The 57,671-nt window shown below is 75.1% G+C and carries 26 protein-coding genes (2 of these 26 only partly in view); 9 read left to right on the top strand and 17 right to left on the bottom strand.

The genetic code is table 11. The annotated features are described in order from the left end of the window. Both BLU95_RS33035 and BLU95_RS33030 read right to left on the bottom strand, forming a co-directional pair. Nucleotides 1-442, bottom strand: the 5' portion of a protein-coding gene (locus tag BLU95_RS33035) for a class I SAM-dependent methyltransferase (protein ID WP_093863209.1). Its footprint begins 377 nt before the window's first position; the window shows 442 of its 819 coding nt (coding positions 1-442); the start codon lies at nucleotides 440-442; its stop codon lies beyond the left edge, outside the window. Continuing rightward, nucleotides 439-1,749 carry a helix-turn-helix transcriptional regulator gene (locus tag BLU95_RS33030; RefSeq protein ID WP_093863208.1) on the bottom strand — a complete coding sequence of 437 codons (1,311 nt, stop codon included), beginning with the start codon at nucleotides 1,747-1,749 and terminating at the stop codon, nucleotides 439-441. Before BLU95_RS33030 ends, BLU95_RS33035 begins: the two co-directional genes overlap by 4 nt. Nucleotides 1,750-2,183: 434 nt before the next feature. On the opposite strand from BLU95_RS33030, the gene BLU95_RS43105 reads away from it, so the two are divergent. Genes BLU95_RS43105 through BLU95_RS33015 form a run of 4 tightly spaced genes read left to right on the top strand, consistent with a single transcriptional unit; the run spans nucleotide 2,184 to nucleotide 5,235 of the window. Then, entirely contained in the window at nucleotides 2,184-2,324 is a 141-nt protein-coding gene (locus tag BLU95_RS43105; protein WP_173862182.1) for a hypothetical protein, read from the top strand. A gap of 13 nt (nucleotides 2,325-2,337) precedes the next feature. Continuing rightward, on the top strand, nucleotides 2,338-3,525 hold the full coding sequence (locus BLU95_RS33025; RefSeq protein ID WP_093863207.1) for a cupin domain-containing protein: 1,188 nt from the start codon (nucleotides 2,338-2,340) through the stop codon (nucleotides 3,523-3,525). Continuing rightward, nucleotides 3,522-4,418, top strand: a complete 897-nt coding sequence (locus BLU95_RS33020; RefSeq protein WP_093863206.1) for an aldo/keto reductase — start codon at nucleotides 3,522-3,524, stop codon at nucleotides 4,416-4,418. Before BLU95_RS33025 ends, BLU95_RS33020 begins: the two co-directional genes overlap by 4 nt. Continuing rightward, a complete protein-coding gene (locus tag BLU95_RS33015) occupies nucleotides 4,402-5,235 on the top strand; it encodes a hypothetical protein (RefSeq protein ID WP_093863205.1) in 834 nt (277 codons plus the stop codon). Before BLU95_RS33020 ends, BLU95_RS33015 begins: the two co-directional genes overlap by 17 nt. A 180-nt stretch (nucleotides 5,236-5,415) precedes the next feature. Here the strand turns inward: BLU95_RS33015 and BLU95_RS33010 are convergent, their stop codons facing one another. Continuing rightward, nucleotides 5,416-6,414, bottom strand: a complete 999-nt coding sequence (locus BLU95_RS33010; RefSeq protein ID WP_093863204.1) for a polysaccharide deacetylase family protein — start codon at nucleotides 6,412-6,414, stop codon at nucleotides 5,416-5,418. A gap of 203 nt (nucleotides 6,415-6,617) precedes the next feature. Between BLU95_RS33010 and BLU95_RS33005 the strand changes: the two genes are divergently transcribed. Continuing rightward, on the top strand, nucleotides 6,618-8,189 hold the full coding sequence (locus BLU95_RS33005) for a CehA/McbA family metallohydrolase (protein WP_093863203.1): 1,572 nt from the start codon (nucleotides 6,618-6,620) through the stop codon (nucleotides 8,187-8,189). 339 nt (nucleotides 8,190-8,528) lie between these two features. Next, a complete protein-coding gene (locus BLU95_RS33000; protein ID WP_093863202.1) occupies nucleotides 8,529-8,981 on the top strand; it encodes a hypothetical protein in 453 nt (150 codons plus the stop codon). Between the two features lie 403 nt (nucleotides 8,982-9,384). Here BLU95_RS33000 and BLU95_RS32995 read toward each other — a convergent pair whose 3' ends face one another. The 13 genes from BLU95_RS32995 to eccD form a co-directional block, all read right to left on the bottom strand. Then, the gene (locus BLU95_RS32995; protein WP_286158593.1) at nucleotides 9,385-10,005 is read right to left on the bottom strand and encodes a sigma-70 family RNA polymerase sigma factor; all 621 of its coding nucleotides are present in this window, start codon (nucleotides 10,003-10,005) and stop codon (nucleotides 9,385-9,387) included. A 242-nt stretch (nucleotides 10,006-10,247) separates the two neighbouring features. Further along, entirely contained in the window at nucleotides 10,248-11,768 is a 1,521-nt protein-coding gene (locus BLU95_RS32990) for a S8 family serine peptidase (RefSeq protein ID WP_093863200.1), read from the bottom strand. Further along, the gene (locus BLU95_RS32985) at nucleotides 11,765-15,142 is read right to left on the bottom strand and encodes a right-handed parallel beta-helix repeat-containing protein (protein ID WP_093863199.1); all 3,378 of its coding nucleotides are present in this window, start codon (nucleotides 15,140-15,142) and stop codon (nucleotides 11,765-11,767) included. The genes BLU95_RS32990 and BLU95_RS32985 overlap by 4 nt, the downstream gene beginning before the upstream one ends. Nucleotides 15,143-15,218: 76 nt before the next feature. Further along, on the bottom strand, nucleotides 15,219-16,772 hold the full coding sequence (locus BLU95_RS43475) for a hypothetical protein (protein ID WP_159425080.1): 1,554 nt from the start codon (nucleotides 16,770-16,772) through the stop codon (nucleotides 15,219-15,221). Nucleotides 16,773-16,878: 106 nt separating this feature from the next. Continuing rightward, entirely contained in the window at nucleotides 16,879-38,364 is a 21,486-nt protein-coding gene (locus tag BLU95_RS32975) for an EndoU domain-containing protein (protein WP_093863198.1), read from the bottom strand. Nucleotides 38,365-38,458: 94 nt separating this feature from the next. Next, nucleotides 38,459-38,776, bottom strand: a complete 318-nt coding sequence (locus BLU95_RS32970; protein ID WP_093863197.1) for a hypothetical protein — start codon at nucleotides 38,774-38,776, stop codon at nucleotides 38,459-38,461. Beyond that, nucleotides 38,769-39,209: a YbaB/EbfC family nucleoid-associated protein gene (locus BLU95_RS32965; protein WP_093863196.1), complete on the bottom strand. Its 441-nt coding sequence runs from the start codon at nucleotides 39,207-39,209 to the stop codon at nucleotides 38,769-38,771. The genes BLU95_RS32970 and BLU95_RS32965 overlap by 8 nt, the downstream gene beginning before the upstream one ends. 170 nt (nucleotides 39,210-39,379) lie before the next feature. After that, nucleotides 39,380-41,530, bottom strand: coding sequence for a hypothetical protein (locus BLU95_RS32960; protein WP_093863195.1), 2,151 nt, complete (start codon nucleotides 41,528-41,530; stop codon nucleotides 39,380-39,382). A gap of 116 nt (nucleotides 41,531-41,646) precedes the next feature. Continuing rightward, complete coding sequence (locus BLU95_RS32955) at nucleotides 41,647-42,084, bottom strand: hypothetical protein (protein WP_093863194.1); 438 nt, start codon at nucleotides 42,082-42,084, stop codon at nucleotides 41,647-41,649. Nucleotides 42,085-42,101: 17 nt separating this feature from the next. Continuing rightward, the gene (locus tag BLU95_RS32950; protein WP_053649016.1) at nucleotides 42,102-42,383 is read right to left on the bottom strand and encodes a hypothetical protein; all 282 of its coding nucleotides are present in this window, start codon (nucleotides 42,381-42,383) and stop codon (nucleotides 42,102-42,104) included. Nucleotides 42,384-42,468: 85 nt separating this feature from the next. Beyond that, complete coding sequence (locus BLU95_RS32945; RefSeq protein ID WP_093863193.1) at nucleotides 42,469-42,825, bottom strand: WXG100 family type VII secretion target; 357 nt, start codon at nucleotides 42,823-42,825, stop codon at nucleotides 42,469-42,471. Nucleotides 42,826-42,944: 119 nt separating this feature from the next. Further along, complete coding sequence (eccB, locus tag BLU95_RS32940; protein WP_093863192.1) at nucleotides 42,945-44,393, bottom strand: type VII secretion protein EccB; 1,449 nt, start codon at nucleotides 44,391-44,393, stop codon at nucleotides 42,945-42,947. A 90-nt stretch (nucleotides 44,394-44,483) separates the two neighbouring features. Further along, nucleotides 44,484-45,857 carry a type VII secretion integral membrane protein EccD gene (gene eccD / locus BLU95_RS32935; protein WP_093865293.1) on the bottom strand — a complete coding sequence of 458 codons (1,374 nt, stop codon included), beginning with the start codon at nucleotides 45,855-45,857 and terminating at the stop codon, nucleotides 44,484-44,486. A 295-nt stretch (nucleotides 45,858-46,152) separates the two neighbouring features. On the opposite strand from eccD, the gene eccCa reads away from it, so the two are divergent. Both eccCa and BLU95_RS32925 read left to right on the top strand, forming a co-directional pair. Then, nucleotides 46,153-50,124 carry a type VII secretion protein EccCa gene (eccCa, locus tag BLU95_RS32930; RefSeq protein ID WP_093865292.1) on the top strand — a complete coding sequence of 1,324 codons (3,972 nt, stop codon included), beginning with the start codon at nucleotides 46,153-46,155 and terminating at the stop codon, nucleotides 50,122-50,124. An 83-nt stretch (nucleotides 50,125-50,207) separates the two neighbouring features. After that, the gene (locus BLU95_RS32925; protein ID WP_093863191.1) at nucleotides 50,208-53,522 is read left to right on the top strand and encodes a hypothetical protein; all 3,315 of its coding nucleotides are present in this window, start codon (nucleotides 50,208-50,210) and stop codon (nucleotides 53,520-53,522) included. A 48-nt stretch (nucleotides 53,523-53,570) separates the two neighbouring features. Here the strand turns inward: BLU95_RS32925 and BLU95_RS32920 are convergent, their stop codons facing one another. Further along, nucleotides 53,571-54,290 (bottom strand): hypothetical protein, encoded by a 720-nt coding sequence (locus tag BLU95_RS32920; RefSeq protein WP_159425079.1) that lies wholly within the window; start codon nucleotides 54,288-54,290, stop codon nucleotides 53,571-53,573. 667 nt (nucleotides 54,291-54,957) lie between these two features. Here BLU95_RS32920 and BLU95_RS32915 point away from each other — a divergent pair. Then, nucleotides 54,958-57,671, top strand: the 5' portion of a protein-coding gene (locus BLU95_RS32915; protein WP_093863189.1) for an AfsR/SARP family transcriptional regulator. It continues 442 nt past the right edge of the window; 2,714 of the gene's 3,156 nt are visible here — the first part of the coding sequence; the start codon lies at nucleotides 54,958-54,960; its stop codon lies beyond the right edge, outside the window.

Here is a 57,671-nt window from a genome sequence, read left to right as displayed (position 1 = left end):
TCAGCACGCTGCCGGGCCGGACGACGCGGGCCAGTTCCTTGACCGTGGCCTCGATGTCACTGACGTGGTACAGCATGTGCAGGGCCAGCACGGCGTCGGCGCTGCTGTCGGCAAAGGGCAGAGCCTGGGCATCGGCCACCAGGACCGGCTTCTCCACGTCGGCAAGGATGCCCGCCGAGATGTCCATTCCGACGACCTGAAGGTCCGGACGATCCCTGTGCAAACGGTTGACGAACTTGCCGTTGCCGCAACCGACGTCGAGGACGACCCCGTTCGTTCCGGCGAGCTCTTCGACGACCATCCCAGGCAGATCGTACTGCGGCTGCTGCCACCGGTAGATCGACTGGCGGGCCGCCAGGTGGCGTTCGTCGGCGTAGGCGCTGTTCGCGAGGATGGACTTGTCGGCGACTGCGGCGTCCTGCCGTGCGGTGTTGCTCGTCACTGTGGCAGCTCCGGAGGGTTCGTGAGTGCGGGTCGAGAGCAGGCTTCTCTGACATTCTCACGGAGGCTCAGGACGATCGGGGAGTCTGCGTAGGCGGGCTCGGCGAGACGAGTGCTCAGCGCCCGAAGGCGGGTGGAGATGCTCGCCGTGCGCCGACCCGGTGCGGCGTCCAGCACCACCAAGAGCTTCTCCTGCACGCCGTCGAGGTCACCGTGGGCGAGATGGGCGTTGGCGAGGTCGAGGTGGGCAGCCAGCAGGTCGCCGGAGGACTGTTCCTGCTGCGGTGCGGACTCGTACAGGAGGATCGCCCTGGAGGATGCCTCAATAGCTCGGTTCACGTGATGCCGGCTCTCCAAAGCGAGAAGAGCTGTGCCGGCGTAGGTCCACTGCTTGGCCTCGGGGAACGTGAATACACCGGGAAGATCCACCGCAGCTACCCCGCTCCGCGCCGCCTCGGCAGCCTCCACGGCTCGTAGCGCGCCCGCGCTGTCGCCGAGCGCGGCGGTGGCCCGTGCTTCGAGGCCGAGCAGGCGGGCTGCGATCGTCCCGCTGTCCGCGTACGGCAGTCCGGACCGCGCCAGCTCGGCGGCCTGGCGGTGGTCCTGCTGCCAGTAGGCGATCAGGGACTGGACGGATCGGATCCAGGCCCGCAGACCGTTGTGGCCGGCTGACTCCGCGCAGCGCCAGGCCGTTCGCGAATGCGTGGCCGCAGCTGTGTAGTGGCCGAGGTCGAGAGCGACATGGGTGGCCAGGCCGCAGAGGCGCCCGGCCTGCAGGTACAGATGGCATGTCTGGTAGGGATGTTGGCGGCCACGGAGTAGGTCGAACACTCCTCGCCGAAGGGTTCCGATCTCGTGGAAGAGCTCGGACACCGGCTTGCTCACGTAGTCCCGCGCCAGTCTCGCGATGTCCGCGTCGATCTGTTCGAGCAGTGTGTCGCCCACGTTGGACGCGCTCGCGAAGCGAAGGAAGTGCGCAGACTCGGCCGAGTCGACCGCCACGGCCATGACGAGAGCATTGTCGCTGTCCGTGCGCCGGGCGGGTGCACGAGGCACGGCCCCGCCGACACTGGGCGGTGGAACTTCTTCGGCGGCTCCAGGGGGTGCTGCCAGCAGGTCGGCCAACTGGTCGACCGAGAGTCCGAGGGCGCGAGCGAGCTTCGGCCGCATCCAGGGCTGCGGGGCTCCTCTGCCACTCTCCCATCGCCCCACGGTCGTACGATCCACGTCGAGGGTTTCAGCCAGGGATTCCTGGGTATGGCCGACGGCCTCCCTGCGCCGGATCAGCCGGGACCTCCTGGATGCCATTCCGCGTCCTCCAGAGGTACGTCAGTTCGCCTGCAGCCGTATCAGGCCAGGTCGTGCCCGGGTTCGCAGCACGGATGCCTCTTTGCCGCCTCAATTCTGCTCTGGTTCACCCGCGTGCGAGGCGGTTCTGTAGATACCTGCCGGGTGAATCCCGGCGCGAATCGGCCGCTGCCGCTTCGGGCGACGAACGACTCACTGCGCTGCTGAGGGCCACTGCCGCGACGACACGGGATGCCCTTCCGACCAGTGCCTGACAAAACTTCCTTCAGCCCCGACGCGGGGCTGGGGGACGCAGGTGGCCGCGCCGGCCAGGAGCCACGCGGCACAAGCACCTGAGGTTCCTTGCCGACGGCCTGCCCCGGCAACGGATCCATCGCTGAACCCATGACTGGGCCGGGCAGCCGGCCCGCCCCATGATCCCGAAGGAGTGCTTCATGCCCGAGAACCTGACGACCGGCACCGAGCTGGAGAGCGACGGCTTGCTGGTCGCCCGTGCGAAGGTCGCCGCGGCCCGCTCGCGTGGCGAGCAGTCGTCGGACGGCGGCTCCACCGGCCGAACCGACACCAACGACTGACGGCTGCATCTCGATGACCGCCGAGCACTTCTCGGCGGTCGAGCGTCTGGGCGGGGACGACTTCCTCGCCCGGACGCTCGGCCGCAGCTTCAAGGTCGCACGCGGCGAAGCCGCGTCACTCGCCGGACTCATGAGCTGGGACGATCTCAACGCCGTCCTGACCCGTCACCGGTTCGAACCACCTCGCTTCCGCCTCGCCGTCAATGGGGAGCAGGTGCCCGCCTACACCTACTCCCGGCCGATCACCACCCGGCGCAACACCGTCTGGCACCAGCTCCAGCCCGCCGAGCTGCACAGGCGTCTCGCGGAGGGCGCCACGCTGGTCCTGGACGCCGTCGACGACCTCCACCCCGGAACCGGCGCTCTGGCCGGCCAGTTGGAGCGCTGGCTGCGAACCGGCGTGCAGGTGAACCTGTACGCCTCCTGGACCGGCACGGAGGGCTTCGGGATCCACTGGGACGATCATGACGTGGTCGTCGTCCAGCTGGACGGCGCGAAGCGCTGGCGCATCTACGGCCCCACCCGCACGGTACCGATGCACCGCGATGTCGAGACGCCCGAACCGCCGCCCGACGAGCCCGTCGCAGACCTGGTCCTCACGGCCGGCGATGTGCTCTACCTGCCCCGCGGCTGGTGGCATGCTGTCGCCGCCTCCGAGGGCCAGCACTCGCTGCACGTCACGTGCGGGCTGCAGAGCACGACGGGCGCCGACCTGATCACCTGGCTGTCGGAGACGTTGCGTGCCCACGAGGCCATCCGGGCAGACATCCCGCGTTTCGGGGCTGCCGAGGAGCAGCGCGCCTTCCTCGACACGATCGGCAAACTCCTCGCGGCCGAGCTGGGGAGTGCGGATCTGATCACCCGCTTCTCCTCCGCCCGTGACGCCACCGAGCGCGCCCGCCTGGCACCGTCGCTGCCCCACATCACTGCGGCCCCAGCGGATGCCGACCTTCAGGTACGACTGATCACCACGCGGCCCGCGCTCACGGCCACACCCGACGACACCGTCCGGCTGACCGCCGGCGGCGAGGAGTGGACGTTCGCCGCCAAGGCCGAGCCGATGCTCGCGCTCCTCGCCACCGGGGAACCGCACCGGCTGGCCGATCTCGCCGAGGCCGCCGGCATCAGCCTCGGGCAGGCGGCCGGTGTCGTGACGGAGCTGGTCGACGGCCAGGCCGCCGCGATCGGAGGCTCACAATGACCGCCCGGCTGGGCCTCGGCACCTATCGTTGCCTCGATGTGGCCGAGGCCGCACTCATGGCCGCTTCCCAAGGTGCCGAGTGGGTGGACACAGCGCCCAACTACGCCGGCGGCCGGGCCGAGATGGCGCTCACCGTGGTTCTGGCCGCCTACCCGGAGCTGTGCGTCTCCACGAAGGTCGGCTTCATCCCCGCCTGTGCCGGGCACATCGGGGTACGAGCCGGTGCCCTGTCCGCAGCGGACGCCGAGGGCGGGCACTGCCTCGCCCCGGACTACATCTCGTGGCAGCTGGCCCGCAGCAAGATCGTGCTCGGCCGTGAGCCCGACCTGGCGTTCGTCCACAACCCCGAGCACGCCTGCCCGGACGGCGAGATCACCGGCAGGCTTTACCGGTCCTTCGTGGCCTTGGAGGAGGCGTGCAGCCAACAGATCATCAGCGCCTACGGTGTGGCGACCTGGCGCGGCTTCAGCAGCGGCCTCTTCGACGTTCCCACGCTGATCGAACTCGCAGCCAAGGCCGGCGGCCCGAATCACCACCTGCGGGCCGTCCAACTCCCGGTCTCCCTCGTCCACCTTGCGCCCGTCGCCCAGGCTCTCGACGGTCACGGCCCGTTGGCCGATGCCCTGGCTGCGGGACTGGAGGTATTCGCCTCCGCCCCGCTCCACGGCGGCGAGATCCCCGGCATGGCGACCCCGGAGCTGTGCGAGCTGATCGCTCCTGGCAAGACCCCTGTCGAGGCGGCCCTCGCAGTCGTTGCTTCAGCCCCAGGGGTGAAGCGCGTACTCCTGTCGACGGGGAACCCGGAACACTGGATGCGGGCCGCCGGAGCCGTCGGGCGACCATCGCTGTCTCCGAACGTACTCCGAAGGGTCGTTGATGTACTCGGAACCTGATCCGGACACCGCCAGGCGGATGCGCGGGATGCACGCCGCAGCGGCTGCGTCGCTCGCCGCGAAGCCGATCGGGTCGAGCGAGGCGTGGGGCTGGCGCGGGCGTACCCTCAGCTGCCCGGTCGCTACGGCGTCCGGCGAGAGCTGGCTCCGTCTGGTGTCCGCGCCGGCCGACAAGGCTGGCGGAAAGCTCTGGGAGGGACCGCAGGAGGCAGAACGGCTCATGCCTCCCGAGGTGCCCAGGCCGCACCTGCGGGAGCGGCGTGCCTGGACCGAGGATGGGCACGGCTACCTGGCGGAGCTGTACGACAAGGTCACCGTCTCCACCGTCATGACCCACGAGCCGATCCTCCGGGAAGCGCCCGACCTGGACGACGCCTGGTGGGGCGCGCTCAGCACCGCCCTCGAAACCATTGCCGCCGTTCCCAGCGACCGGGTAGCGGTACGGCAGGAATACCTGGATCGCGCGATGCCCCTGTACCTGGGCATCCCGATCGACACGACGGTGCCTGCCTGGACGACGGCCCACGGTGACCTGCACTGGGCCAACCTCACGAGTCCGTCCCTCACGGTGCTCGACTGGGAGGGCTGGGGCGTAGCGCCTGCCGGGTACGACGCGGCGCTGTTGTACGCGTACAGCCTCCTCGTGCCGGATACCGCCGCAGAGGTGCGCCGCCGGCTCGCCCACATCTTCGACAACCCGGCCGGTCGCTTCGCCGAACTGGTTGTGATCACCGAGCTCCTGCAGACCATCACACGAGGCGACAACCTCGATCTGGAAGGGGCCCTGCGGAAACGGCTCTCCGCGATCACCGGATGACCGGCTCGCGGCCCCACGGCTGCGGGCCGCACATGGGTACCCCGTTGGCCTGTCCGACACGACAATGTGCTCCGCCCCGGACCGAGGATCGGGGCGGATTGCTCGGCGGGTTCCGGGCCTTGGCGGTTCGAGGGGTCGAGGAAGCCGGGCGAAGCCCCCTCCTCCGGGTGGCGGCCGGGGTCAGCGGAAGGCGTCGGAGAGGCGGGTGAAGGTCCGGCCGGCGGCGAGGAGGGTGGGGAGGGCGGCGGCCAGGCCGGGGGCGGTGCCGGCGGTGGGGTGGTTCATGTGGGCGATGACGATGCCGCCCGGCGCGGTGTCGAGGAGTTCCCGGCGGACCTGGGCGGCGGGGAGGGTGGCGCCGCCGTCGGCGTTGGTGCTGAAGCCGGCGATCCGCTGGCCGAGGTCTGCGGCGATCCGGGTGGCGACGTCGTCGTAGTGGGCGGTGCCGGAACGGAAGAAGGCGGGCGGGCGGCCGAGGAGGGCGGTGAGCTTGGCGAGGTTCCCCGCGATCTCGTCGTGGACCTCGCCGGGGTCGCGGGTGCCGGCGATGCCGTAGGCCGGGCGGCCGGTGACGGAGAGGGGGCGGTGGGCGGTGCCGTGGTTGGCGATCTCGAACAGCGGGTCGGCGGCGAGGTCCTCGAAGACGGCGGGGTTGGCGTCGATCCAGCGGGCGTTCAGGAAGAGGGTGGCGGGGACGCCGTGGCTGCGGAGGGTGGCGACGAGGGCGGCGTCGTAGCCCGAGCCGCCGGGACCGCCGCAGGCGTCGAAGGTGAGCGCGACGGCGGGGGCGGCGGCCCTGGGGAGGGTGGTCAGCACGCCGGGGACGTCGAGGCCCCAGGCGGCGGGGGCGGCGTCGGCGTAGCGGGCGACGACGGAGGCCCGGGTGGGGACGGCGGCGGGAACGGGGGCCGGCGCGGGGACCTCGGGCACGGGCGCGTCGGGGGCGGGGGCCTCGGGGGTCGGGGCCGGGGTGGGAGCGGCCGTCGGGCTCGCGGTCGGCGTGGAGGCCGCCGGCTCCGAGGCCGGGACGGGCGCCGCACCGGTCACGAGCGGCGCGGTCGGGACGGGCGCACCGGGCGCCACCGTCGGCCCGGGCGGCGCGGGGCTCGTCGTCGGCGCGCAGGCGGCCAGGGCGGCGCCGGCCGCGGCCGCCAGGAGGGTCCGCCGACTGAGTGACATCAATGCGCTCCGAATCTGCCTGACTGTCAGATGATCTGACTACCTCCTATTCAGGGCCCGCCCCGCCCCCCGGCGCAACCCGGGTCCGCCTTCACGGGGCCTCCGCCCGGTGGTGGGGCCCGGCTCACCGGGGGTTCACCGGAGCGAGCGGGCCGCGGGTAGGTACCGGCCGCGAGCATCCCCGACCAGAGCGGAGGCACCCGATGGCGGACGACGTGCACGAGGAGAAGGCCCGGCCGGGCCGGCGCGGGCTACTGGCCGCGGGCGCGGCGGGCGTGCTCGGCGCGGTGGCGGCGGGGGCCGGCAGCGCCCGGGCCGAGGGAGCCGCGGCCCCGGCCGCGCCCCAGGACCGGACGATCACCCTGACCGGGAAGCTGCCGACCGGCGCACCCGACTTCGTGTACCTGCCGTTCGACGTCCCGTCCGGCGTCCGCGAGGTCGCGGTCTCCTACCGGTACGACAAGCCCACCGTGCCGCCCGGCACCCCGGGCAACTCCTGCGACATCGGGCTGTTCGACGAGCGCGGCACCGACCTCGGCGGCCGGGGCTTCCGCGGCTGGTCCGGCGGCTTCCGGACCGAGTTCGCGGTGAGCCGGGAGCAGGCCACGCCCGGATACCTGCCGGGGCCGGTCCGCCCGGGCCGCTGGAACGTCGTCCTCGGCCCGTACCAGGTCGCGCCGCAGGGGCTGGAGTACCGGGTCGACGTCACACTGCGGTTCGGGGCGCCCGGCGCCGCGTTCACCCCCGCCTACCCGCCGGAGCGCGCCCGGGGGCGCGGCCGCGCCTGGTACCGGGGCGACTGCCACCTGCACACCGTGCACTCCGACGGGCGCCGCGAACCCGCCGAGGTGGCCGCCGGGGCGCGCGCGGCCGGGCTGGACTTCATCGTGTCCACCGACCACAACACCTCCTCCGCCCACGGCGCCTGGGGCCCGCTGGCCGGACCGGACCTGCTGATCCTGCCCGGCGAGGAGGTCACCACCCGCAACGGCCACTGGCTGGCGCTGGGCCTGCGCCCGGGCGAGTTCGTCGACTGGCGCTACCGCTCCCGCGACGAGGCCCTCCCCCGGTTCGCCCGCCAGGTGAAGCGGCAGGGCGGCCTGGTGGTGCCGGCGCACCCGTTCTGCCCGTACGTGGCCTGCCAGTGGAAGTTCGGGTACGAGCACGCGGACGCGGTCGAGGTGTGGAACGGCCCCTGGACGTACGACGACGAGTCGGCCGTGGACGGCTGGGACGCCCAGCTGGCGGTGGCGCTGCGCGACGGGCGTTCCTGGCTGCCCGCGATCGGCAACAGCGACGCCCACAGTGCCCCGCAGGTGATCGGCTCGCCGCACACCGTGGTGCTCGCCGAGGACCTCGACCGCGACGACATCCTCGACGGACTACGGTCCGGCCGCAGCTGGCTCGCCGAATCGGCCGCCGTCCAGCTCGACTTCACGGCGACCGGGAACGGCCGGCAGGCCGGGATCGGCGAGCAGCTGACCGTGCCCGCGGACGCGCCGGTGGACGTCCGGCTGGCCGTCTCCGGGGTGCCGAACGGCACGGTGCGGTTCCTGACCGACGAGGGCCAGCTGCACCAGGAGTCGCTGCCCGCCGACGGCACGGGCACGGTGGTCTGGCGGACGACCGCCTCGCTCGCCGCGTTCGTCCGGGCCGAGGTGCGGCACCCGAGGGCCGACGGGACCCCGGGCCGGGGCAACGCGATGGGCCCGGACCTCCCCTGGGGCCCGATGGCCGCGCTCACCAACCCGATCGTGCTGCGGGCCCGGGCGTAGGCCGCGCGGACCGGGACGCGGCGCGGACGCGGGCGTAGCGGGGAGGCGAACGGACGGCGTGGGGCCTGCGGGGGGACGGCGGGAGGTCCGGGGAGAGGAGGACTCCGGGGCGCACCGTGGACTAGGTTGATCCCCGACAGCAGTCACTCGTAGGGACGAGGCGGTCGGCTGTCCGCCTTGCCGGATTCGGCCGGTTCCTGTTCCGACTCCGGCCGGCCCCCGCGTGTTCCGCCCGTCCCGCCCGGCCCCGTCCGTCCCCGGCCCGCGAAGGGATCAGCAGCTGTGAACCGTACGACCGTAGGTGGGCCGGAGCTCGGAGGCGGACGGGGGGCGGGCAGCGTGGTCGTCCTCTCCGACCCGGCCGCCGGCGCCGGGAGCGGCGCGGTGGCCCCCCTGGTCGCGGACGCGCTCTTCCCCAGCGTCCACCTGCGCGCGGAGGACTTCCGGCGGGCGGTCCGGCAGGGCTACGTCGCCCCGGACCGCCCGGAGGCGCGGCGGCAGAACGTGACCGCGCTGGCGGCGACCGCCCAGGCGGCCTTCGCCTTCGCCTCGGGCGGCTACCAGGTGGTGGTGGAGGGCTCGGTCGCCCCGACCGCGCTGGACGCCTTCCGGCGGGAGAGCCGGGCCACCGGCGCGCCGCTGCACTACGTGGTGCTCAACGGGGGCACGGCGGGCGGTACGGCGGCCGACGGTGCGCCGAAGGCCGGGAGCCCGGCGGTGGACGCGGCCGAGGCCACGGCGGACACCGTGCTGGCGGGGCTGCGCCGGGGGGCCTACCTGCTCGGCTGGTGATCCCGCCGCCGCCCCGGGGGGAGACCGGGGCGGCGGCAGGAACGGAGCGGCGGCGAACGACGGCCGCGAACGGAAGAGGGTCGGTCGGTTCTGGGGGGACCGACCGACCCGTCGCGGCACCACGGCCCCGAGCGGCGACGCCCCGGCGCCCGCCCTCCCACAAGAGCGAACGCCGGGGCGGCCGCGGGCCCGGCGCCCGAACGGGGGTACGGACGCCGGTGGCGGTGCCGCCACAATGGTCAACGGGCCGCGGTGCGGAAGCGGTTCACGGCCTTCCGGTCCGGGTCCGCCCGGACCGGCCCCGGTTTCCCCAAAGGGCAGCGATCCGCGACGGTCCCCCGTCCGTCCGGCCGGACGGACGGGCCTCCGGCCGCGGCCGTCAACCGGTCAGCCCGTCAACCCGTCAGCCCGCCCAGGCCATCCCGCGGGCCTCCAGGATCGGCCGCAGGGCGCGGACCGCGTAGAAGCTGCGGGACTTCACCGTGCCGACCGGCACCCCCAGCACCTGCGCCACCTCGACCATCGACCGGCCCTTCATGTGCAACTGGACCAGGACGTCCCGGTGGTGCGGCTGGAGCTCGGCCATCGCCACCGCGACGTCCTGGGCGACGAGCACCTCGTCGTAGGGGTCGTGGGCGCCCGCGTGGTCCTCCGGGCTCTCGTCGGCGACCTCCTGGGCGCGGGCGGCCTGCATCCGGTAGTGGTCGATGGCGATCCGGCGCGCCACCGTGAACAGCCACGGACGGCTGTGCTCGGGGCCGCGCTGCACGGCCGCCGGGTTCTGCCAGGCCCGCAGCAGGGTCTCCTGGACGATGTCCTCCGCCTTGCCCCGGTCCCCGCTGGTCACCCGGAGCATCGCGCGCAGCAGGTAGCCGCCGTGCAGGCGGTACAGCTCGGCGAGAACGTCCTGGTCCAGGGTGGGCCGGGCGGCGGGCGCGGCGGGCACGGCAGGCGGGGCGGGCACGGCGGGTACCCGGGCGTCCCCGGAGGTCGTCCCGGCCAGGGCGGTTGCGTCGATGGCCACGGCTGTTGAGCCCCTCACACCATTCATCGGTACCTCGGTCGGTCGGTACCGGGGTCGATCGCTGTCTCGGTGCTCCGGGGCAGGCCACCGCGATCGGACGGCTCCCCGGGCGGTGCCACGCTGGCAGCCCCCGCCAACGCGGGGCCAACGCGGCCGCGACCGCCCGCGTTGGCGGGACGTTGGCGGGCCCCTGCGCGGCCTCACTCCGCCGGTGTCACGCCGCCGGTGTCACTCCGCCGACGTCACTCCGCGGGCGGTGCCCCCGCGCCGGCCCGCGCCCCCGACCCCGCCCCGGCCCTCGCGGCCGCCCGGTTGCGGCCGACCTTGGCGGCGGCCGCCGCCAGGGCCAGCAGCGCCGCACCGCCCAGGCTCACCCCGGTGACCGCCGACGCCAACCGCACCGGCCTCCCGTCCGGCGGCGGCGGGACCAGCACCGGGTCGGCGGCCGCCGGGTCGGCGGATCCCGGGACCGCCGCCGGACCGGCGGCGGCCGGGGTGCCCACGGCCGTCACCGGGTCCACCGCCCCCCAGCCGACGCCCGGATCGGGCAGCGCCGTACCGGGCCGGTAGGCGGTCGATCGCAGCCGGTCGGCGAGCTGCTCGGCCGTCAGCGAGGGCGACCGGCCGAGCACCAGGGCCGCCGTCCCCGCCACCAGCGCGGCGGCGTAGCTCGGCCCGGAGACCGTGAAGGTGCCGCCGCCGGGGCCGGCTGCCAGCAGTCCCTCGCCCGGCGCGGTCACGTCCACCCGCGAGGCCCGCCCGGGGGCGGGGGCGGCGGCGCCACCGGCCTGGCCCGCCGCACCGGAGGAACCCGCGGAGCCGCCGGTGGAACCGGAGGCCCCGGCACCGGCCGGTGCGCCGTCGGCGCCGATCCCGGCCACCGCGAGCACCCCGGGGTACCCGGCGGGGTAGACCGGGCCGTTCACGGTCTGGCTGTCCGGTCCGACCGGGGCGACCAGCAGCATCCCCTTCCCCGCCGCGTAGCCGACCGCGTCGGCCAGGGCGGGCGCGGGCTCCGCGATCGGCGCCGCGACCAGGCCGATCCGGGCACCGCCGTCGGCGGCCGCGCGGATGCCCCGGGCGAGCAGGTCGGCGTTGGTGCTGCCGGCGTCGTCGGTGGCGGCCACGGCCAGCACCTTCGCGGCCGGGGCGACACCGGCCGGGCCGCCGTCGGCGGGGCGGCGGCCGGCCACCAGGGTCGCGAGCGCGGTGCCGTGGCCGACGCAGTCCCGGCCGGCGTCGCCGTCCCCGTGCAGTCGGGGCCCGAGCGTGAGCCGCCCGGCCAGCGGGCCGGCGCCCGATCCGGTCGCGGCGTCCACCCCGGAGCCGATCACGGCCACCGTCACCCCGGCGCCCCGGCTCAACGGCCAGACGGCCTCCGGCCGCAGGAAGACCTGCGACCAACCGGGCCGGTCCGCGGCGCGGGCGGACGGCTTGCGGCACCCGTTCTGCCGGACGTCGGACAGCGTCTGCGCCAGTGGGGGGAACTCCGCCGCCTGCGTTCCCGCACCCCCGCCGGCGGCGGCACCGCCCCCGGCAGCAGCACCGGCGCCACCGGCAGCAGCACCCGAAGTGACACCCGGCACCACGTTCCCGACGGACGGCACCGTGCTGGCCGCCGCAGGGCCGGCCACCAGCGGCCCGGCCCCGGACGCACCCGCCCCCGCGGCGGCGGCCGGAGCGAGGGCGGCGAGCGCCGCGAGGCCGCCGGCCACCGCGGTGGCGGGGCGGGCGAGCCGCCCCCCGCCTCGGCCGGTGCTCACACCGCGCTGCCGGAGCGGTCCGCGGCGATGTCCTCGGGCAGCAGCAGGCTGAGCTCCGAGAGGTCGGCGACGTCCAGCCGGCTGAGCCGCCCGGCCTGGCGGGTGATCATGCCCTCCAGGGTCTGCCGGGCGAAGCGGCCGTTGCCGAAGGTGCGGTCGCGCGGGACTCCCGCGAACAGCTGCCCCAGCGCCTCCAGCGTGTGCGGCGCGATCTCGTACCCGGCCTTGACCGCGTGGTTGCGCACGATGGTGACCATCTCCGCGTCGGAGTAGTGGCCGAAGTCGATCTGCCGGGAGAAGCGGGAGGCGAGACCGGGGTTGGAGGAGAGGAAGTGCCGCATCTCGTCCTCGTAGCCGGCCACGATCACCACCACCTCGTCCCGGTGGTCCTCCATCAGCTTCATCAGGGTGTCCACGGCCTCCTGGCCGAAGTCCCCGCCGCCGCCGTGCCGGGGCGTCAGGGTGTACGCCTCGTCGACGAACAGGACGCCGCCGCGGGCCCGGTCGAACGCCTCCTTGGTGAGCTGGGCGGTGTGGCCGACGTAGCGGCCGACCAGGTCGGCCCGGGCGGTCTCGATCAGCTGGCCGCCGGGCAGCACGCCCAGCTCGGACAGCAGCCGCCCGTAGAGCCGGGCGACCGTGGTCTTGCCGGTACCGGGCGGACCGGCGAAGACCAGGTGGTGGCTGATGGTGGCGGTGGGCAGCCCGGCCTCCTCGCGGCGGCGGACCTGCCGGATCAGGTTCACCAGGTCCTCGACCTGCTCCTTGGCGGCGGGCAGGCCGACCAGGGCCTGGAGCTCGGCCAGCGGCTCGGTGCCGTCGGCCTCCTTCACCGGCGGTTCGAGCTCGACGCCGACGTCCCCCGGGACGAGCACGGCGAGGTCCTGGTCGCTGATCTCGGCCTGCTCCGCCAACCGGGTCGCCTGCCGGTCGACCATCTCCTCGAAGACCTTCCGGGCCGCGCGGCCGTTGCCGAAGTCCTCGCCGCGCGGCATCCGCTCGAACAGCAGCGTCAGCGCGTCGCCGGTGCCCTCGGCGAGCTCGTAGCCGTGGCTCGTGGCAGCCCGCTCGACGATCGTGACCAGTTCGTCGACCTCGTAGTTGGCGAACTCGACGGTCCGGCTGAACCGGGAGGCGAGACCGGGGTTGGAGGCCAGGAACTCGGTGATCTCGGCGGAGTAGCCGGCCACGATCACCACCACGTCCTCGCGGTGGTCCTCCATCAGCTTGACCAGGGTGTCGATCGCCTCCCGCCCGAAGTCCGGGCCGGAGCCGCCGGAACCGGCCGACAGGGTGTACGCCTCGTCGATGAACAGCACGCCGCCGAGCGCCTGCTGGAACACCTCGGTGGTCTTGATCGCGGTGCCGCCGATGATCGAGGCGACCAGGTCGGCCCGGGCCACCTCGGTCAGGTGCCCGCTGCGCAGCACGCCCAGGTCGGCGAGGATCGCGCCGTAGAGCCGGGCGACCGTGGTCTTGCCGGTGCCGGGCGGACCGGCGAAGACCAGGTGGCGACTCATCGGCAGGGCCGGCATGCCGGCCAGTTCGCGGCGGCGGGCCAGCTTGTTGAGGTTGACCAGGGTGGCGACCTGCTCCTTGACGCCGGCCAGGCCGACCAGCGACTCCAGCACCTCCAGCGGTCCGGGCGGTGCGGCCGGGGCGGCGGCGCGGCCGGGTTCGGCGTCCGGCCCGGGGTCGCCGTTACCAATGGCAGCGGCCGGGCCCGAGCCGGTGGCGCCCTCGGCGCGCGGGCTGCCGGTGGCGGCCGCGGCGGTGCCGTGGGCGTCCGGCAGACCGTTCTCCTCGCTGGTCAGCTGCTCCACCGCGAGCCGCTCGCTCGGGGCCGTCTGCCGCAGGCCGGAACCCCGGTTGCGGGACAGCGTGCAGCCGGTCAGCCGGACCGCCTCCACCGAGTCCAGGCGCACCCCGTCGCCGATGTTCTCCACCGCGTCGACCTGGGCCAGGGCGGCCCGCCCGCCCGCGCCGATCCGCACGCCGTGGCGGCGGTTGCCGTGGCTGCGGACCCGGGTGCAGCTCAGGTCGCCGCCGTCCTCGACGGACAGGCCGTCCTCGCCCGAGCCGCTCACCTCGCAGTCGCGCAGCGCGGCCCGGCCGACCTTGCCGACCAGCACGCCGGAGCCCTTGGCACCGCGCACCACCCCGGCGCCGACGAAGGTGTCCGCGCCGTCGGTGATCCGCAGTCCGGCCCGCCCGGCGTCGGTCACCTCGACGCCCTCCAGCCGGCCCCGGCCGTCCCGCAGCACCTCGATGCCGTCGGCGCCCGCGCCGGTGACGGTCAGGTGGCGCACCCGGGGGTTGGCGCCGCCGCCGATCGACAGGCCGGGCCCGGTGACGTCGCGGATCTCCAGCCGGTCGATGTCGGCGGCGCTCTCCTCGGCCAGCTCGACGCCGGCCCCGCCGCAGCCGCGCACCACGGTGCCCCTGAGCACCGGACCGGCGTGCTCGCCGACCCAGATGCCGGTGCCCTCGGCGTCGGCGACCTCGCAGTTCTCGAAGTGGCCGCGCGAACGGCCGGTGATGTGGATGCCGTGACCGGCGGTGCGGGCGGTGGAGCAGCGGCGCAGCTCCGGGTCGGTGCCTGCGGCGAGCGCGATGCCGTGGCCGGTGGTGGCGCTGACCACGCAGTCCTCCAGCACCACCCGGGCCTCGGAGCTGATGTACACGCCGATGGCGGTGTCCCGGACGGCGGTGCGCACCAGCCGGGTCGTGGAGCGCTCCTCCAGCGCGACGGCGGGCTTGTCGGTGACGGAGATCTCGCAGTCCTCGAAGGTGCCGCGGGCCTCGCCGTTGGCGCAGACGCCGTTGCCGCGGGCGTCGCGCAGCACGCAGTTGCGCAGCAGCGGGTTGGCCCGTTCGCCGACCACCACGGCGGAGGTGCCGAGGTGCTCGATGACGCAGTCCTCGATCACGCTGGTGCCGGTGGAGGTCTCGACGATGCCGGCGCCGGCCGGGTTGGTGACCCGGCAGTCGCGCATCGCGAGCGAACCCTGCTGGCGGGTGAGGACGGCCGTCCAGGAGCTGCCGACCACCTCGCAGTCGGACAGCGCTGCCTGGCCGCGCGGCACGTCGACGGCGGGGAGCTCCTCGTCCTCGCCCTGGACGACCAGGCCGGTGAGCTGGACGGCCTCGGCCACCACCTGGACGACGCAGCCCCGCCGGGCGGTGATCCGGACGCTGCCGCGCGGCTCCTCGGCGGTGATGGTGACCATCTTGGTGATGACCAGGTTCTCCTCGTAGCGGCCCGGGCGGACGGAGATCACCGCTCCGCTGCGGGCCGCCGCGAGCGCGTCGCCGATCGTGCGGTACGGGCCGCCCCGCTGTTCCGGGCACACCGTCAGCACATGGCGCGACATGGCCGTCCTCTCCTGGGTCTTCATGGGTACGTCGTCGTCGGGCGGGTCGGACGGGGCGGGGCCGGGGCGGGCGCGGTCAGGAGGCCGTGCAGTCGGCCCTGACGGCGGAGGCCGCGATGTGCGCCTTGTCGGTGGCGGTGCCGGCCCAGTCGAGGCCGCGGGAGTGCAGCATCACCGAGATCTTGCCGCCGGAGACCGCGAACGCCTTGCTGGTCACCCAGCTCCCCCGGCTGCCGGTCTGGTTGACCGAGAAGTCGCCGATGACGCCGGAGTTCGGGGTGGAGGAGTTCTGGACGGTGTAGTAGGCGGGCTTGCCGCCGACCAGCTTGTAGTCGCTGTTGTTGGGCACGTACACGGCGATCGTGCAGCTGCCGGTCGTGACCGGGGCGGTGGAGAACGTCCAGACCACCGAGTTGTCGTTGTCGTCCTTGGTGTCCGAGCCGGACATCGGCATCGACACGTACTTGCCGTTGCAGCCGGAGCCGCTGTACCCGCCGGTCGAACTGCTGAGCCAGCCCTTGGAACCGTCCTCCCAGTAGCCGTGCTGGGCGTAGGCGACCGAGCCGGTGCTGCAGTTGCCCCCGCCGATGGCACTGTAGGTGGCCTTGGCGGCGGCGGGCGGCTGGACGGGGGGCTGGGAGGCGGGCGGCGGCTGCGGCGCCGGCTGCTGGGGCGCGGGCTGCTGCGGGGCCGGCTGCTGGGGCGCCGGCTGCTGCGGGGCCGGCTGACCCGGCGCGGGCTGCTGCGGGGCCGGCTGCTGGGGCGCCGGCTGACCGGCACCGGGCTGCTGCGCGGCGGGCTGGCCCGTGACGGGCTGCGTCGACTTGCTGTTGCCACTGCCGCCACCGGTGCCGCTGCCGCTGCCGCCGACGTTCTGGGTCCCGCTCTGCGGTGCCTTGCCCACCGGGACAGTGGTGCCGACCGGCTGACCGCCCGGTACCGCCGGGGTGCCGACGCTGCCGCCGAGGGCGATCCCGGGAACGGTGCCCGAGCCGTCCGGCGAGGGCGGGGTGAGCGCGGGGTCACCGGTCGCGGGCGGATCGACGGGAGCCGGGAGCGGGAGTCCGGTCGTGGGCGGGTCGGTCGGCGCGGGCGGCTGGACGTCGTCGATCTCCGGTCCGTCGACCAGCTGGGGGTCCGCGCGGTTCACACCCCGGTCGTCGCCGTGCTTGTCCGCGCCGTCGGTGATCAGGAACGGAAGCCCCATCAGCACCACGCCCGCCGTGGCGGCGGCGACCAGCGCGGGCCGCCGGAACCGGGAACGGCGGGAGCTCTCGTCCGGCTCCTCGGCCTCCGCGTGCTCGGCCCCGACCGGCTCCGGCGCCCCCGGCTCCTCCCCCGGGCCGAACCCGTCGGCGGACATGGACGCGCGGACGACCGCGACCGGCGGCACGGCGGCCGCCGCCATGGGCGCGGCCGGCCCGTACTGCGGCACGGCGACCTGCTCGGTCGGCGCCTCCGCCGCCGCCGGGGCGGCCGCGGCGGCAGCGGCGGCCGTGCCGGCCGAGGCGGCCGGAGCGGCGGCCACCGGAGCCGCGGCCGGCTCCTCCTCCATCTCCCAGTCCATCGACGGCAGCTGGATGCCCGCCGCCCCGCCCCGAGCCCCGTTCCCGCCCGTACTCGTGCTCACCGCAGCTCCTCCGGCCTCGCATGCAGTCCCAGTCGACAGGACCACCCCGCCGACTGGACCTCGGGTGCTCCTACTCCGTTCCTACGGCCGGACCCGGCCGGACGGTTCACGACCGCTCACCGCCGCCGGGGAACCACTGCGTCAGGGCGCTGAAGATGCTGTCCTCCAGGGTTTGCGCGGGGGCCGGCTCCTCGACCTGCGGAGGCCCGTCGGCCTCGTGCGACGGCAGCGGCGTGTTCGACAGGTGCGGGGGCGGGACGTTCGGGGCCCGGGTGTTCGGGGCCTGCCCGTTCGAACCTTGCGGGGCCTGCCCGTTCGAACCCTGCGGGGGCCGGACGCTCGGGGGCGGGAGCACCACCCAGGAGTCCTCGGACGTCCCGCTCCGGGAATCCGACTCGTCCGTCAGGTCCGAGTGGAGCGAGGTGTTGTCCGAGTCCCCGCCGTCGAAGGGCAGGGCCGAGTACCAGGTGTTCGTGGTCGACTCGCGCTGGTGCGGCGCCTCCGGCAGGTCCAGCAGATCCGTGTCCACCGACACGTTGTCCGACTCGTCCCCCAGCCGGGCCCCCTCGTGCAGGTAGAACTCCTCCGGGGCCGTCGCGTACGAGGCGCCCGTGGCCTCCCGCCGGTGGTCGCCCGACACGTCCTCGGGGAGGAGTGTCCGCCTGCCGGTGTCCTCCACCAGGTCCGGAGTGTCGTGGTCCGAACCGTTCCGCGACGGCGAGGGAGCGGAGGAGTCCGACGTCAGGGGCTCGTCGACCGGGGTGTGCGGCAGACCCTCCGTCGGCGCACGCCGCACGGGCGGGGTCTGCACCGGCGGAGTCTGCACCGGCGGGGTCTCCTGCACAGGCGCAACCTGCACCGGCGGAGTCTGCACTGGCGGGGTCTCCTGCACCGGCGGAACCTGCACCGGCGGAACCTGCACCGGCGCAGTCTCCTGCACAGGCGCAACCTGCACCGGCGGAACCTGCTCAGGCGGCCCGACCCGGAAGCTCCGGACACCGCCGACGGGGCGGCCCGCCTCGGGTGCCTCCGCCCGCTCCACCCGCGCCGTGGTGGTCACGATGACCACCTCCACCTCGCGCCGGCTGCTCCGGAGCACTCCGCGCAGCGTCCGCTCCAGGCGGTCGGCCTCCCGCACGGCCCGCTCCGCCGGCGCGTCCAGGGTGATCTCGACCCGCCGGGGCGCGGTGCCCTCCGGGGCGAGGACCGTCCGCCGGACGTTCTCCAGCAGCCTGTTGAGGCTGCCGCCGCTGCCGGCGTCGGCGGCCAGCCGGATCGTCGGGTCCGGTTCGGGTGACGGTTCCCGCAGGCTGAGGTCCACGTCCCGGCGGGGGCCGCCCGAAGCGTTCCAGTGGGTGTTCACCTCGGCCGCCGACAGGTCGCCGCGCTCGCCGACGTGCTCGACCAGGTGCTGGAGCCGGCGCCGGTCCGCGGCCGGGACGGCCTGACCGTCGCGCACCCGGCGGATCTGCTCGAAGGCTCCTCCGTTCGACTCGTCCGCGGCGAGCACGAGCGTCCGGTCCAGGCCCCTGAGCCACCGCACGGCCCGGTCGCCCTCGGTGGTGAGGGAGTCCGCGAGCAGGTCCCGGGCGACCCGGCCGACACCCAGGATCCGGGAGCGGTCGTCCGGAGCGGCCGGGTCCAGCCGCAGCGCCCTCGCGACCGACTGCACCGCCCCCGACGAGGCACCGTGCAGCCGGAGTTCACCGTCGCGCGCGTCCTCGTCGAACCGCAGGTAGCCGCCGGCGGGGACGTCCGCGCTCCCCTTGACCTGGTCGACGGGGATGTCGATCTCGATCGCCATCAGCTCCTGCCGGGGGAGCGTCTTCCCGTCCTTGTGGTAGACCACCTCCACCTCGGCGAAGCCGTGGTACCGCGCGGTGTCGGTCTTGATCTTGGCATTGTTGACGATCTGGCCGCCCTCGCCGGTCGCGAGGTCGGTCCGGTGCTGGTAGGCACCGTCGACGTAGACGCCGGCGCGACCGCCGACGTGCTCGTTGATCTCGCCCTTGCCGCCGCCGGTGAGGCGGACCGCCGCCTGGACCGAACGCTGGGCGTTGGCGCCGTCGGTGACCGAGGTCGTGTTGGTGGGGTTGGACTCCGACGTCGCGTCGGTCCGGACGAACTCCAGCTGCTTGATCCTCACCCTGACCTCCACCCGGGCGTCGCCGGCCAGGTCGGTCGGTCCGATCAGGAGGGTGGAGTTCCCCGGGCCGTGCGTGATCGTCGGCACCGACGGATCGGGAGCCGCGCCCGCGTTCTCCGCCGGGGTGCGCGGAGGGATCGGGGTGACCGGACTGCTGAGACGGCTCGCCAGCGCCACCGGGTCGATCATCCGGTCCACCGTGCCCCGGATCCGGTCCCAGGTGCCCGCGCCGAGGAACTCCTCCGCTCCTGCCTTCAGCTGCTGCCGCGCGTCCGGCCCCATCTCGACCTTCCGGACCACGTCCGTGTCGACGAGCCCGTGCGTCCACACCCGGTCCGGCGGGATCCGGACGGCCTGGCCCGCGGACGTGTGGTCGGTGAGGCCGCGCAGGGCGGCTCCGCGCGGCGCGGTCGCGGCGTCGAAGACGTTGCGGGGGTTGGGCGTGTCGCCGACCGGCGCCCGTTCCCTCGTCTCGGCGACGTCGATGACCGTCTCGATGCCGAGCGCGCGCCGGAAGTAGGCGTGCTTGGTGGCCATCACGAACGGCGGCGTGGTGCTGACCGGTTCCTTCCACTCGACCCGGAAGTGCAGGTCGGCCTCGCCGCTGAAGATGCTCGCGTTGGCGGGCTTCACCTTGGTGGTGTTGCCGGAGCCCGCACGGTTGGACCAGGTCTCCTGGGTGTCGTGCCCGGTCGCCCCGGTCAGCGACCCGCCCGCGTACCAGGGGCCGCCGCTGACACCCAGCGTGGCGCGCAGCTGGTGGCCGGAGCCCGCCCCGCCGCCGGTCGCCCCGTCGGCCGCCGAGTGGCTGTGCTCGTTCTGGGTCCCGGTGTTGAACTCGGTGGTCTTGGTGCTGCCGGTGTGCTCCAGCGTGCGGACGGACGCGCCGATCCGAATGGTCACGCCCCCGTCGGAGACCACCAGTTCGCGGCCGGACATCATGGTCCTGAGCTGGTCGTGCAGGGTGTTCGGGGTGAGGACGTCGTAGAGCTTGTGCCGGAGGCCGGACCTGCCCGGGCCGGACAGCCACTTGGTGATGTCCCTGCCGCCGAACTCGCCCGGGTCGCCCTGTCCGCGCAGGAGGTCCTTGGCGAAGTCGGGCCTCCTGACGCCGGTGTCCGTGGTGGTGCTGTTCGTGTCGGCACTGTTCGCGACGATGGTGTTCGTGCTGGTGTTGTTCGTCGCGAGGCTGTCCATGCCGAGGCTGTTCCCGCCGGCGCTGTTCTCGTTGGCGTGCCCCGCGCCGGCGTTCCGGTCGGAGGACACCGATCCGGTGCTCCCGTGGGACGGCGCCGCGCCGTTGTTCCGGGCGTCCGGCACGAACACATTGGTGACGACGTCCGAGGACCCGAGCCGGTGCGTCTGCCAGATCCGGTCCGGGACGGCGCGCGGCGCCTCCACCGGGCTGTACTGCGGCGTGATGACCTCGGCCGCCGCCCGGATGTCGCGGAGCTTCGTGGTGCTGGGGATCAGACCGCCCGTCCAGCCCCGGATCTCCACGTCGAAGCTGACATCGGCGTCGGACACGGCGGCCCGCGACACGTTCTTCGCCCGGTTCACCGTGGTGCCCGCGGTCTCCAGGGCGACGCCGGTCGCCGAGTCGTGCCGGTAGGAGTAGTCGACCGTCAGCACGCTCTTGCCGTCCGCGCTCGGCTTGCCGGTCGCACCGACGGTGCCGGTGATGCGTTCCCGCTGGTCGTACGAGACGCCGTGGCCGGTCCGGTTCTGCGTACCGACCTCGATCTCGGCGTCACCCACCTCGCGGCGCAGCACGGGGGCTTCCGTCAACCTGGCCCGGACGACCACCTCGGCCGACCAGCCGGGGCCCCCGACCGGCACCTTGAGCGCCCCGCCCCGGGTGAGCTGGGACAGGTTGGCCTGGAGCGCCCTCGGCCCGAGTTCCTCGGTGAGGGTGCGCTCCAGTTGCCGGGAGACGCCGCCGCGCGCGGCGAAGCGCTTCTCCAGGGCGGCGCGGACGTCCGTGAGCACCTGGGTGCCCCCGCTCCGACCGTCGGGGAGGTCCTTGAACGAGACCACCGAGGAGGCGCCGAGCTGGTTGCGCGGCAGGACGGTGTGGGTCCGCAGGTGCGGCTCCAGGGGCAGTTCGGCCTTCGGGCCGCGAACGCTGAACTCGGTGCTGAAGTCCCCCTCGACGGGGCGCGGAGCGCCCCTGCCCTCCAGGGTCAGGGTCAGGGTCACCCGTCCGCCGAAGACGTCCTGCGCGTCGCGGACCTTGCTGTTCGCGTAGAGCTTGTCCGCGGCGGAGTCGCGGGTGCCGACCCGGACCCGCTCCTGCGAGCCGAGGTCCGCGTTGGCGTAGGGCGCGCCGGTGACACCGGGGAACCCGACGCCGCCCTGCTTGACCTCGTGCTTCCCTTCCTGCCGGCGCTCCGACTCGAAAGTGCTGGTCTCGTTCTGCCGGCTGAGGTCGGCCGCGGCGCTCTGCCTGAGGTACTTCGGGTCCGTGAGCGTGGCGGTGACGGTCACCTTGATGTTGCGTCCGAGCACCGTGTCCTTGAGGACGCCCGGCTTGCTCTGGTCGAAGGAGTCCAGCTCGAACCGCTCGCCCCGGGTCATCGCGCCGAGCCTGGATGCCAGCGCGGGCTGGGTGACGAGCTGCATCACCTCGTCCCGGACGGTCGGCCAGAGGCGCCCGTAGTACTCCTTGCCGGCCGTCTCCAGATCGGTCCGCAGCTTTTCGACGGAGCCGATGTCGCGGACGACCGCGGACTCCGGCAGGCGCTTCTCGACGAGCCTGGCCACCGCGGCCTCGGCCACGGCCTTGTCGTGCTGCGGCGGTGCCACCAGGTCCGACTGCGGCATCACCGTACGGAACCCGACCGGGATCTCGACGGGATCGCCCACCTGCCGGTCGCCCTTGTGGACCACGACCTCCAGGTAGCCGTCGCCGTCGAGGATCGCGCCGGGTTCCTTGGTCTTGGTGGTGACCGCGGTCTCCAGGGTCCGGCCGGAGATGTGGATCGAGTCCGACCCCTTCCGGCCGCCGTAGGAAGCGCTGACATTGAGTTCGTCGGGGCCGATCCGGCCACCGCCCTGGATCTGCCGGAGCCCGCTCACGACCTTCCGCCGGAGCCTGGTGACCATGTCGCCCGCGCCGGTGTTGAACTCGGTCTCATTGGTGAGGGCCAGGACGTTCAGTTCGCGGTTGGCAGCCTTCACCTCGATCCGGACGTCGCTGCCGGGGACCCGCAGGACGACGGCCTCGCCGTTGGTCATGCCCTTGAAGTCCTGCTGGAGGCGCTGGTAGCCGAACTCCGCCACGAGCCGGTCGGACAGCAAGCTGCGGTTGCTCCCGAGCGCCTCCCTGACGTCGGCGTTCCCGGCCAGGAGGTCGACCACGCCCGCCATCACCTGACGCTGCTGCGGCCGGCCGGGCGGGGTGTTCAGGACCTGCATCTCCACGGTGCCGGCGGCGTCCTCGCCCGGTGCGACGCGCAGCCGCGGCTCACCCTTGGCGTGGACGTCCAGCATGACGTGGGACAGGTGCAGCCGCGGCTGCGTCCGCCGGGCGGGGTCGAAGTCGTCCGGCCAGCCGAGGTGGACGGGGTCGAGGGCGTCGGCGGAGGCCCTGGTCTCGCGCTGCGGGATGCCGACCTCGATCGGGGTCGTCACGACGTTCGCGGCCGCCGGGTCCAGCCGGACCGACAGGTCCTCCGTCCCCCGCCGGCCGGCCGGCTGGTAGCCGACCTCCAGCCGCAGCTTGCCGTCGAACATCTCGGTCACCTCGGTGGTCTTGGACCGCGAGAAGAGGCGCGCCCGGGTGGTCAGGCCCTCCCAGGACATCAGGTCGCCCTGGACGCCGCCCGCGGCCTGGACCCGGAACAGCTTGACGAAGTCGAACCGCCCCTGGAGGCCGAGTCCGCCCCGCTTGCGGCCGCCCGTGGTGGTGCCGAGCGTCACGACGCGGTCGCTGCCGCCCTCGTACTCGAACTTGGCCTTCGCCTTGTCCTTCGACCGGTGCACCAGCTCCGCCACCTCGCCGCGGACGGTGATGGTGCCCTGCCGGGCGTCGGTGCCGACGGGGATGTGCAGGACCTCGCCCCGGGAGAGGGACGACACCTGGGCGCGCAGCCCGGAGTCGCTGAAGAGGCTCTCCGCGAGCGTCCTGGCCAGGGCCTCGCGGTTGACGGTCGCCGGGGGCAGGGCGTCGGCGATCCGCGCGGCGAGGTCGACCGTCAGGACGCTGCTCGGCTCGCCGATGCCGGTCACCATGTGCGAACCGGAGAGCATTCCGGACTCGGTGACGGCCCGCGGCGGCAGCAGTGGCGCCCGCTCGGCGGGCTTGGGCGGGACCGGAGCCACGGAGATCTCGTCCTTGGGCGGGTGGGCGGGCGCCTCCTGGATCTCGTCCTTGGGCAGGTGCGCGGGCGCCTCCTGGATCTCGTCCTTGGGCAGGTGCGCGGGCGCCTCCTCGACCTCGGACTTCGACGGCCGACTGTTCGAACTCTGCCCCTCCGTCGACGCGTTCCTCGCGGCTTCGGCGTCCTCCATCTCCCTGAACCGCCGGTTGATCTCGGGCAGGTCCAGTTCCTCGGTCTCCCGCTTGCCCGGCACGAGGTTCTCGTCCACAGGGTTGCGGCCGTTGTCCTCGCCCCCGTCGACCGTCCTGGGAGCCTTGGCCTTGCCCTCCGCGTTCCTCCGGATCTGCTGCAGCTCCTGCTCGGTCGGTTCCTCGTCGCTGTCCTGCCTGAGCCGCTCCCGGTCCTGCTCGTCCTCGCTCGCCCGCCTGACCTGGTCCTGCTCGTCCTCGCTCGCCCGCCCGACCTCCTCCTGATTCTGCTCCCGCTCCCGCCGCTGCCGGTCGAGCCGCTCCTGCTCCTGGCGGCGCTCGGCGGCGGCGACGGCCGAGTAGCCGTCCTGCTCGGTGTGGTCGATGGTGGTCCGGCGGCCGTTCGCCGTGCCAAACTCGGCGAGCGGCGCCCGCCCGTCGCGGACGTCCACGAGCGTGACCCGCAGGTCCAGCGCGGCGGCCGTGAGCACCGCGAAGGCGTCCCGCACGATCCGCGGCTCGACCGCGCCGCCCCCCTCCGTCCCGGGCCGCGCGGTGATCTCCCGCCGCAGGTCCTCGACGAAGGGCTGCCAGTCCGCGGGCTCGATGCCCAGCCGGCGGGCCCAGGCGGTGTGGAGTTCGTGCGCCTCCCGTGCCAGCTCGGGGTTGTCCCGGAACCGCTGCTGGACCAGCTCGTGCAGGGCCCGTTCCGCGGCGGCCGGGTCGGCGGCGAGCCGCCCGCCCTCCTCCTCGCCGAACAGCTTCCGCAGCAGCTGCGGATCCTCCTCGACGAGCGCGCGCAGCAGCGGCGAACCGGCCTCCGGAGCCTCCCCCTCGACCTGAGGTGTGTGCGGCTGCTGGTGCTGCTCGTGCGGCTGCGACCCGGAGGGGTGCAGCGCCTGCAGGGGCGGCTGCTGCGCGGCCGGGGGCCGCCGGCGCTGGGGGGCGAACTCCTGGCCGGGGACTCCTTCGTAGTCGGTGATCTGCCCGTGCCGCAGCGTCCCCCGGATCCGGACGCCGGCGAACTCCCCCTCGAACGGGCTGTTCGGGCCGTCCGACTGGTTGGCGACCATCCGGGCCGCGTATCGGCGCTCGGCCTCGGCCCACTCGGGCGGCAGGCCGCGCCCGGCGTCCTTCGCGAGGTCCCTGTGGAAGTCCGGCGTGAGCTCGGCCGGGTTCTCGTCCTCCTCGCGGGTGCGGGTCGGCGGACGCTCACCGGTGCCGGGGGTGACGGGGGCCCTGAGCGTGGACGCGGGCGGGTCGCCGGCCGGGCCGGCCGCCTGCTGGTCGTCGGTCGGCCGGTGGACGAGGTGCTGGCCGTCCCGGACGATGCCCTCGATCCGGACACCCCTGGACCGGCCGGTCCAGTGCACGCTGCCGTCGGGCAGCCGCGTCGAGCTCGTCCGGTTCCGGTAGGCGTAGTCCACCCGCTCCAGGGTGTCCTCGGGGCCCCAGTCCTTCGGGTAGAAGGTGTGGCCCTGTTCGTCGGCGCGGCGGTGCCAGCGGGACGGGAACCGGCTCATCGGCGAGCCCGGCGCGACGGTCGGGTCCAGGAAGTAGGCGTGCGCCCGCCTGGTGTCGTTGCTGTTGGTGATCAGGTCGGGACCGACGTACAGGCCGCGGTCGGCGAGGTGGTCCGGCCTCGGCCGGTCGTTGTGGAAGCCGGTGAGCGTGTGCCGGTCGCCGTAGCGGTTCAGTTCGTCGACCCGGTGGCCGAACGGCGTGACCCGGACCTGCGGGACGAACGTGGCCGCCTCGAGTCCGTGCTGGTTGTCGGAGGGCCGGAACCAGATGAACTCGCCGCCCAGGATCTCGCCCTCGATCCGCACGCCGCCGTACTCGCCGGTCCACCGCTGCCGGCCGTCGACCGGCCCGGTCACGCCGTTGGTCCGCCGGGCGTCCAGGTACGCCTGCTTCGCGTTGTACACCGCGTCGTCGGCGTCCCAGTGGTCCGGGAACATCATCCGGTACCGGTCGCCGGAGCGTCGGCCGTCCGCCGGACCGCCGACGTCGGTGCGGTAGGTGCCGTTCGGGTTCTCCGAACCGGGCACCGGCGGCAGCCGGCGGCGTCCGGAGGCGGGCGGCGCGGGCAGGTGCCCGCCCCGGCCGTCCTGCCCGTCCTCCAGGGAGGTCCGGCGGGCGTCCTCGCCGAACTCCGCCCGCCGCTGCTGCGTGCCGGACGGGGTCGCCGCCGGGGGCCTGCCGAAGGCCCGGTCGAGCACCGCGCCCAGCTGGTCGAGGTGGTGCGGCCGTACGGCCGCTTCCGGCATGTCGGTGCCGTTGTCCTGCCGGGGATGGGCCGCGTCGAACGAGGGTCGGCCGTACCGGTCCAGCGACGCGGAGCTCATCAGCCCGAGCCCGGGGTAGACAGGACGGGGCTCGCTGCCCGGCCGGCGGTACTCGTCGTCCAGGCCGAGCAGGTGGCCGATCTCGTGGGCGATCACCCGCGGATGGCTCTCCACCCCCCAGGTCCCGGAGTCCTCCGGGACGGAGCCGTCCCAGAGTTCGACGGTGTGGTGCGGCGCCTCGGTCGGGCCGACGAACCGGACGGCCACCTCCAGCCGGGAGCCGTCGGGCAGCCGCTGGCCCCGGTCGTAGACCTGACGCAGACCCGTCTCGGCGGAGAGGTGCACGTGTTCGATGTCCCAGGTCCGCCGTGCTCCGGTGCTGGTCAGCCCGTCCGTGTCGAGATGCACCCGGACGGTCAGCACGGTCCGGGTGTCGCCGTCGGGGTCCATCACCCGTCGGGCCTCGAAGGCCTGGATCCGCTGGGCCTGCAGGGAGGACAGGAACCTGCCCTCGGGCGTCCCGGTGTCGGGCGGCCGCACCTCGACCGTGCGCAGCACCCGGCCGGGCGCGGGCGGCGGCACCGGGGAGGCCGAGGCCTGGTCGCCGAACCGCTGGCCGGACGGGGCGTGGTAGTCGAGGATCCGGCCGTTGTCGACCAGCAGCCTCATCCGGACGCCGGCGAACTCGCCCTCGACGATCGCCTGCGTCCGCAGGCGGTCGCGGTGGTAGTCGCTCGCCCTCAGCACCTGCTCCGCGGCGTGGTGGCGCTCGTCCGCGATCCACTCGCGGGGCAGGCCGAGACCGCTGTGCACGAGGGCCTGGGGCTCGAACAGGCGGCGGTCGAAGCGGGGCGGCACCGGCCGCAGTTCGGGGGCGGCCGGCGGATCGTCAGGATCCGGGAACCGGAGCATGGGCGCCGACTCTCCGTCCATGCCCTCCCGGACGTGCTCGGTGCCGTGGAACACCGCGTCGATCAGGCCCTGCTCGTGCTCCCGCTGGAGCGCGGCCGGGAGGGTGATGCGGCCGACTCCGATGTGCCAGGAGGCTTCCTGCGGCGAGTCGGTGAAGTCCAGGGTCGCCCGCAGCTGCCGGTGGGCGGTCGAGTCCTCGAAGAGCCTCTCGACGTGGTCCGTCAGCCGCGCCCGCACGGATTCGGCCTGCCCGGGCGTCATTCCGCTGGTGTCGAGGTGGACGGGGAGGACGAGCAGGTGCACCTCGTGGCCGCTGTCGAGCAGGCCCCACCGTGCACCGAAGCGGACGCCGCCCAGGTCGATCTCCGCCTCCTCCGACATGTGGAGCTGGCGGGAGTCCGTCCAGTCCGGGGCAGTGCTGTCGGGTCGGTGGTCGGCCGGGCCGTGGGCGAGGATCTCCTCGCCCCGGGAGATCCCGGTGATCTCCACGCCGTCGTGGACGCCGGACCAGCGGTGCCGGCCGTCCTCCAGGTCGAGCCGCCGGTCCGGTCGTGCCGCGACCGTGCGGGCGGCCTCGGCGATCCCGTCGGCGCTCCAGTGCGCGGGATAGGCCAGGGGCCCGCGGGGGTCCTCGGGGGACCACCAGCGGGACGGGAAGCGGGAGAGCGGGGATCCGGGTTCCACGGCGGCGTCGAGGTGGCCGAGGGTCTGCTCGCGGACGCCGTCGGCACGGACGTGCTCCCCGATGACCGTGCTCTGCCGGATCGGCCCGTCGAGGTGGGACGGCGGTGTCGGGGCCACCAGGTCGGTGAGCGGCGGGGCCCCGGTCTCCCGCACCGGCGCGGCCACCGGGGTGTCGTCGCGGAGGAGGACCTGGGTGGCGGTGTTGTGCGGGCCGAACCCGGCGGCGACCGCCCCGGCCTCGTCGACCACGACCATCCGCACTTCGAAGGTGTGGGCCAGCAGCGGGGCGAGCGCCCCGCCGAGTCCGCCGTCGCCGTCGAGCGCGGGGTCCCAGTTCAGCAGTCCGTGCCGCAGGCCGCGCAGGGCGTCCGCGGTCGCGGAGTTCGGTTCCAGGTCCGGACGGAAGCCGGCCACCACCTCGCGCGGGAGGTCCTCGGGTCCGGTCCGCTGGAGGTACTCGGCCACCTCCGCCATCATCAGCCGGTGGACCTCCGCCGGCGGGACGTCCTCGGGCAGCCCGAAGTACTCGCGGAGGCCGTCGGGGTGCGCGTCGGCGACCGTCCGCAGCAGCCCGACCGGGTCGGGGGCCTCCAGCACCGGGCCGTCGGCTCCGGGCGTGAGGAGGACGGGGACGTTGGCCGGACCGGCGGCGTGGGTCTGCGGGGGCACGTGCAGCTGCGGCACGTCCCGCTGGTCGCCGACGCCCTCCACCCCGACGATCAGCCCGTCGTGCAGCTCGACCCGGATCCGGACGCCCTGGTAGGACCACTCGACCACGCCGTCGTCCGTGCCCTGGCCGGCCGCGTCGTCGTGCTGGGTGACCGCCCAGTCCGCGATCCAGTGGGTGTCGTGGGCCGTCCACTCGCGGGGCAGGCTGCGGTCGGCCGGGAGGTCGCGCGGGTCGGCGGCCCAGGCCCCGGGCGAGAAGGCCGCTTCGAGCAGCCGCAGGTCGGCCATCGGCGCGAGGTGGGCGGGCGGCGTCTCGCCCGGCCGCAGCGGCCCGGGCTCGCGCAGGTCGGCGGGGCGGGCGGCGGGGCCCGCGGCGGCGAAGAGCTCCTGGTGGGTGGGGGAGAGATGGGTGAGGAGGCCGTGCACCACCCCGGCGAAGCTGTCCTGCCCGCCGTGCACGACCAGCGGGCCGAGGACCTCCACGAGACCCGGCTGCGCGCCCTGGCGGACCCGCACGGCGGTGAACGCGACGGCCGGGTCGGTGACGAACTCCACCCTGACGTTGAGCAGGACCGGCGGTACTTCGCCCTCGGGGACGCCCTGCATGGCGCGATCCTGGACGAAGGCGGCCACGTCCCGGTGGATCCGCAGGCTCGCCGCGTCCCGCTGCTCGGCCGTCATGGCCGGATCGATGTCCGGGAGGACCCGCACGGTGATGTCGAGACCGACCTGGTCGGAGTCGAACAGCACCCGCCTGGCCGGCAGCGGCCGGCCTCCCACCAGGACCTCGGAGAACTCGGTGACCGCCCGCACCCGGTTGCCGTCCCAGACGGTCATCGGCTGCGCGTCGGTGGGCCGGTGGGCCAGGTGGGCGCCGTCCCGGGAGAGGCCCTCGATGCGGACGCCGCCCGCCTCGCCCACCCAGTAGACCGTCCGGCCGTCCGCCTGGGGCACGGCGTGCAGGGCGTTGCTGTAGGCGTGGTCGACGTTGGCGAGCAGCTCCGTCGCCGTCCAGCCCCGGGGGTACATGGTGCGCCGGCCCCCGGTGGCCGCGTCGGTGCGCCAGCGGGTCGGGATCTCGGCGAGCGGGGAGCTCGGGGCGACCGTCGGGTCCAGGAAGTACGCCTGGGCCCGGTAGGTGCCGTTGTGGATCGGGTCCGAGCGGTCGGTGACCATCGCGCCGTGGCCGCGGAGCACCGGATTGGGGTCGGAGGACACCGCGGTCGGCAGGGCGGGGTTCACCGTGGCGACCGGGGTCACCTCGTGGTGCAGACCGGTGAGGTGCTGCCGGTCGCCGTAGCGGGCGACGTCCTCGGCCAGCTGGCCGAAGACCGGGACCGGGCGGCGCGGGGCGTTGCGGGGCGGCGGCGCCGGAGTGCCGCTGCCCGGCGGGGGCAGCTGGGCGCCGAGGTCGGTGGTCACCGGGTCCGGGCGGCGCTGGGCGAGCGACTCCCGCAGGTCGGCCACGGTGCGGATGTCGGCCGCCCCGGGCTGGACGTCGGACGGCCGGAACGACCGGAACCGGCCGGCGCGGAACTCGCCCTCGATCCGCACCCCGGCGTACTCGCCCGTCCACCGGTGCAGGCCGCCGGGGACGGCCACCACGCGGCCGGTCCGGCGGGCGTCCAGGTACGCCTGCTCGGCGGCGTACACGGCGTCGTCCGCGGTCCAGTGCCGCGGGAACATCCGCCGCCGCACCGCGGTGTCGGAGGACAGCAGGTCGCCGGCGACCGCCGGGCCGGCCACGGTGACGGCGCGGCGGCGGCCGTTCGGGCCGGTGGCGCCGGCCTGCGCCGGCTCGAACTCGACGTGCAGCACGCCGTTCTCGTGCCGTTCGATCAGCGCCCACGGCCTGCGGCGCTCCGCACCGGTCGGCGGGATCAGGTGGCCGCCCGACGTGCGGCGGTCGCCGTACAGCGAGAGCTGCCGGGCGTCCAGGTCGAAGGCGGCGCGCGGCGGCGGCGTGCCGGCGTCGTGCGGCGGCACGACGTGGGTGCCGAACGCCCCGTCGATCGCGGCGCCCAGCTCCCTGAGGTTGCGCGGGGCGAGCGTCTGGTTCTGGATGGTGCCGTCCGTGCCCGCCATGCCGGCGTCCTGGTCGTAGCGGATCCGGCCCTCGGCGAGGAAGCCCGGGCCCATGATGCCGCCGTCGGGGTAGGCGGGCCGGGCGCGGCGCTCCGGGTGGGCGACGCCGTTGTCGTCGGTGCCGGGGATGCGGCGCTCGCGGTACTCGTCGGCCATGCCGAACAGGTGGGTCATCTCGTGGGCGAGCGACGGCTCGTCGGTGTCCAGGCCCCAGCGGGCGCTGTCCTCGCGGAAGGCGCCCGGGTAGACGGTGACGTGGTGGTGCGCCTCCCCGGGGGTGTCGACGAACTCGGTCCGGACCAGCAGGACGTCGCCGCTGGGCAGCCGGTGGCCGATGTTGAGGCGGTTGTCGAGGGAGCGCCGGGCGCGCTGCCGCAGCGCGGCGACGGCTTCCGCGGTCGCCCGGCCGGCCGGGAGCTGCCCGGTGTCGAGGTGGATCCGCAGCACGAGCTCGGTCGCGGCCTCGCCGGTGGTCAGCCGGCCGCGGCGGGCGTCGAAGCCGCGCAGCTCGGCGCCGCCGGACGGGCCCAGCAGCCTGGGGTCGCGGGGCGGTCCGACGGTCACCGGGAGGGTCTCGGCCAGGAAGCGCGGGGCCTGCGGCTGGTGCGGCGGGACGTTCGCGGCCCCGTCGTCGGAGCCCATCTCCGAGTCGAGGTCGGAGTCCCGGTCCGAGTCCATGTCGGTGTCCCGGTCGGACGCGTCGTCCCGGGGGGACAGCGGCTCCTCGTCCATGTCGTCGGAGCTGTGCAGGGAGTCCGTGTCGTCGCTGTCGGACTCGTACACGTAGTCGGAGTCGTCCATGTCGTCGTCGGAGTCGTCCAGGTGCTGCTGCGTGCCGTCGTCGGCGGCGTCCTGGCGCGGTGCCAGGGGGGCGTTGGGCTCCTCGGGGCCCGGGCGACGCGACGCGTTCGACCCGGTGCCCGACCCGGCGTCCGACCTGCCTCCGGGCTCCGGTACGGCGCGGGTGAGCTGGGGCGGGAACGTCCCGTCGCCGACCACCTCGACGCCGACGATCCGGTTCCGCTCGTCGCGCACCAGCCGCAGCGTGACGTCCTGGTGCTCCAGCACGTCGAAGGTGTGGCCGGCCGGTCCCCCGTCCACCGGCTGCCGCCGGAGCGTGAACACGCCGTCCGCCTCCGCCCGCCCGAGGTGGTCCAGGGCGTCCGCGCGGGTCCAGTGGACCGGCAGACCGGACGACGCCGGGGCCCAGTCGGCGGGCAGGTGGTAGCCGCTGTCCGCGCCGGGGCTCTCCGAGGCGCGCCAGCTGACCGTCTCCGGTCGCCGCGCCGTCCCGGGGCTGTCGGGCTCGCGCAGCGGCACCGCGGCGGGGCGCGGGTCCCCGTGCGGCGTCCAGCCGTCGGCGGGGGCCCGGTCGCGGGCGTGGTCGGCGAGGTCCCGGAGGTCGGTTAGGCGGCCGTCGATGTCGGGCATCAGACGGCCCAGCGCGACGCCGTCCGCCGGGAGGTCCGCGGTGACGTCCGCCGTGCGGTGGCCGGGGCCGTCGTGGTCGACGAACTCGGCGACCACCCGGACCAGTCGGCCGTCCGAGTCGCGGACGTCCGCGGTGAGCCGGTCGGCGGCCTCCTGCACGGCGGCCCGGTAGGCCGCCGTCTGCTGGGGCGTGGCATCGGCCGGGAAGCGCAGGCGGACCGGTACGTGGAGTTCGACGCCCTGCTGCCCGGCGGCGAAGCGGACGTGCCGGACCGTCAGTTCGGAGTCCCCCTGGCCGTACCCGACCGGTCCGCCCGTGGCGGACCGCTCGACGACCTCCTCGTCGCGCCAGCGGCTGATCGGCTGGTCCACGGTGGGACGGTGGACCAGGTGGACCCCGTTGCGGGTGAGGCCCTCGATCCGCACCCCGTCGTGGGTGCCCACCCAGTGCTCGGTCCCATCGCCCGCCGGCTGCGGGTCGAGCCGGTTCCGGTAGGCCTCGTCGACGGCCCTCCGAATGGTCGACGGCGTCCAGCTGTCCGGGTACATCGTGTGCGGAGCGTTGTCCGCGCGACGGAACCAGCGGGTCGTGAAGGACGCCAGGGGCGCGTCCGGGCCGACCACCGGGTCGAGGTACCAGACCTGTGCCCGGTAGGTGCCGTTCTCGTTGGTGTGCAGCGCGGTCGCGTCCACCTGGACGCCGTGCACTGTGGCCACCGCCGCGGGGGGACGGCTGTGGACGCCGGTGAGCGCCTGGCGGTCGCCGAACAGGACGTGGTTCTCGCCGTGCAGCCCGAACCGCCGCTCGCCGAGGTTCGGCGGCTCGAAGGTGGGGGTGGCGATCCCGTCCTGGTCGTCGGAGGGACGGAAGGCGCCGAAGACCCCGAGCGTCACCTCGCCCTCGATCCGCACCCCGCCGTACTCGCCGGTCCAGTGGTACGTGCCGTCGCTCTCGACGACCCGGTCGGTGCGGCGGGCGCTGTGGTACGCCTGCTCCGCGGCGTAGACGACGTGGTCCGCCGACCAGTGCGCGGGGAACATCGTGCGGGTGACCGGCTCCCGGCCGGCGTCTCCCGTCCACATGTTGCCGGCCGTGTCCAGGTGCCGCGGGGCCGGGCCCGGGTCGGCCGCGAGGACCCGGAAGGTGCCGTTGCGGTGCTCCGAGCCCGGGACCCGCTCCGGGCGGGGCCCGGGCTCGGCGGGCCCGGGGTAGAGGTGGCCGCCACGCCCGCCGGGGCCGCCTTCCAGCGCGGTGCGCCGGGCCTCCTCGCCGAAGGCGGCGCGCGGCGGCGGCCCGCCGGGCGTGGCGGGGCGGCGGGGTGCGCCGAGCGCGCCGTCGACGACCGCGCCGAGGTCGCGCAGGTAGCGCGGCGGCAGGCCCTGCGCGGGGTGGAAGTCCGCCGTGCTGCGGTCCAGGCGGTCCATGTCGGTCAGGAAGTGGCCGTACCGGTCGGTGTTGTGGGCGGTCATCAGCGCGCCGTCCTGGTACACCGGCCGGGAGTTCCACGCGGCCTCGCGGTACTCGTCCGGCAGGCCCAGGGCGTGGCCCAGCTCGTGGGCGAGCGTGCGTTCGTCGGAACCGAGGTTCCAGTTGTGCAGGGACTCCCGGTTCGTGCCCTGGTGCACCCTGGCGTCGAGGTGGGCGTCCTCCGGACGGTCCACGAAGGTCACCTCGACCCGCAGCAGGTCGCCGTTGGGCAGCCGCTGGCCCCGGTTGAAGTGCTCGCCGACGCCGTTGACGGCCCGCTGCCGCAGGCCCTGCAGTCCGGCCTCCAGCTCGTCCTTGGGCAGGGTGAGGCCGGCGGTGTCGAGGTGGACCCGCAGGCGCAGCACGGTCTCGGTGTCGCCGTCGGCCAGCCGGACCCGGTCGGCCTGGTAGGACTGCCACTGGCGGCCCGACATCCGCAGGCCGAAGGCGTCCCGGGGCGGTTCGACCTCGGCGGTGGAGAGGATCCGGCGCGGGCCGGAGCCGGACGTCGGCAGTTCGGCCCCGGGGCCGGGCCGGGACACCGAGAACCCGGCGATCCGGCCGTCGGCGGACATCGAGACCCGCACGACGGCGCCCGCGACGGTGCCCTCGATCACCTGGCCCGCCACCTCCGTGGACCGCCGGGGGACGAGCACGCCGGGCACGGCGCCGGTCGCGACCGCGTGGGCCGCGTACCGGGCGTCGTCGGCGGTCCAGGTCGGCGGGACGCCCTGGCCGGGCCGGTCCCACGCCGCGTCGGTGAAGCCCCGGCGCATGAACGGCAGGTGCTCCGCCATCAGGTCCGCGGTCCGCGGCGGCCCGGCCGGGTCGGCGGCACCGGGCTCGCGGAGGCTTCCCGGCACCGGGTCCGGCAGCGGCACGTCGAGCGGGGTGTCGGGCAGGTTCCTGGCGAACGTATCGGCCACCAGGTCCAGCGCGCTGTCCCCGCCCGCGTCCAGCAGCGGCCCCAGGTGGTCCCGCAGGACGGGCTGCCCGCCGGCGGTGGGCCGGGCGCTGGAGAACGCCCCGGCCGGGTCGTCGGTGAACTCGAGCCGCAGATGGACCGGCGTGGACGGGGCCTGGTCCCGCACCAGGCGGTCGGCGGCCTCCTGGAGGCGCTGCCGGTAGGCGGTGACGTCCGCGGGGGTCATGCCCTCCGACTGCAGGTGCAGACGGACGCTCACCTCCAGGCCCGCCTCCCGGGTCCCGAACAGGGCCCTCCGGACGGTCACCGGGAGCCCCCCTCCGACCGTGTTGACGGAGGATTCCGCGCCGCGGGCGACCACCGTGTCGGGGTAGCCGTCGCCGTAGCTGCCGCCCCGCCAGGCGACCTGCCGGTCGAGCGGCCGGTGGACCAGGAGCTGTCCGTCCCGGACCAGTCCCTCGAACCGGATGTTCCACGCCTCGCCGACCACGTGCTCGGTCCGGCCGTCGCCGAGCGGCACCCGCCGGCCGGGGTTGACCAGCAGCGCCTCCTCCGCGGCGAGGCGGACGCTCGCGGCCGGCCAGTTCGCCGGGTAGTGCATCGGGTCCTCCGCCGCGTCCGCCCGCCGGTGCCAGCGGCTCGGGAGGTCGGCGAGCGGGGAGTCCGGCCGCAGGGACGGGTCCAGGAACCAGACCCGGCGCCGCGCGGTCCCGTTGGGGTTGACGGTCCGCGCCGGATCGAGCCGGAGGCCGTGGGCCGCGCCCGTCGGCGGGTCGAAGGCGTGGTGCACACCGGTCATCGAGCGGCGGTCCCCGAACTCCTCGGGCCGCCCGAAGTCCTCGGGGCCGGGCGGCGCGGGCCGCCTCGGCGCGTACGGCGGCGGGGCCTGCGTCCCCTGGTCGGCCGCGGGCCGGAAGCCGGTGATCAGGCCGTCCTGCTGCTCGCCGACGATCCGCACGCCCGCGTACTCGCCCTCCCACCCGCGCGCGTCCGGGTCCGGGTCGCGGGTGCGGGCGTCCCGGAACGCCTGCTCGGCGGCGTACACGACCTCGTCGGCGGTCCAGTGCGGGGGGAAGAAGGTCCGGCCCTGCTCACCGCTGTCGACCGACGGTTCCAGGTGCACGGTCCGGTTGCGGTTCTCCTGGAACTGCCCGTCGGTGTGGGCCCGGCGGACGGTGTCGCGCAGCAGGTGCCCGCCCGCGCCCTCGGGGCCGCCGGTCCCGTACAGCGAGGTGGTGCGGACCGTCGGCGCGACCAGCGGCGGCACCGGGGCGGCGGTCGGGCCGTCGGGGCCGTGGTCCGGGGCGAAGGCCTCGTCGACGGCCGAGCCGACCGTGCGCAGCCGCTGCGGCACCGGGCCCTGGACCGGCCGGTCGACTCCGCCCTCCCGGTACACCTCGCGGGAGCGGTCGTTCAGGCCGAGGACCCGTCCGATCTCGTGCCCGAGGGTGTCGCGACCGGCCCGCAGGCCCCAGTTCGCGGTGTCCTGGCGGACGGTGCCGTCGTGCAGCCGCACCGTGTGGTGGGCGGTGCCGGGCGCGTCGACGAACTCGACCCGCACCCGCAGCACGCTGCCGTCGGGCAGCCGGTGGCCGCCGTTGTAGGCGTCGGCTACGCCGTCCAGGGCCCGCCGCTGCAGGGCGGCGACCCGCTGGACGGACTGCTGCCCCAGGCCCGTGCCGTCCAGGTGCAGCCGCAGGACGAGCTCGGTGGCCCGCTCCCCGGTGGGCAGGGTGCCGCGCCGGGCCTCGTGGGGACGCAGCGGGGAGGGCGCCTCGTTGGCGGCGCGGGGGCCGGCGGGCGGGTTGACGGTCCGGGTGGTGTAGTCGGGCCGCAGGTCCGAGCCGCCGGCCGCGTTCGGCAGGTGCGTCGGGTGCGCCGGTGCGGACGGCGGCACCGGGAGCGGGACGGGCCCGGGGTGGACGGTGGCCGTCTGCTGGTGGGGCGGCACCGGCTGCGGGGTGTCCTGGTGCCCCGGGCTGCCCGGACTGCCCGGACCGTTCGGGTTGCCGGGGCTGCCCTGGTTCTCCAGGCCGCTCGGGGCGGGCTCGCGCTGCGTGGTGGACGGCGGGACCGGGAGGTCGGTGCTCGAGGCGGTCGGCGGTGCGGGGCGCGCGGGGGCGGGGTCCAGGCCGGGTGCGGGCGGGTCGGACGGCGGGCCGCCGGCCGGCTTCGGGTGCGGCACGGGGGCCGGCGTGGCGGAGGACGTGGGGACCGTCGCCGTGGCCGGGTCCGGCGCGGCGGAGGCCGTGGCCGTCCTCGGGGGCGCGGTGGACGTGGACGACGTGGACGTGGAACTCGTGGACGTGGGCGACGTGGAGCTCTCGGACGAGGTGGAGGTCGTCCGGACCGGCGAGGGGCGGGTGGTCTCGCCGGTGATCGGATTCGGCTGCTGGCGCTGGGTCTGGCCCTGCCCCTGCGTCTGTCCCTGTCCCTGCGTCTGGGTCTGCCCCTGGGTCTGACCCTGCTGCTGACCCTGGCCCGGGGTCTGCGTCCGGACGCTCTCGCCCCCGTGCGAGACGGTACCGACGGGCGTCGGCGCGGTCGCCCCGGGCATCCACTCGTCGAAGGAGTCCTCCAACCGCACGTGCTCGAGGGTCTCCTTGAACACCTTCGCGTACTCGACCGCGTCCGGGTCGTCCGGGGTCTTGAAGACGTCCTCGATGTCCCCCCGGCCGAAGGCCTCGCGGAAGAGGTCGCGGATGTCGTCGGCCTCGTCCCGGAAGACGTGCTCCAGGTCGGCGTTGCCGAACGCGCGGTGGAAGGCCGAGGCGATGTCGCCGTCCGCCGGACCGCCCTCCCCCCGGGAGAAGCCCAGCAGGCGCTCGTGGCCCCCGGAACCGCCGTCCGACCCGAGCTGCGGTCCGAGCCGGGGCACCGGGAACGGGGCCGGGTTGCCGGACAGGTTGCTCAGCAGGGCCAGGATGGTCAGCGGGTGGTGCGGCGGGAAGTACTTGGACTGGCCCTCGGCGATCGCCTTGAACTGGGTGTCCCGGACCCAGTCCATGTACCGCCCCATCAGGGGCGTCGCGGCGTGGTGCAGCCCGCGGGCCATCAGGCCCATGGCCATGCCGGAGCCGAAGGTCGCGAGGGTGGTGGTGAACTCGTGCTTGTCGGTGAAGAGGAGGTTGTAGAAACCCTCGGTCAGGTTGCCCTGGACGCCCTCCTTGAGCTGCTCGCCGATCGCGTAGCCGAGGTGGAACATCCGGTTGCCCTGCGACATGTGCTCGCCGACGTCGACCATCCGGTCGGCGAGGGCACCGACGCCGCGCTCGCCGAGCTTCTTGCCACTGTTCTCCAGGACCTCGCGCAGCCCGGCGCTCAGCGCGGCGTGGTCGACGCCGCTCTTGCCCCAGCCCTTGACGAAGGCCTCGCCGAACTCCCGGCCGAGCTTCTCCGCGGCCACGTCCCCGAGTTCGCCCTTGAGGTGCTTCTTGAAGCTCCCGGCCAGGCTCTCGACGAACTTGTCCGCCGCCGAGCCCGCCCCGGCCTTGCCGAAGCCGTGCCGCAGGAGGTTCTCGTTGGACTCCAGGATCGATCCCAGGTCGCGTGCGAAGGCACGGGAGCCCGCCTTGTTCAACCAGGTGCCGGTCCCCTCGGTCGCGGTCGACTTCAGGGTCACGCCCGCGACGTCCCCGAGCGTGCCCTTGCTCCCCTTGGCCACGCCCTCCAGGCCGGCCTTGAGTGCCTCGTTCAGCGCCTTGCGGTCACCGTTGATCATGAAGTCGGACAGCTTGTCGGCCGCCACCCGGCCGCCGCTCTTGCCGAGCAGCCGGCCCAGCAGCTTGCCCAGGCCCATGCCGATCAGGTTGAGCGGGCCGGAGATCACGCCGCCGATGACACCGAACAGCACGGCCTGCTTCAGGGCGTCCTTGTCGATCTCCTTGCGGTTGCCCTGGCCGATCTGGATGTTCTGGATGACCAGGTCCATCGTCAGGCCGCTCATGATGCCCGCGAAGGTGTGCAGCAGGATCGTCTTGAAGAGGAACTTCATCAGCGTCTTCAGCACCTCGCGGGTGAAGATCGTCTTCAGGGTGATCCCGGCGAGGCTGGCGCCGAAGGTGAACGGCGCCCAGAGGATGGCCAGCGCGATCTCCAGCAGCAGCTGGACGAGCTGGGCGATGGCCATCCACTTGGTGTACTCGGCCGCGGTCGCCACGTCGTTGGCGCACTTCGCGAGCGCCTCGGCGGTCTTGGTCGCCGAGGCGATGTAGTCCGACGCACCGGTCTCGCCGATGAACTGGCGCATCTGCTCGGAGAAGGCCTGGGCGGCCTGCCCCTCGAACTGCTGCCGCGCCTTGATCGCGACCTCGGCGATCAGGCGCCGCAGCTCCGGCAGGTCCTTGGCGAGCTTCTGGTAGGCGTCCCGGACCTCGCGGAGGTCCCCCTCCCGGATCTCCGGCCAGGGCATGCCGGTGACCTTGGAGAAGAAGTCCGCGGTCGTCTTGTCGACCACGATCGACGAGTAGGGCACGTGGATCAGCCTGCCGTTTCCGGTCGTTCCAGGGGGTGGTGCGGGTCCTGCCGAGGTCCTGCGGGACCCTGTCGGGGTCCTGCGGAGCCCGCCGCTAGCGGTGGTTGGCGATCTCGGTGGCGAGGTCGTCCGCGCGGTCGAGCTTGTCGGCGAGCTTCTCGCCGTTCTCGCCGACCGTGCCGACCACCTGCCGGACCTTCTTGATCAGCTCGGTCAGGTTGGTCGTCGGCTCGTCGATCTGCTCGTGGTACTGCTTGCCGATCTCGTCGTCGCCGCCGACCGTCTTGTTGAGCTTGTTGATCGTCTGGACCTCGGTCTCGATCTCCTTCAGGAGGTCCTTGAGCTCGATGAACTCCGCGAAGGCCTTCTTCATGTACTCGGTCTTCGCGAGCACATTGGGGTCCTCAGCCACCGAACTCCTCCTGCTTGCGGGTCTTCTTCTTCTCGGCCTCGTCCGCGTAGCCGGGGCGCATCGACCACAGCGGCTCCAGCAGGTCGTCCAGGTCGCTGCCGCCGGTCATCGACAGGCGCAGGCTGTCGGCCACCCCCTCGAACTCCCCGATCCGGGCCGCGACCTGCTCCCCCACCTTGGCGCGGGCCTCGTTGAGGACGTCGGTCAGCAGGGCGCCGAGTTCGGCCGGCGCCTTGTCCCGGTAGCCGGTGGTGTGGAAGGTCAGCGCGAGGACCTGGCCCTGCGGGCCGACCTTCACCGTCACCAGGCGGTCCTTGGAGGTGACGGAGGCGGTGAGCTTCTCCAGCTCGGCCTGCGCCTCCTCGGCCTTGGCGAGCTGGGTCCGCATCGCCTCCATGGTCTGGGCGATCTGGTCCGCGAAGGGGTTGCTCATGGTGGTGCTCCTCGTTTCTCGTTGCGGTCGGGGCGGGCCGGCACCGGGCGGACGGGCCCGGTGCCGGTGACGCGCCGACGCCGGTGACGCGTCGGCCCGGTGGGCGGTGACGCGCCGACGCCGGTGACGCGCCGGCCCGGTGGGCGGTGACGCGGTGGGCGGTGACGGCCTCAGCGGCCGATGACGCCCTCCACGGCCCCGCTGTCGGTGCCCCAGACCTCTTCGTCCTCCGCCAGCCAGGTGGTGCGCTGACGGTCCTTCTCGTTGCCGCCGGCCCCGGCCCCGGCGCCCGCGCCCGGCGGCATCATCGGCGGCATGCCGCTACCGCCGGTGGTGGTCACCTGGCGTCCGGTCAGCGCCGACTGCTCGGCGGCCGCGGCGCGGGCCGCGCGCTCCGCCGCGAGCCGCTCGTTCGCCGCGTCGGACGCGGCCTTGAGCACACTCGGATCGGCGCCGTTGGCGATCGCCCGCGAGCCCAGCCCGGAGCCGACGCCGGTGATCGGGGAGATGCCGCCCGGACCCAGCACGGCGGAGCCGCCTCCCGCGCCGGACCCTCCGAACACACCCGTGCCGCCGAGACCCGAGAGACCGAGGCCGAAGTCGTTGGGCGCGAGGAGGTCGTCCTCGTCCAGGTAGCTGCGGCCGAGGTCGTCGATGATCTGCCGGCTCTCGGGCACCGGGACGCCGCGACCGTCCAACAGGGTGCCGTCCGGGCCGACGGTGTAGTCCCGGCCGACCACCATCGGGTTGCCGCGGGTGTCCAGGACGGGCCGCCCCTCGCTGTCCACCACCCGGCCTTCGTCGGTGATCCGGGACCCGGGCGGCAGCACGACGTTCCGGCTGCCGGAACCGGTGCCGATGCCGCCGGTCCAGCCGCCGGATCCGGCGCCGTCGCCGAGGAGGTCCGGAACGCGCACACCGCCCGGAAGGATCGTCCCGCCACCGGGCAGGGTGGTCCCGCCACCCGGGAGCGTGGTCCCGCCGCCGCTGCCGCCGGGGACGATCTCCGGGAGCTTCACGTCGCCGGGGAGGCTGGTGGGCGGCTTCGCGCCCCCGCCCGTGCCGCTTCCGCCACCGCTGCCGTTCCCGCCGATGTTGCCGATGCCGCCGATGCCGCCGGGGCTCCCGCTGCCGGTGCCGGCACCGCCGCCACCGCCGTCGAGCTTGAAGTCCTTGCCGCCCGGCCCGGCCCCGAGGTCCTGCTTGAGGTCCTTGGTGTCCTTGTCGAGGTCGTCCTTGCCGCCCGCCCCGTTGCCGCCGGTCCCGGGCGGCGTCTCCACCTTCGGCTGGACCGGGGGCGGCATCCGCATCTCGACCCTGGGGTGGTTGGTGTTCATCTGGTTCGACAGGGCGCTGTAGGCCTGCTCCAGGGTCAGCAGCGCCTCACCGGCCGCGGTGTCCAGCGGGGCGAGGTGGGCCAGCCAGATCTCCTTGCCGCGGGCCACCACCTTCTCCCAGAACTCCTTGGTGGTGGGGTCGCCGTACGGGGACTGGGTGACCTTGAACGTGAGGTCGCCGTACCCGTCGGCCTGCGAGATGTCCGTCGACTTCTGCGACTCGTCCCAGGTGGTCCCGGTCACCGACGTCCGCCACTTGACCTCGACCGTGGCGCCCGCGAGGGCGTCGGCCATGGCCGCGTTGAGGGCATTGGCCGGGTGCCACAGCTTGTCGGCCTTCCAGGTGGTGATGGCACCGCTCAGCCTGGTGAGGGCCTTGTCCAGCTGGGGCTTCACCGCCTGCAGCGCCGTCTCGATGCCGTTGTCCGCCAGTTGGCCGCGGAAGCTGGCCACCTCGCCGTAGAGCGCGCCGAGCACGGTGTGGAAGGCGCCGGCCGCGGAACCCTGCCAGTCACCGTCCGGCGCGTCGACCTCGTCGACCCACTTCTTGGTCTCCTTCGTCCAGCCGTCGAGGAAGAACCGGGCGTTCTGGTGCGACATGACCACCGCGTCGAAGCACTTCAGGTCGATCCGGTCGTTGGCGAACGGTTCCTTCCGCAGCGGCTCGATGATCAGCGCGGGCTCGTCCTCGAAGCGCTTCCACGGCGACCCGGCTCCCAGCGTCGAGTAGTCGTAGTTGATCCCGTAGTAGTACGAGCCGTACTTCACCTCGTTGTTGTAGGTGAAGTGGAAGTTCCAGAACCACCAGGCGTCGTTGGGCATCCCGTCCTGGCCGGTCTTCAGCCACTCGTGGTAGACCCTCGGGTGCCCCATGCCGTCACCGGGCGTCCACTTGACGTCCTTCCCGGCGATCGCCCCTCGGTCGGCGATGCTGGTCTGGGCCGACGACGCGAAGATCGCGAGGACGTCCTCCCACTTGCCCACGGTGAACCCCTTCGAATGGACCGGCGCGGTCGGGTCGGATCGGAACGGCCCCGGAGGGCCGGGAGTGCGGGCCGGCCTGCGCCGGGGCCGGCCCGTGTGACGGCACGGCGGCCGGGTCAGCGGGGCCCGGTACCGGAGCCGCCGCCGGGAACGACGTTGTTGAGCAGGTACATCAGCTCGGCGACGCTGATGGCGTCCTCCTCCCCGTTCTGCAGGATGAGGTCGGCGTCCTTGAGGTCCTGCTTCATGTTCTTGACCTGGGTGTTGATGGTGTTGAAGCCGGCGTTGACCGACCCGAAGTAGCCCTTGAACGCGGTGGTGAGCGCCCCGATCGAGGGAGCGGTCGCGCTCGAGTTGCCCAGCAGCAGGTGGGACGGGCGGTTGGCGCTCACCATGCCGCCGTCGGTGGCGTAGAGGGCGATGTCCCTGAGGTTCGCGCTGCTCGTGAGACCGTTGATGAAGTTCTGGAGCTTCTTGTCCGCGAACTCCGCGACGTAGCCCTCGGTGATCTTGGTGACCCCGTGCCCGCCGGAGTCCTTGTCCTCGTCTCCCATGGTGCCCGGACCCTCCGTCAGCCCATGCCCCGGCCGGCCTCGAAGTCGGCCGACCAGAGGATGTGGTGGATCTTCGCGAGGTCCTGGGTGGCGGAGTTGATGTCACCGATCATCACGCCGTCCTTCTGACGGAGTGCCTCGGAGAGGTTCTCCGCGGCGGTGGAGAACACACCGAGGAGGGGGCCGCCGTAGAAGCTGTCCAGCTTCTGCTTGGTGACGCGCATGGCGTCCTCCATGCGCTCGGCCGTGTCGCTGAGGTACTGGATGGCGCCCTCGACGCCCGCGTGCTCGACGAACACTTCGCTGACTCCCGTTTCGTTGGGGGTTGGAGAGGGGGAACGACCGGACGCACCGCCCGGCCGGTGGGGCTGGGGTTCGGTCCGCCTACTTGGGGTTCAGGGCGTCCTTGATCGGGTCGTACCCGCCGCTGCCGGTCTTGTTCGCGACCGACAGGGCGCTCTCCTCGGCGCTGTTGAAGGTGTTCTCACCGGCGGCCAGCTTGCCCAGGAAGTCGTTGTAGAGGCCGATCACCTCCTGGTACTTCTGCTGCCACTCACCGATCTTCTGCACGAAGACGACGCTCGACTTGGCCTGGAACTTGGTCTCCAGCTCCTGGATGCTCATGTCGATGTCCCGCTTGACTCCGTCCATCACCCCCATCTGCGCCTCGATGGTGCTCTTCACGGCCTGGATCGAGGCCGGATCCGCCTTCGTGACGGCATTCGGGTTGGTGTTGGCCATCTCGGTCCCTCTCGCATCTCACGTCTCGGGGGCGGGCCCGCGCGGCGGCGGGCCCGCCAGGCTGAACGGCCCCGGGGGCCCGGCCGGTTCAGTGCACCGGCGGAGCGGGGCGAATCACCTCAGCGGGCACACTTGCCGTCGGTGGCGGGCGGCTGGACGAGCCCCGTCCCGGTCAGCGCCGCCGGGTCCAGGCTCGGCCCGGTGGGCAGCAGCGACAGCAGCCGTCCGGGGACGGCCACCGGGGCGGCTCCGGCGAGACCCAGCCGCTCGGCGGCGGCCGGGGCCAGCGGGTAGCGCACGCCGTTGTCGGTCACCAGGTAGAGCGTCGAGCCCTGCCCGGCACCGGACAGCGCGCGCACCAGCGCACCGCCCCCGGGCCGCACGGCGATCCGGTCGGCGGGCGTGCAACTGGGCACGACGCCCGGCTCGGTGGTCGGCGGCAGACCGAGGACGGCGGTCGCGTCCAGCACCCGCAGGTCGACCTCGCCCGCCCCGGTGGTGGCCAGGCCCGCGCACAGCGCCTGCCCGGCCCCCACGGGCACCAGGCCCGGCGGTCGGGCCGGCAGGTTCGTCTGGAGGATCTCGGCGGCCGCGGCGGCCGGCGCCGAATGGGCCGCGAGGTCGGCCGCGCCGACCGGATCGACGGTCACCGCGCCGCCCCCGTACGCCTGCTCCTGGGTGCGCGGATCACCCTGGAGCAGGGCCAGCAGCGTCGTGGAGACCTGCACCAGGCCCTGCGCCGTGAGCACGTAGCGGTCCTCGCCCGCCCCTGCGACCAGCTGGCCGACCCGGGTCTTCCGCCCCGAGAGGTCGGGCCCGGCGGTGCCCCGGCCGGGCAGCTCGGGGCGGCGCAGGTCGGGCCCGGGGGCGAAGGTCTGCAGGAAGGCCGCCGGCACCGGCGCCGGGGTGGCCGCCGCGTACCCGAGCGCGCGAACCGCCCCTCCCTCGACGTCCAGCGCGTAGCGGCGCCCGTGCCAGAGCAGGTGCGGCACGCCGTCCGGCCCGGCCACCAGCGCGGCCCGGTCACCGGCGGGGAGGCCGCCGGGCCGGCTGCCCACGGCCAGCGACAGCAGCGGCGCGGCGCGGCCCGCCGGACCGCCCGCCGCCTGCACGGTGCAGGCCAGCCAGTCGGAGCGGTCCAGGTCGGCGGGGGCGGGCACGCCGTCCGGCGCCCCGACGATGCCGACCGCGGTGCCCCGGTCGGTGCCCTCCAGCGAGCGGCGCGACACCTCGTCCACCTTCAGCTGGTCGCCCGACAGCAGCCGGGCGCTGGCCTGGTTGAGGACGGGGTGCAGCTGCCCGCCGGCGAACAGGTAGCGGGTTCCGGTCTCCTTGACCACCACCACCGTGCCGGCCTTGCGCCAGCCGGTCGCGCCACCGGGCTTGACCAACCCGTAGACGCCCGCGCCGAGTCCGATCAGCAGCGCGACGGCCAGGCCGATCACGGCGCCCCGGTTGGTCCGCCCGGTCGGGCTGTCGGGGGCGTCCGGCTCGGCCCGCAGCAGGCCGGCGGAGACCCGGCCCATCACGAAGAGGTGGGCCTGCACCTGGTCACGGCGGGACTGCATGCGGTGGTCCTCCTGGGGGGCGGTGGTGGCGGGCCCGGACGGCGCCGCGCCCCGGGTCGGGCGACGGCCGGGGCGGGGCGGGGCGCGGGGTCAGCCGCCGAGCCCCCGCATGGTCCGGTAGAAGCCGAGGGCCTGGAGCGCGAGCGGCAGCAGCGCGATCGCCGACAGCGTGTGCGCCACGTCCCCGATCCGCCCCCAGTACGGCAGCAGGCGGCGCCCCGGCACGGTCCAGGACGCGATCGCGAGCGCCACCGCGGCCAGCAGCAGGACCGCGAACAGCGCCAGCCGCTCGCCCCGGTCGCCGTCCGCCCCCAGCCGCGCCGCCAGCAGCGTCAGGCCCAGGATCCCGGGCAGCAGCACGGACAGCCGCTGCCGGATGCCGCCGATGTCCCGCGCGTGCAGCAGGAGCAGCAACGACAGGTCGGCGGCCGTGCACGGCGCACCCCATCCCGCGTCCCGGGTACCGGCCAGCACGACCAGCGCGCCCGCGCAGACGGTGCCGAGGGCGGTCAGGAAGGCGCACAGGTAGCCGTCGGCCACCGCGCTGCGCGCGAGCACGTCCTCGGCGGGGAACGGCTCGATCTCCTCCTGGAGTTCGTCGGCGTTGCGGGGCAGCGCGGGCAGCCGGAGCCCGGCGAGCTTGAAGGCCAGGCCCGGCACGAAGGCCCCGAGCGCCACCGCCCCCCCGGCGACCAGCGCGGCGATCCCGGTGGCGGTGACCCCGGCGGCCGCCAGCGAGCCCGCCACCAGCGCGAACACGGCGGCGGCCAGCAGTCCGAGGAAGAACGGCCCACCGCCGACCACGGCCAGCGCCACCGCGGCGGCGCCCACCGCCGCCGAACCCCCGGCGAGCATCCTGGTGGACCCGTCGAGGCCCGGCAGCAGCGCGGCGGCGGCGGCCGCGTACCCGACGGCCGCCGTACCCAGCGCGGTGCCCGCGGGGACGTCGCCGATCATGCGGCAGGCCGCGCCGGCACCGCCGAGCAGCAGCACGGCCGTGACGGCGGCGCACACCCCGCGGACGCCGTCCGGGCCGGGCAGGGTCAGCAGCAGCAGTCCGCCGACGAGCGCGAGCACCGCGAGCGTCAGGGCCAGGTGGTGGCTGACCACCGGCCGCCAGGAGTCGGCGCCGGACGTCACCCCGGTGCGCACCCCGTCCACCAGGTCGTCGAAGTGGACCTCCGGGAGGGCGTCCCGGCGCGGACGCAGGAACAGCTCCTCGCCGTCGTGGACGGCGAGCGCCTCCAGCGTGAGTTCCTCGTCCAGGGGGGCGCCGCCGGCGCGTTGCAGCACCCAGCCGTCGTGTTCGACGCCGCCCTCCTCGACCCCCTGACCCGCGTAGCCGAGCACGGTCGGCAGCAGGTCGGCGAGTACGACGTCACCCGGTACCGCGAGTTCGAACGCGGTCTCGGGTGCGCGGAAGCGCAGCCTGCACAGTCCGGTCGCCGCCACTGCACCGCTCACCTTGTCCTGCCCCTCCGTCACCCCGGTGTGCCCGGCCCCGGCCGGTCTCCCACTCGCGACTACGCACGGCACGGCCCCGGCGGTTCACCGGCCCCGGGAACGGGTACGCGGGCCGGCCCCGTCGCGGTGCCGCGCGGGAGCCGGCCGCCGGGGCGGTGAACCGCGCGCGCCGCGCGGGCCGTAGGCCAGGGTGCGGTCCCCGCGCTGCAGCCGCCGGCCACGAGGCCCGGTGAGAGGAGAACCCCCTTTGAGCGTCGTCCTGGTCGACCGTCCGCCCCGCCGCCCCGGGCCGGAGATGCCGGACGGGGAGATCCAGCTGCAGGAGCCGCCCGGCCTTCCGGAACCGCAGAGCGGCGTCTCCCAACTGCTGACCATGGCCCCGATGGCGCTCAGCTCGCTGTCGATGGTGATGATCTTCCTCAACCCGAGCGGCGGGAGCGGGCCGCTCCAGTACGTCGCGATGGGCATGATGGGCCTGTCCGCCGTCGGCATGCTGGTGACCCAGCTGATCCGCACCTCCGGGGACCGCAAGCGCCAGCTGCGCGGCGAGCGCCGCGACTACCTGCGCTACCTCGCCCAGATCCGCCGCCAGGTCCGGCGGCACATCGTCAAGCAGCGGCTCGCGCTCGCCTGGCGGCACCCGGAGCCCGGCTCCCTCGCCTCCCTGGTGCGCACCTCCCGTCTCTGGGAACGGCGTTCGGCCCACCCCGACTTCGGCGACGTCCGGATCGCCCGCGGCCAGCAGCGGCTCGCCGTCCGGCTGGCGCCGCTGGCGACCAAGCCGGTCGAGGACCTGGAGCCGCTCTGCGCGCACGCCCTGCGCCGCTTCATCCACGCCTACGGCTCGATCGCCGAGCAGCCGATCGCCGTCCACGTCCGCGGCTACGCCCAGGTGCTGGTGCGCTGCGCCGCCGCACAGGACGAGGACGACGACAGCACCCCGGTGGCCGTCGACCCGGAGCCGGCCCGCGCGCTGGCCCGCGCGATGATCGCCCAGCTCGCCTTCTTCCACGCGCCGGACGAGCTGCGGATCGCCGCCGCCGTCTCCCCCGAACGGCGGGAGGACTGGGCCTGGCTCAAGTGGCTGCCGCACGCGCTGCACCCGACCGACACCGACGGGGCCGGCCCGGTCCGCCTGGTGGCCGGCTCCCTGGTGGAGCTGGAGCAGCTGCTCGGCCCCGAGTTCTCCGAGCGCCCACCGTACGAGCCCGACGCGCAGCCCGCCCGGGACGAGCCGTTCACCGTGATCGTGCTGGACGGCGTCCGCCTCCCGGCCGGCAGCCGGGCCGCCCTCGCCGGCTACCGCAACGCCGTCCTGCTGGACATCGGCGACGCCCTGGAGTGGAAGCACAACAAGTACCGGCTGCGGCTGCGGATCACCGACGGCGAGCTGGAGCTGGTCGGCGCCGACCGCAACCGCAACGACGAGTCCTCCTCGCTCGGGCGCCCCGACGCACTGACCGTCCCGGCCGTCCGCCGCTACGCCACCGCGCTGGCGCCCTACCGGCTCGGCGACTCGGTGGACAGCGCCGAGCCCCTCAACACCGACTTCGACCTCACCGCCCTGCTGGGCATCCGCGACCTGCACCAGCACGACGTCCGCCGGGCCTGGGCCGACCGCGGGAGGACCAACCGCCTGCGCGTCCCGCTCGGGCTGGGCGCCGACGGCTCCCCGGTGGACCTCGACCTCAAGGAGTCCGCCCAGGGCGGCATGGGCCCGCACGGCATGCTGATCGGCGCCACCGGCTCCGGCAAGTCCGAGCTGCTGCGCACCCTCGTCCTGGCGCTCGCGCTCACCCACTCCTCGGAGATCCTCAACTTCGTCCTGGTGGACTTCAAGGGCGGCGCGACCTTCCTCGGCCTGGACCGGCTGCCGCACACCTCGGCGGTCATCACCAACCTCGCCGACGAGGCCGCCCTGGTCGACCGGATGCGCGACGCCCTGCACGGCGAGATGAACCGCCGCCAGGAACTGCTGCGGGCCACCGGGAACTACAGCTCGCTGCTGGACTACGAGACCGCCCGGGCCGCCGGCACCCAGCTCGACCCGCTGCCGACGCTCTTCGTCGTCGTCGACGAGTTCAGCGAACTGCTCTCGGCCCACCGCGACTTCATGGACCTGTTCATCATGATCGGCCGGCTCGGCCGCTCCCTGGGCGTCCATCTGCTGCTCGCCTCGCAGCGCCTGGACGAGGGCCGGATGCACGCCCTGGAGTCCCATCTGTCGTACCGGATCGGTCTGCGCACCTTCTCCGCCATGGAGAGCCGCGGCGTGCTCGGCGTGCCCGACGCCTACCAGCTGCCCTCCCAGCCCGGCAACGGCATCCTGCGCAGCGACATCGCCACCCTCACCCGGTTCAAGGCCTCCTACGTGTCCGGCCCCTACCGGCGCCGCAGCGGTGCCGCGCAGCAGGCCGCGGCGGCCGGGCAGATCGTGCCGTACGACACCGCCTACGTGACGCCCAACCGGCCCGCCCCGGAGCCGGTCGAGCAGGAACCGGCGGAGGCGGAGGAGACCGTCACCCTGCTGGACCTCGCCGCCGAGCGGCTGCTCGACGCCGGGCCGCCCGCGCACCGGGTCTGGCTGCCGCCGCTGGACGTGCCACCGACGCTGGACGAGCTGCTCCCGCCGCTCGCCCCCGGCGCGCACGGCCTGGCCCCGGAGAGCTGGCCCGAGCGCGGCCGGCTGACCGTGCCGATCGGCGTGGTCGACCGCCCGTTCCAGCAGCTGCGCGAGATCCACACCGCCGACCTCTCGGGCGCCGGCGGCCACGTCGGCATCGCCGGCGGCCCGCAGAGCGGCAAGAGCACCCTGCTGCGGACGCTGATCACCGCGCTCGCGCTCACCCACACGCCGCAGGAGGTGCAGTTCTACTGCCTCGACTTCGGCGGCGGCACGCTCGCCGCCCTGGGCGGGCTGCCGCACGTCGGCGGTGTCACCGGCCGGCACGACCCCGAGCGGATCGGGCGCACCCTGGCCGAGGTGGCCGGCGTGATCGCCCGCCGCGAGCAGAGCTTCGCCCGGCTGGGCATCGACTCGATGGCGACGTTCCGCCGCCGCCGGGCGGCCGGGGACCGGGAACTCGCCGACGAGCGCTACGGCGACGTGTTCCTGGTCATCGACGGCTGGAACACCGTGCGCCAGGACTTCCCCGACTTCGTGGCCGCGGTCAACCTGATCGCCGGACGCGGCCTCAACTACGGGGTCCACCTCGTCATCTCGGCGGCCCGCTGGGGCGAGGTCCTGGGCGGCCTGCGCGACCAGCTGGGCACCCGCTTCGAGCTGCGGCTCGGCGACTCGATCGACTCGATGATCAACATGCGGGCCGCGGCGACCGTTCCCCGGATCCCCGGCCGCGGCCTCACCGAGGACCGGCTGCACTTCCTCACCGCGCTGCCCCGCATCGACGGCACCGGCACCACCGAGGACCTCGTCGACGGCGTCAGCGACCTGGTGGACGCCGTCAACGAGCACTGGACCGGCCCGCGCGCCCCCGAGGTGCGGATGCTGCCGCTGCTGCTGGACGCCGCCGACCTGCCCGCCCCGGAGGGCGCGCTGCGGGTCCCGCTCGGCCTGGAGGACACCAACATCGCGCCGCTCTGGCACGACTTCGAGGAGTCCCCGCACCTGCTGGTGGTCGGCGACACCGAGAGCGGCAAGACCAACCTGCTCAAGCTGCTGATCAAGAACATCACCACCGCGTACACGCCGGAACAGGCCCGCATCATGCTGGTCGACTTCCGGCGCGGGCTCTACGAGAGCCTGCCGGAGGAGTACCGGCTCGGGTACGCCGTCTCGGTGGACGTCGTCAAGCAGATCGTCACCGGCGGCGCCCGGGCGATGGAGGCGCGGGTGCCCGGCGAGGACATCAGCCCGGCCCGGCTGCGGCTGCGCGACTGGTGGACGGGCCCGGAGCTGTTCGTGATCGTCGACGACCTCGACCTCGTCCCGGCGACCTCGCCGCACCCGTTCGACGCCCTGCTCCCGCACCTCGCCCAGGGCACCGAACTGGGCCTGCACCTGATCGTCGCCCGCGGCGCCAACGGCATCGGCCGGTCCTACTCCGACCCGGTGCTCCGCCGGCTCCAGGACCTCAACACGCCCGTCGCGCTGCTCTCCTGCCCGCCGAGCGAGGGCACGCTGTTCGGCAGCGTCAAGCCGCGGCAGCTGCCGCCTGGTCGCGCCCTGCACATCACCCGCCGCCGGACGGTGCAGGTGCAGACCGCGCTGGTGCCGGAGCCCGAGGGACCGGACGGGACCGGCTGACCGGGCCGGGGCGGAGGCTCCGGCCGCGGCCCCCGCCGGACCCCGGTGAACCGGGCACCCGGCGGGGGCCGTAGTCCTGGACGATGAGCCTCTCCCGCACCGGTGCGCGCTCCGGCGACCCCGCACCCCCGGCCGAGCCCCGCCGCCGCTTCGGACTGCGGCGCGGGGCGCCGCGCGCGCTGCCCGCCGGGGACCCTCCCGCCGCGTCCGGCCCCGTCGAGACCCTCCCGGTGCCGGCCTCCGCCCGCACCGCGGAACCGGGCCCGTCGGTGCTGCGCGAGGTCGGCCCGCACTTCGTGATCGCCTCCGCCACCGCCCACCCGAACGAGCTGCGGGCCGCGATCGGCGCCCTGCGCCCCGTCCCCGACGCCGTCGTGGTGATCGCCGCGGCACCCGACTCGGCCAAGGTCCTGCGCGACCGGATGACCGACCTCGGCGTGATCACCCGCGCCCGGGGCGCCACCCACCTGGTGCTCGCCGCCTCCGGACTGGCCGCCCTCGCCCCCAACGGCCGCCGCCCGGCCGAGGTCGTCGCCGAACGCTCCGGGGTCCCGGTCGTCGCCCCGGACGGCCTGGTGGAGATCACCCCGGCCGGCCACCTCACCGTCAACGACCCCGAGGGCGCGCTCGCGCGCTCCTCGTGGTGGCGGTGCGAACCCGGCGCGCAGCCCCGGCGGGTGGCCGGCACGATCGGCGCCGTCGCCCCCGTGGAGTCGCGGCGCACCCGGCCGACCGCCTTCGTCGAACCGCCCGCCGTCCCCGCCCCCGCCGCCGCCCGGGGCAGGGCGAACGCCGTCCGCGTCCTGCGGCTGCCGGCCGGGTTCTGGCTCACCGACCCGGCCGACCCGGCCACCACCCCGCTGCCCGACCTGCGGCTGGCGGCCGCCGCGCCCGGCACCGCCGTCATCGTGATCGGTACCCCGACCCGGCCCGTCCTGCTGCCCGAGGACTTCGCCGAGGCCGTGCTCGCCCTGCCGCTCGGCTCCGACCGCCCCCTGATCAGCGCCCCGTGGGCGGCGCCCGACGAACTCTCCGCGCTCATCGGCGCCCTGACCGCCCGAACCGCCCGGCCGGTGCAGGCCGCGATCGGCCTGCCCGTGCTCGGCCACGGCGGCCCCACCTCGCGGGTACTGGACCGCGAGGGCCGGATCGGGTGGGAGCCGTTCCTTCTGCGCCTCTCCTCCGCCCCGGGCTGTCCCACCACGCCCGCCGCCTGGCGCAACGGGGGCGCCGACTGGCGGACCGCCGGGCCCGGGGTGTTCCAGGCGTTCCCGTACTGGGCGCTGGAGGCCGTCCCGGCCGGGCTCTGGCTGCGCCCCGAACCGCCGCACGTGCTCACCCCGCGCTTCCGCCGGCCCGAGCCGAGCCGCCCGCTGCTGATCGTCGGGGAACGGGACCGCCCGGTGCCCGCCGACGCCTTCGAAGAGCTGGGAGCCCTCCTGGGCCGACTGCCGGCGGTCGGCGCCGAGGGCTTCGGCCTGCTCGTGCACGGGCTGCTGGAGCCCGCCGCCGAGACCGTCGGGCGGTTCGTCGCCCGGACGTACGAGCTGGAGTGGCTCGGCGCCGAACAGCCGGCGGGCGGCCCGCCCGCCGTCGCGCCGGTGTCGTACGGGACCGGCGGCGCGGGCTCGACCCGCCGGGCCGCGGCGCCGGACCCGGCGGCGGTGCCGGCGGGCGCGGCGGCCGCCGCCGTCCCCGGAACGGCGGGAGGGGCACCGGCCGCCCTCGGGCCGGGCACCGCCCACCGGGTGCCGCCCGTCCCCGCACCGGCCTCGCGGTCCGAGGTCCCCGCAGGGGTGCGCACCGGGTCGGACACGGGGACGCGGACCGAGCCCCGCGCCGAGCTGCCGACCGCCCACCGGGTACCGCCCGTCCCGGCTCCCGAGCCGGAGAGCGGGACCGCCGCCGAGGTCGAGGCCGGAGCCGGAGCCTGGGCCGGAGCCGAGGGCCGGGACGGGACCCGGTTCGGGGCCGCCGTCCCGGCACCGGAACCCGAAGCGGGTCCCGAGCCCGGGGCCGAGCCCCTCCCGGATCCCGAGCCGGTACCGGTCCCGCCGCCAGCGCCCGTCCGAGCCACCGCCGGACCGGCCACCGGCAGCGCCGTCGGGGCCACCGCGCCGCCCCGCCGGGTGCCGCTCGCGACCGGCGGGCCGACCGTCCCGCCGACAGCCGGAACCGTCACCACCGCGGCCGGGTCCGGCCCCGACCTCGACGGCCGACGCGGACCGGCCGGTGCGCCCGTCGCGCCCGCCGGGGGTGCGCCCCTGCCTTTCCGCACCCCCGAGGTCCCTCCGGGGGACCCCGCGGCCGAACCCCCCGCGGCCGAACCCCCGGCGTCCGGGCTTCCCGGCGCCGCCCCGTCCGCCCGGCCCTCGACCACCGAGCCGTCGAGCACGGAGCCGCCGAGCACCGAGCAGTCGAGCACCGAGCCGCCGGACACGGAGCCGTCGGCGGGCGACCCCCTGTCCGCGGAGCCGCCGGGCGTTCCCGTCCCGCCCCAGGAGCCGTCCCACCCGTCCCCGCAGCCGCAGCCGGCCCGGTACTTCGGTCTCGACGACAGCCCGGTCCCGGTCACCGCGAGCACCGCCGCCGAGCGCGACGCCGTCCGCGCCCTGCTCGGCGACCACTACCACCGCTGCACCGGACGACTGGACCAGCTCGCCACCCGGCTCCCCGGTCTGCGCTCCACCTCGCAGGACGACTTCAAGCCCGACCTGGCCGCCGTCCTGCTCCACCACACCGACAGCGGCGTGCCCGTGCCCCGGGCCGCCCTGATCGCGGCCGCGCGGTCCGGGGCCCCGGAGCTGCGGCCGTTCCTGCACTGCCTCGGGGCCGGTCTGCGCCGGCTGCCGAGCCACCACGGCGCGGTGCTGCTCGGTGCCGGGGCCGGTCTCGACCCCGAATCCGTCCTGGCGCACTACCCGACCGGCCGGCTGTTTCGGGAACCGGCACCGCTGGCCGGGCTGACCGCGCCGGGGGCCGAACTCCCCGGCTCCTCCGTGGAGTTCCTGGTCTGGTCGGCCACCGGCCGTCGCACCTCGGTCTTCGACCCGACCGACGGCCCGGCCCAGGCGGCGTTCCCGCCCGGCACGGCGTTCACCGTGGTCGGCCAGGTGCCGGCCGACGGCGACCGTCCGGCCTGCGTCCTGCTCCGGGAGTCGGGCGGCGACCCGTCCGAGCGCAACCGCAACTCGCTGACCCGGCTGCGCGCTTGGCTGGAACGGCGGGCGGCGATGCCCCCGGCCGAACGCCCCCGCGCCGACGCCCCCGAGCGCTTCCACCTCACGCCGGGCGTCCACCTCGACACCCCCGAACCGCCGGACACCTCCCCGGACGGCCCCGACACCCCCGAGGACCCGGACACCACCGCCGCCCCAGACACCGCGACGGCCGCCTGACCGGCGTTCGTCGGCCGGTCCCCCGAGCCCCGGCCGACGAACGCCCTCCTACCAGCCGGTCCCCCGGGCCTCGGCCCGCGTCACCGGCTCCGCCCGCTCCGCCTCCACCGCCCCGGCCTCCACCGCCCGGGTCGGCACGGCCCGGACCGTCGGCGCGGGCCACACCGCCGGGGCCACCCGGCCCGTCGACAGCCCGCCCGCCGACAGCCCGCCCGGCTCCAGCCGGGCAGCGGCCGCGGACACGCTCGGCACGGCCTCCGCCACCCCGACCCCCGGCACCGACCGCGCGACCTCCGCCCCGGACACCGCGGGCACCCCCGGCATCGCGGGCACCGCCCCGCCGACCGTGCCCAGGCCCGCCCCGGAGCTGGTCCGCAGCCCCCCTCGGACCGCCGGGCCCACCGCCTCGGCGGTGGCCGCGGCCGCGCCCGGACGCTCGGCCACCGTCGCCGAGAGCCGGAGCACGAAGTTGCGCTCGGTCGGATCGCCCTGCGGCCAGTCGCAGTCCTTGCTGCGGACGATCCGGCTGCGCAGACCCCCGGAGGTCTGCCACGGGTACGGCAGCACCCGGACGTTGGGACGCCAGCCCACACCCGGCACGCAGTGCTGGAGCTCCAGCTCCCACTCCTCGGCCCGCACGTCCAGCGAGGCCCCGGCCCGCCCTTCCAGCACGAAGGTGCCGTACGGGGTGCGCACCACCGCGCGCTGCTCGTAGTAGGCGTCCTTGTCGAGGACGGTGATCCGCAGCGGCCCGTTCATTCGCAGCATGGTGGCCCTTCCCGGTGGTCGAAGCTCTCGGAACCGAGACGGCCCCGCACTCCGATCGACGGGGCGTCCGCAGGCCCGGGTTCACCTCCGGACCGCAGGTGAACCCCAGGTGGACGTCCGTCCGTTGAACCCCGGGGACGGCGCGTCCGGCTTTCCGCCCCGGCGCGCGCCCCGACTTCCGCCCGGGGCGCCCGCGGCCGGTCCCGGCACCCGGACCGAGGCGTTCCCCTTGGGGCAGCCCGGCAGGACCGATCGCGCACACCTCCCGAACCGCCGGGCACGCGCTCCGCCCGGACGGTCCGCGCCACTGGGACCCCGCTCCCGGGCCGCTGCTCCCGGTCGCCGCCACCGCCCGCCCGCCCGCACCCGCCGCCCGTACCCGCCACCGCGGCACCCGGGCTGCCCGTCGTCCCTTCGTCAGCACGCGGACGACAGCGCCTCACCGGCGGCGCGGCGGCGGAGCCGGGAGCCTCGCACGGCCGGGGGACACCTCCCCGCGCGCCTGCGAGGACGACGAACCGGCTGCCGTCAACCCCCCGGTCGGACAGATACCCACCATTCCCGAAATCGCACACCGAACGTCACAGAACGAACCTCCAGCGTGGCTAGACTGCGCCCCGCACAGGGATGGAAACCCTCGTCCACCCGCTCTCACCAGGGAGGATCCGTGTTCGTTCGGCTGCTGGGCCCGGTGGAACTGCGGACCGCCGACGGCCGGTCCGTCGAGCCCGCCGCCGCCAAGCGGCGCGCCACGCTGGCCCTGCTGGCGCTCGAACTCGGCCGTACCGTCCCGGTCGGACGCTTCTTCGAACTGCTGTGGGGGGACGCGCCGCCGGCCCGGGCCCGGGCCGCGCTGCAGGGCCACATCGCCGCGCTGCGCAAGCTGATCGCCGGTTCGGGCCTCGTCCTCTCCACCCGTCCGCCGGGCTACCGGCTGGACGGCCCGGCGGACGCGGTGGACTCGCTGCTGTTCGAACGGCTGGTCGCCGACGCCGCCGCGCGGAGCACCCCGGACGGCGACGAGGCGGCGGCCGGACTGCTGCGCCGGGCGCTCTCCCTGTGGCAGGGGTCCGCCGCGCTCGCGGACCTGCCCGAGACCGACCTGCGGGACGCGCTCGCCGACCGGCTGCGCAAGGACCGGACCCTCGCGCTGGAAGCCTGGGCCGACCGTCTGCTGCGGCTCGGGCTGGGCGCGGACGCCGTGCCCGAGCTCGACCGCGCGGCGGAGGCCGATCCGTGGAACGAGGCGCTGGCCGCGCGGCTGGTGCTCTGCCTGCAGCAGTCCGGCCGTTCGTGGGACGCGCTGAACACCTATCACCGCACCCGCCGCAGGCTGGCCGCCGACCTCGGCGTCGGGCCGGGCAGCGCGCTGCGCTCGGCGGTGTCGGGGGTGCTGTCCGAGGACGGGGCACGGCGTCCGGCGGTGGGGACGGCACCGGCACCGGTCCGCCTCCTCGGCCGCCCCCGGCCCGGCACCGCACCGGCCACCGCCGCCCCGGCCGCCACGGCCACCGCCGCCCGGGCCGCTTCCACCGCCGCCACCGTCCGACCGGCGACGGCGACGGCGACGACGCCGTTCGCGAGCTGCAAGGCGGCCCCGCGCCCCGCCGACCGCGGACGCCCGCCCGTCGCCCGGCCCACGCCCGTGTCCACGTCCGCCGGGACCCCCACGACCGCCAAGACCGCCGCACCCGCCCCCGCACCCCCGGCCCGGACCCCGGTCGCACCCCCGGCTCCGACCCGTGCGCAGCCGGTCGCCGCTCCCGACCAACTCCCCCGCCCGGCCTCCGGTTTCGTCGGCCGGATCCCCGAACTCGACTGGCTCTCGGACCGGTTGCGCGGCTCTCGCGCCGTCGGCCCGGACACCGTCGGCCCGGACGCCGTCGACGCGCCCGGCATTGGCACGCTCGCCGTCCTGGTCGGCCCGGCCGGCACCGGCAAGACCGCGACCGCCCTGCGCTGGGCCCACGACGCGGCCGCCGGCTACCCCGACGGGCGGCTCTTCGCCGACGTCAACGCCTTCGGGCCGGGCCGCCCCGCCGGACCCGCCGCCGTGCTCGGCCGGTTCCTCCGCGCCCTGGGCGTGCCGGAGTCCGAACTGCCCGAGGACCGCCCGGCCCGCGCCGCCCTCTACCGCTCGCTCAGCCGGAACCGCCGCCTGCTGGTGGTGCTGGACGACGTCGCGGACGCCGGGGACGTCACCGATCTGCTGCCCGCCGGGCCCGGCTGCGCGACCGTGATCACCAGTCGCAGCACCCTGGCGGACCTCGTGGTCACCGAGGGCGCCGCCCTGCTGCGCCTCGGCCCGCTGCCCGCCGAGGACGCCGGGCGCCTGCTGGAGCAGCTGCTCGGCCGCCCCCGGGTGGCCGCCGAACCGGAGGCCGCCGCCCGGCTCGCCGAGCTCTGCGGCGGGCTGCCGCTCGCCCTGCGGATCGTCGCCGCCCGGCTCGCCACCCGCCCCGCCTGGGCGATCGCCGACCTGCTGCCGGAACTCGACGACGAGCGGACCAGGCTGCACGCCCTGGACACCCGGGGCAGCAACAGCCTCCGCGCCGCACTGGACCGCACGCTCCGCCACCTCAGCGGTACGGCGGCCCACCTGCTGGCCCTGCTCGCCGTCCACCCCGGCCGGGAGACCGACGTCCCCGCCGCGGCCGCACTGCTCGGCGCCGGCCCGGACGAGGCCCGGGACGCCCTGGCCGCCCTGGCCGCGCACCACCTGCTCACCGAGATCGCGCCCGGCCGCTACCGCCGCTGCGACCTGGTCCGGCTCTACGGGGCCGAACTCCTCGACGAGCGGCACGCGTCCGAGCACGCCACCGCCACCGCCGCACTGGCCGACCACTACCTGGCGACGGTGGCCCACGGCGCCGCCCTGCTCCAGCCCGCCCCGGGCGCCACCGCTCCCACCGGCCCCGTCGGCCCGCCGTCGAGGCCCGGCGGCCGACGTGCCGCCCGGCCGCACCTGCCCACCGTCCGCTCCATCCTGGACTGGTTCCAGGCCGAGGAGCCCGCCGTCCGGGGCCTGGTCGCCGCCGCCTCCGAGAGCGGCGACCACGACCGCGCGTGGCGGCTCGCCTACCGCGCCGACGGCCTCTACTACAGCGTCGGGCGCCGACCGGACCGGCTGGCCTGCCTGCGGACCGGGCTCGACGCGGCCGGCCGCACCGGAGACCCGGCCGCGGTGGCCGCGATGGAGGCCGTGACGGCCCGCGCCCTGAGCGGCCGGGGCCGGACGGTGGAGGCGCACCGGCTGGCCCGCCGGGCGGTCGACCGCAGTTCCGGCACCGACGACGCCGTCCGGGTGCAGGCGCTCACCGTGCTGGCCGTGACCACGGCGGCCGGCGGCCGGCCCGCCGAAGCGGTCCGGCTGGGCGAGCG

The organism is Streptomyces sp. TLI_053, from assembly GCF_900105395.1.
Lineage (GTDB): Bacteria > Actinomycetota > Actinomycetes > Streptomycetales > Streptomycetaceae > Kitasatospora.
The sequence above is the reverse complement of the archived record's forward strand: the minus strand, read 5'-3'. Positions and strand labels throughout refer to the sequence as shown.

Excerpts from the sequence above, each read along its gene's own strand:
- BLU95_RS33030 (WP_093863208.1), bottom strand. The coding sequence starts at position 1,749 with ATGGCATCCAGGAGGTCCCGGCTGATCCGGCGCAGGGAGGCCGTCGGC.
- BLU95_RS43105 (WP_173862182.1), top strand. The coding sequence starts at position 2,184 with ATGCCCGAGAACCTGACGACCGGCACCGAGCTGGAGAGCGACGGCTTG.
- BLU95_RS33025 (WP_093863207.1), top strand. The coding sequence starts at position 2,338 with ATGACCGCCGAGCACTTCTCGGCGGTCGAGCGTCTGGGCGGGGACGAC.
- BLU95_RS33020 (WP_093863206.1), top strand. The coding sequence starts at position 3,522 with ATGACCGCCCGGCTGGGCCTCGGCACCTATCGTTGCCTCGATGTGGCC.
- BLU95_RS33015 (WP_093863205.1), top strand. The coding sequence starts at position 4,402 with ATGTACTCGGAACCTGATCCGGACACCGCCAGGCGGATGCGCGGGATG.
- BLU95_RS33010 (WP_093863204.1), bottom strand. The coding sequence starts at position 6,414 with ATGTCACTCAGTCGGCGGACCCTCCTGGCGGCCGCGGCCGGCGCCGCC.
- BLU95_RS33005 (WP_093863203.1), top strand. The coding sequence starts at position 6,618 with ATGGCGGACGACGTGCACGAGGAGAAGGCCCGGCCGGGCCGGCGCGGG.
- BLU95_RS32985 (WP_093863199.1), bottom strand. The coding sequence starts at position 15,142 with ATGTCGCGCCATGTGCTGACGGTGTGCCCGGAACAGCGGGGCGGCCCG.
- BLU95_RS32965 (WP_093863196.1), bottom strand. The coding sequence starts at position 39,209 with ATGAGCAACCCCTTCGCGGACCAGATCGCCCAGACCATGGAGGCGATG.
- BLU95_RS32955 (WP_093863194.1), bottom strand. The coding sequence starts at position 42,084 with ATGGGAGACGAGGACAAGGACTCCGGCGGGCACGGGGTCACCAAGATC.
- BLU95_RS32945 (WP_093863193.1), bottom strand. The coding sequence starts at position 42,825 with ATGGCCAACACCAACCCGAATGCCGTCACGAAGGCGGATCCGGCCTCG.
- eccB (WP_093863192.1), bottom strand. The coding sequence starts at position 44,393 with ATGCAGTCCCGCCGTGACCAGGTGCAGGCCCACCTCTTCGTGATGGGC.
- eccCa (WP_093865292.1), top strand. The coding sequence starts at position 46,153 with ATGCCGGACGGGGAGATCCAGCTGCAGGAGCCGCCCGGCCTTCCGGAA.
- BLU95_RS32925 (WP_093863191.1), top strand. The coding sequence starts at position 50,208 with ATGAGCCTCTCCCGCACCGGTGCGCGCTCCGGCGACCCCGCACCCCCG.
- BLU95_RS32920 (WP_159425079.1), bottom strand. The coding sequence starts at position 54,290 with ATGCTGCGAATGAACGGGCCGCTGCGGATCACCGTCCTCGACAAGGAC.